Origin of the sequence: Pseudomonas sp. 008, from assembly GCF_016861935.1 — a bacterium.
Classification (GTDB): Bacteria; Pseudomonadota; Gammaproteobacteria; order Pseudomonadales; family Pseudomonadaceae; genus Aquipseudomonas.
In genome coordinates this window covers 343303-400973 of sequence record NZ_BOMA01000006.1, presented here as the reverse complement: position 1 = coordinate 400973, position 57671 = coordinate 343303, and the positions used below count along the sequence as shown (strand labels likewise).

Annotated in this window: 49 protein-coding genes (2 of these 49 only partly in view); 29 read left to right on the top strand and 20 right to left on the bottom strand. The window is 60.4% G+C overall.

Annotated elements, in window-relative coordinates:
• The 4 genes in view from JUI81_RS15515 to JUI81_RS15500 are tightly spaced (each overlapping or abutting the next) and all read left to right on the top strand, a layout consistent with a single transcriptional unit that may run on beyond the window.
• Nucleotides 1-42: the end of a metal ABC transporter substrate-binding protein gene (locus tag JUI81_RS15515; protein ID WP_019582483.1), read on the top strand. The gene continues 885 nt to the left of window position 1, outside the view; the window shows 42 of its 927 coding nt (coding positions 886-927); its start codon lies beyond the left edge, outside the window; the stop codon is at nucleotides 40-42.
• Nucleotides 39-782: a metal ABC transporter ATP-binding protein gene (locus tag JUI81_RS15510; RefSeq protein WP_019582484.1), complete on the top strand. Its 744-nt coding sequence runs from the start codon at nucleotides 39-41 to the stop codon at nucleotides 780-782. The genes JUI81_RS15515 and JUI81_RS15510 overlap by 4 nt, the downstream gene beginning before the upstream one ends.
• Nucleotides 782-1681: a metal ABC transporter permease gene (locus JUI81_RS15505; RefSeq protein WP_204124615.1), complete on the top strand. Its 900-nt coding sequence runs from the start codon at nucleotides 782-784 to the stop codon at nucleotides 1679-1681. Before JUI81_RS15510 ends, JUI81_RS15505 begins: the two co-directional genes overlap by 1 nt.
• Nucleotides 1682-2596, top strand: a complete 915-nt coding sequence (locus JUI81_RS15500; protein ID WP_204124614.1) for a metal ABC transporter solute-binding protein, Zn/Mn family — start codon at nucleotides 1682-1684, stop codon at nucleotides 2594-2596.
• Nucleotides 2597-2700: 104 nt separating this feature from the next.
• Here JUI81_RS15500 and JUI81_RS15495 read toward each other — a convergent pair whose 3' ends face one another.
• The 5 genes from JUI81_RS15495 to JUI81_RS15475 all read right to left on the bottom strand — a co-directional run bounded on the left by JUI81_RS15495 (nucleotide 2701) and on the right by JUI81_RS15475 (nucleotide 7170).
• Nucleotides 2701-2928, bottom strand: a complete 228-nt coding sequence (locus JUI81_RS15495) for an MbtH family protein (RefSeq protein WP_007934245.1) — start codon at nucleotides 2926-2928, stop codon at nucleotides 2701-2703.
• A gap of 81 nt (nucleotides 2929-3009) precedes the next feature.
• Nucleotides 3010-4422 (bottom strand): aspartate aminotransferase family protein, encoded by a 1413-nt coding sequence (locus JUI81_RS15490; RefSeq protein WP_204124613.1) that lies wholly within the window; start codon nucleotides 4420-4422, stop codon nucleotides 3010-3012.
• A 134-nt stretch (nucleotides 4423-4556) separates the two neighbouring features.
• Entirely contained in the window at nucleotides 4557-5042 is a 486-nt protein-coding gene (locus tag JUI81_RS15485) for a GNAT family N-acetyltransferase (RefSeq protein WP_019582487.1), read from the bottom strand.
• Nucleotides 5043-5167: 125 nt separating this feature from the next.
• Nucleotides 5168-6493 carry an ATP-binding protein gene (locus JUI81_RS15480; RefSeq protein WP_019582488.1) on the bottom strand — a complete coding sequence of 442 codons (1326 nt, stop codon included), beginning with the start codon at nucleotides 6491-6493 and terminating at the stop codon, nucleotides 5168-5170.
• Complete coding sequence (locus tag JUI81_RS15475; RefSeq protein ID WP_019582489.1) at nucleotides 6490-7170, bottom strand: response regulator; 681 nt, start codon at nucleotides 7168-7170, stop codon at nucleotides 6490-6492. The genes JUI81_RS15480 and JUI81_RS15475 overlap by 4 nt, the downstream gene beginning before the upstream one ends.
• Nucleotides 7171-7495: 325 nt before the next feature.
• Between JUI81_RS15475 and JUI81_RS15470 the strand changes: the two genes are divergently transcribed.
• From JUI81_RS15470 to dsbG, 4 genes are all read left to right on the top strand, one after another.
• On the top strand, nucleotides 7496-8191 hold the full coding sequence (locus tag JUI81_RS15470; protein WP_019582490.1) for a hypothetical protein: 696 nt from the start codon (nucleotides 7496-7498) through the stop codon (nucleotides 8189-8191).
• A gap of 84 nt (nucleotides 8192-8275) precedes the next feature.
• On the top strand, nucleotides 8276-10009 hold the full coding sequence (dsbD, locus tag JUI81_RS15465; protein ID WP_028939034.1) for a protein-disulfide reductase DsbD: 1734 nt from the start codon (nucleotides 8276-8278) through the stop codon (nucleotides 10007-10009).
• Nucleotides 10009-10875 (top strand): TlpA disulfide reductase family protein, encoded by an 867-nt coding sequence (locus JUI81_RS15460; protein WP_019582492.1) that lies wholly within the window; start codon nucleotides 10009-10011, stop codon nucleotides 10873-10875. Before dsbD ends, JUI81_RS15460 begins: the two co-directional genes overlap by 1 nt.
• Nucleotides 10851-11618 carry a thiol:disulfide interchange protein DsbG gene (gene dsbG / locus JUI81_RS15455; protein WP_018929978.1) on the top strand — a complete coding sequence of 256 codons (768 nt, stop codon included), beginning with the start codon at nucleotides 10851-10853 and terminating at the stop codon, nucleotides 11616-11618. The genes JUI81_RS15460 and dsbG overlap by 25 nt, the downstream gene beginning before the upstream one ends.
• 51 nt (nucleotides 11619-11669) lie before the next feature.
• Here dsbG and JUI81_RS15450 read toward each other — a convergent pair whose 3' ends face one another.
• Nucleotides 11670-12494, bottom strand: a complete 825-nt coding sequence (locus JUI81_RS15450) for an alpha/beta fold hydrolase (protein WP_028939033.1) — start codon at nucleotides 12492-12494, stop codon at nucleotides 11670-11672.
• 80 nt (nucleotides 12495-12574) lie between these two features.
• Nucleotides 12575-25558, bottom strand: a complete 12984-nt coding sequence (locus tag JUI81_RS15445) for a non-ribosomal peptide synthetase (protein WP_204124612.1) — start codon at nucleotides 25556-25558, stop codon at nucleotides 12575-12577.
• A gap of 380 nt (nucleotides 25559-25938) precedes the next feature.
• Here JUI81_RS15445 and JUI81_RS15440 point away from each other — a divergent pair, with 380 nt between their 5' ends.
• Nucleotides 25939-26487, top strand: a complete 549-nt coding sequence (locus JUI81_RS15440; protein WP_026286708.1) for an RNA polymerase factor sigma-70 — start codon at nucleotides 25939-25941, stop codon at nucleotides 26485-26487.
• 93 nt (nucleotides 26488-26580) lie between these two features.
• Here the strand turns inward: JUI81_RS15440 and JUI81_RS15435 are convergent, their stop codons facing one another.
• The 4 genes from JUI81_RS15435 to JUI81_RS15420 form a co-directional block, all read right to left on the bottom strand.
• Nucleotides 26581-27594: a GNAT family N-acetyltransferase gene (locus JUI81_RS15435; RefSeq protein WP_019582496.1), complete on the bottom strand. Its 1014-nt coding sequence runs from the start codon at nucleotides 27592-27594 to the stop codon at nucleotides 26581-26583.
• 149 nt (nucleotides 27595-27743) lie between these two features.
• Nucleotides 27744-28583, bottom strand: coding sequence for a hypothetical protein (locus JUI81_RS15430; protein WP_028939030.1), 840 nt, complete (start codon nucleotides 28581-28583; stop codon nucleotides 27744-27746).
• 171 nt (nucleotides 28584-28754) lie between these two features.
• Complete coding sequence (locus tag JUI81_RS15425; RefSeq protein WP_026331946.1) at nucleotides 28755-29549, bottom strand: ABC transporter substrate-binding protein; 795 nt, start codon at nucleotides 29547-29549, stop codon at nucleotides 28755-28757.
• A 94-nt stretch (nucleotides 29550-29643) separates the two neighbouring features.
• Nucleotides 29644-30267, bottom strand: coding sequence for a TetR/AcrR family transcriptional regulator (locus tag JUI81_RS15420; protein ID WP_019582499.1), 624 nt, complete (start codon nucleotides 30265-30267; stop codon nucleotides 29644-29646).
• Nucleotides 30268-30457: 190 nt separating this feature from the next.
• On the opposite strand from JUI81_RS15420, the gene JUI81_RS15415 reads away from it, so the two are divergent.
• The 8 genes from JUI81_RS15415 to JUI81_RS15380 all read left to right on the top strand — a co-directional run bounded on the left by JUI81_RS15415 (nucleotide 30458) and on the right by JUI81_RS15380 (nucleotide 39870).
• Nucleotides 30458-32248, top strand: coding sequence for an acyclic terpene utilization AtuA family protein (locus JUI81_RS15415; protein ID WP_019582500.1), 1791 nt, complete (start codon nucleotides 30458-30460; stop codon nucleotides 32246-32248).
• A gap of 12 nt (nucleotides 32249-32260) precedes the next feature.
• Nucleotides 32261-33160: an SDR family oxidoreductase gene (locus JUI81_RS15410; protein WP_204124611.1), complete on the top strand. Its 900-nt coding sequence runs from the start codon at nucleotides 32261-32263 to the stop codon at nucleotides 33158-33160.
• A gap of 2 nt (nucleotides 33161-33162) precedes the next feature.
• Nucleotides 33163-34779 carry a geranyl-CoA carboxylase subunit beta gene (gene atuC / locus JUI81_RS15405; protein WP_019582502.1) on the top strand — a complete coding sequence of 539 codons (1617 nt, stop codon included), beginning with the start codon at nucleotides 33163-33165 and terminating at the stop codon, nucleotides 34777-34779.
• Nucleotides 34780-34912: 133 nt separating this feature from the next.
• Nucleotides 34913-36070 carry a citronellyl-CoA dehydrogenase gene (atuD, locus tag JUI81_RS15400; RefSeq protein WP_007940059.1) on the top strand — a complete coding sequence of 386 codons (1158 nt, stop codon included), beginning with the start codon at nucleotides 34913-34915 and terminating at the stop codon, nucleotides 36068-36070.
• Nucleotides 36067-36864 carry an enoyl-CoA hydratase/isomerase family protein gene (locus tag JUI81_RS15395; RefSeq protein ID WP_096480821.1) on the top strand — a complete coding sequence of 266 codons (798 nt, stop codon included), beginning with the start codon at nucleotides 36067-36069 and terminating at the stop codon, nucleotides 36862-36864. The genes atuD and JUI81_RS15395 overlap by 4 nt, the downstream gene beginning before the upstream one ends.
• Nucleotides 36865-36929: 65 nt before the next feature.
• The gene (locus tag JUI81_RS15390) at nucleotides 36930-38891 is read left to right on the top strand and encodes an acetyl/propionyl/methylcrotonyl-CoA carboxylase subunit alpha (protein WP_204124610.1); all 1962 of its coding nucleotides are present in this window, start codon (nucleotides 36930-36932) and stop codon (nucleotides 38889-38891) included.
• Nucleotides 38892-38962: 71 nt separating this feature from the next.
• A complete protein-coding gene (locus tag JUI81_RS15385) occupies nucleotides 38963-39511 on the top strand; it encodes an exonuclease domain-containing protein (RefSeq protein WP_086944671.1) in 549 nt (182 codons plus the stop codon).
• A gap of 74 nt (nucleotides 39512-39585) precedes the next feature.
• A complete protein-coding gene (locus JUI81_RS15380; RefSeq protein WP_018929993.1) occupies nucleotides 39586-39870 on the top strand; it encodes a pyrimidine/purine nucleoside phosphorylase in 285 nt (94 codons plus the stop codon).
• Nucleotides 39871-39939: 69 nt separating this feature from the next.
• On the opposite strand, the gene JUI81_RS15375 is transcribed toward JUI81_RS15380, so the two are convergent.
• Both JUI81_RS15375 and JUI81_RS15370 read right to left on the bottom strand, forming a co-directional pair.
• Nucleotides 39940-40743: an MOSC domain-containing protein gene (locus tag JUI81_RS15375; protein ID WP_204124609.1), complete on the bottom strand. Its 804-nt coding sequence runs from the start codon at nucleotides 40741-40743 to the stop codon at nucleotides 39940-39942.
• A 140-nt stretch (nucleotides 40744-40883) separates the two neighbouring features.
• Nucleotides 40884-41819: a chemotaxis protein CheV gene (locus tag JUI81_RS15370; protein WP_018929995.1), complete on the bottom strand. Its 936-nt coding sequence runs from the start codon at nucleotides 41817-41819 to the stop codon at nucleotides 40884-40886.
• Nucleotides 41820-42281: 462 nt separating this feature from the next.
• On the opposite strand from JUI81_RS15370, the gene JUI81_RS15365 reads away from it, so the two are divergent.
• From JUI81_RS15365 to JUI81_RS15355, 3 genes are all read left to right on the top strand, one after another.
• Nucleotides 42282-42752, top strand: a complete 471-nt coding sequence (locus JUI81_RS15365; protein ID WP_019582507.1) for a hypothetical protein — start codon at nucleotides 42282-42284, stop codon at nucleotides 42750-42752.
• Between the two features lie 492 nt (nucleotides 42753-43244).
• A complete protein-coding gene (locus JUI81_RS15360) occupies nucleotides 43245-44138 on the top strand; it encodes a sensor histidine kinase (RefSeq protein WP_204124621.1) in 894 nt (297 codons plus the stop codon).
• Nucleotides 44135-44794: a response regulator transcription factor gene (locus JUI81_RS15355; protein ID WP_019582509.1), complete on the top strand. Its 660-nt coding sequence runs from the start codon at nucleotides 44135-44137 to the stop codon at nucleotides 44792-44794. The genes JUI81_RS15360 and JUI81_RS15355 overlap by 4 nt, the downstream gene beginning before the upstream one ends.
• Here the strand turns inward: JUI81_RS15355 and yegS are convergent.
• Nucleotides 44778-45695, bottom strand: coding sequence for a lipid kinase YegS (gene yegS / locus JUI81_RS15350; protein WP_019582510.1), 918 nt, complete (start codon nucleotides 45693-45695; stop codon nucleotides 44778-44780). The two genes, JUI81_RS15355 and yegS, sit on opposite strands and share 17 nt — an antisense overlap.
• 324 nt (nucleotides 45696-46019) lie before the next feature.
• Here yegS and JUI81_RS15345 point away from each other — a divergent pair, with 324 nt between their 5' ends.
• Entirely contained in the window at nucleotides 46020-46328 is a 309-nt protein-coding gene (locus JUI81_RS15345; protein ID WP_019582511.1) for a hypothetical protein, read from the top strand.
• 66 nt (nucleotides 46329-46394) lie between these two features.
• On the opposite strand, the gene glp is transcribed toward JUI81_RS15345, so the two are convergent.
• Both glp and moaB read right to left on the bottom strand, forming a co-directional pair.
• Nucleotides 46395-47621, bottom strand: a complete 1227-nt coding sequence (gene glp, locus JUI81_RS15340) for a gephyrin-like molybdotransferase Glp (protein ID WP_204124608.1) — start codon at nucleotides 47619-47621, stop codon at nucleotides 46395-46397.
• On the bottom strand, nucleotides 47605-48144 hold the full coding sequence (gene moaB / locus JUI81_RS15335) for a molybdenum cofactor biosynthesis protein B (RefSeq protein ID WP_007940044.1): 540 nt from the start codon (nucleotides 48142-48144) through the stop codon (nucleotides 47605-47607). Before moaB ends, glp begins: the two co-directional genes overlap by 17 nt.
• A gap of 81 nt (nucleotides 48145-48225) precedes the next feature.
• Here moaB and mobA point away from each other — a divergent pair, with 81 nt between their 5' ends.
• Nucleotides 48226-48828, top strand: coding sequence for a molybdenum cofactor guanylyltransferase MobA (mobA, locus tag JUI81_RS15330; protein ID WP_019582513.1), 603 nt, complete (start codon nucleotides 48226-48228; stop codon nucleotides 48826-48828).
• A gap of 76 nt (nucleotides 48829-48904) precedes the next feature.
• Nucleotides 48905-49126, top strand: coding sequence for a YgdI/YgdR family lipoprotein (locus JUI81_RS15325; protein ID WP_007940041.1), 222 nt, complete (start codon nucleotides 48905-48907; stop codon nucleotides 49124-49126).
• An 84-nt stretch (nucleotides 49127-49210) separates the two neighbouring features.
• Here the strand turns inward: JUI81_RS15325 and JUI81_RS15320 are convergent, their stop codons facing one another.
• The 3 genes from JUI81_RS15320 to JUI81_RS15310 form a co-directional block, all read right to left on the bottom strand.
• Nucleotides 49211-50101 (bottom strand): pseudouridine synthase, encoded by an 891-nt coding sequence (locus tag JUI81_RS15320; protein ID WP_028939024.1) that lies wholly within the window; start codon nucleotides 50099-50101, stop codon nucleotides 49211-49213.
• A 72-nt stretch (nucleotides 50102-50173) separates the two neighbouring features.
• On the bottom strand, nucleotides 50174-50494 hold the full coding sequence (locus tag JUI81_RS15315) for a hypothetical protein (RefSeq protein ID WP_007895054.1): 321 nt from the start codon (nucleotides 50492-50494) through the stop codon (nucleotides 50174-50176).
• A gap of 160 nt (nucleotides 50495-50654) precedes the next feature.
• Nucleotides 50655-50897, bottom strand: a complete 243-nt coding sequence (locus tag JUI81_RS15310) for a glutaredoxin family protein (RefSeq protein ID WP_019582515.1) — start codon at nucleotides 50895-50897, stop codon at nucleotides 50655-50657.
• Nucleotides 50898-51096: 199 nt separating this feature from the next.
• Between JUI81_RS15310 and JUI81_RS15305 the strand changes: the two genes are divergently transcribed.
• The gene (locus tag JUI81_RS15305; protein ID WP_028939023.1) at nucleotides 51097-52809 is read left to right on the top strand and encodes a monovalent cation:proton antiporter-2 (CPA2) family protein; all 1713 of its coding nucleotides are present in this window, start codon (nucleotides 51097-51099) and stop codon (nucleotides 52807-52809) included.
• A 1-nt stretch (nucleotide 52810) separates the two neighbouring features.
• Here JUI81_RS15305 and JUI81_RS15300 read toward each other — a convergent pair whose 3' ends face one another.
• Nucleotides 52811-54019 (bottom strand): ammonium transporter, encoded by a 1209-nt coding sequence (locus JUI81_RS15300; protein WP_026331948.1) that lies wholly within the window; start codon nucleotides 54017-54019, stop codon nucleotides 52811-52813.
• A gap of 306 nt (nucleotides 54020-54325) precedes the next feature.
• Between JUI81_RS15300 and JUI81_RS15295 the strand changes: the two genes are divergently transcribed.
• The 5 genes from JUI81_RS15295 to JUI81_RS15275 all read left to right on the top strand — a co-directional run.
• Nucleotides 54326-54640, top strand: coding sequence for a YqjD family protein (locus JUI81_RS15295; RefSeq protein WP_007940034.1), 315 nt, complete (start codon nucleotides 54326-54328; stop codon nucleotides 54638-54640).
• Between the two features lies 1 nt (nucleotide 54641).
• Nucleotides 54642-55031 carry a phage holin family protein gene (locus JUI81_RS15290; protein ID WP_018930007.1) on the top strand — a complete coding sequence of 130 codons (390 nt, stop codon included), beginning with the start codon at nucleotides 54642-54644 and terminating at the stop codon, nucleotides 55029-55031.
• Nucleotides 55028-55369, top strand: coding sequence for a hypothetical protein (locus JUI81_RS15285; RefSeq protein ID WP_019582519.1), 342 nt, complete (start codon nucleotides 55028-55030; stop codon nucleotides 55367-55369). Before JUI81_RS15290 ends, JUI81_RS15285 begins: the two co-directional genes overlap by 4 nt.
• Nucleotides 55370-55494: 125 nt before the next feature.
• Nucleotides 55495-56658, top strand: coding sequence for an EAL domain-containing protein (locus JUI81_RS15280; protein ID WP_019582520.1), 1164 nt, complete (start codon nucleotides 55495-55497; stop codon nucleotides 56656-56658).
• Between the two features lie 67 nt (nucleotides 56659-56725).
• Nucleotides 56726-57671: the 5' portion of a deoxyguanosinetriphosphate triphosphohydrolase gene (locus tag JUI81_RS15275; RefSeq protein WP_007940029.1), read on the top strand. Its footprint extends 386 nt past the window's final position; 946 of the gene's 1332 nt are visible here — the first part of the coding sequence; it begins with the start codon at nucleotides 56726-56728; the stop codon falls past the right edge of the window.

Genomic DNA, 57671 nt, shown 5'->3' with positions numbered 1-57671 from the left:
CTCAACACCGTGGTTCGGGCGATTCAGGAGTCCGGCGCATGACCGCTCAAGAAACCCTGACCGTACAAAGCGCCGGCCCGACCCTCGACTTCGCCGAAGTCAGCCTGACTCTCGGTCGCACGACGATCCTCGACAACGTGACCTTTCAGGTCCGGCCCGGCAGCGTGCATGCCCTGGTCGGCCCCAACGGTGGCGGCAAGAGTTCGCTGATCAAGACCCTGCTCGGGCAGATGCCGCATCAGGGCCGTTTGAGCCTGCAATGGCCCGGCGAACCCGGGACGATCGGCTACGTGCCGCAAGCGCTGGAGTTTGATCGCGGTTTGCCAATGACTGTCGACGACTTCATGGCGGCCATGTGTCAGCGGCGCCCGGCGTTTCTCGGCTTGAGCAAGCATTACGCAACGGCCATTGGCGAGGTGCTGGAACGGGTCGGCATGCAGGACAAACGCAAACGGCGCATGGGCGCGCTGTCCGGCGGCGAGCGCCAGCGGGTTTTGCTGGCCCAAGGGCTGATTCCGGCGCCACAGTTGCTGGTGCTCGATGAACCGATGTCGGCGCTCGATGAGGCCGGTATCCAAGTGTTCGAACGGCTGCTGGGCGATTGGCGCCAGAGCGGCATCACCGTGCTGTGGATCGAACATGATCTGGAAGCGGTCGGGCGTCTGGCGGACCGGGTCACCGGGCTCAATCGCCGGGTGCTGTTCGACGCCACGCCGAAACAGGCGCTGACCCCGGAGCGACTGCTGACCTTGTTCTCGACCCATCCCCGGAGCGCTGCCTGATGAGTTACGAAGCCTTTCGTTTGATGGTCCAGGGTTGGGCCTCGTCGGGTTACCTGCCGGAAGCGCTGGCCTATGGATTTGTGGTCAACGCCCTGCTCGCTGGATTGCTGATCGGCCCGGTGCTGGGCGGTTTGGGCACGCTGGTGGTGGTCAAGCGCTTCGCGTTTTTCTCCGAAGCGGTGGGCCACGCGGCGTTGACTGGCGTGGCCATCGGCATTCTGCTCGGTGAACCTTACACCGGGCCTTATGGCAGCCTGTTCGGTTACTGCCTGCTGTTCGGGATCTTGCTGAACTACCTGCGCAACCGCACGGGTCTGGCGCCGGATACGTTGATCGGCGTGTTTCTGTCGGTGTCGTTGGCACTGGGCGCAAGCCTGCTGTTGATCCTGGCGGGCAAGATCAATGTGCACATACTGGAAAACGTGCTGTTCGGCTCGGTACTGACGGTCAACGGCAACGACCTGCTGGTATTGGCGATCGTCGGCTCACTGGTGATGGCACTGGCCCTGCCGCTGTACAACCGCATCATGCTTGCCAGCTTCAACCCGCAACTGGCGGCGGTACGTGGCGTGGCGGTGAAAACCCTGGACTACCTGTTCGTGATCCTAGTGACGCTGATCACGGTGGCAGCGGTGAAAGTCATCGGCGCGATTCTGGTCGGCGCCCTGCTGGTGATTCCGGCGGCGGCCGCGCGCTTGCTCAGTCAATCGCTGAAGGGTTTCTTCTGGTGTTCGGTGCTGATTGCCACGGTGAGCACCCTGTGCGGAATTCTCGCGCCGATTGTCTTTGACCTGCCCATCCCGTCCGGTGCCGCGATCATTCTGGTGGCCGGTATCGCCTTCGCCCTGGCCGCGATCGCTCGCGGCATCATCCCCAGCCTGAAAGGGAACCTCGGATAAATGTGTTTTTCTCTGCGTCAACTGACCCTGGCATTGACCTTCACATTGCCCCTGTGCGGTCTGGCCGATACTTGCGCTGCGGCGGACAGCGCCAAACCGCTGCACGTGCTGGCGTCCTTGCCGATCACCTATGGTCTGGGCGAAGTGTTGCTCAAAGGCACCGAAATCAAACTGGAACGGGCCGCTCCAGACAATCTGCCCGGCAGCCGACAGACCGCCTATTTCACCGGTCGTGGCGCTCCGGCGCTGGCCAAGCTGGCGACCGACGCCGATGCCGTGATTGGTCTGCGTTCCCTGTGGGCGGATGATCCGCTGTACCCGATATCCCGGCGCAGCAATATTCGTATCGTCGAAGTCGACGCCGCCCGCCCGGTGGACGGCGCCCTTCCCGGCATCGCCGTGCAGCCCGGCAGCAAGGTCGACGGGTTGAACAGCCAGCCGTGGCTTTCCAGCAACAACATGGGGCGCATGGCAGACGTGATGGCGGCGGACCTCGTGCGCCTGGCGCCGGCGGCCAAACCGACCATCGAGGCCAATCTGGCAGCGCTCAAGCAGCGCCTGCTCAAGCTCAGTGCCGACAGCGAAGCGCGGCTGGCCAGTGCCGATAACCTGAGCGTGATGAGCCTGAGCGATCATTTCGGCTACCTGATCGGCGGCCTCAACCTGGAGCTGATCGGCCTCGATCCACGGCCGGATGCTGAGTGGACGCCTGAAGCGCTCAAGCAGTTAAGTGCGACGCTCAAGGACCATGACGTGGCGGTGGTGTTGCATCATCGACAGCCGTCGGAGGCGGTGAAAGCGGCGATCTCGCAGGCAGGCAGTCGGTTGGTGGTGTTGAGTGTCGATGCGGCAGATCCGGTGGCCGAGCTGGAAGGGAATGTGGATCAAGTGATCAAGGGGTTGAGCGGGGCATAACGTCAGTTAAACCCGCGATGGCAGCCGCGCAGACAACAGAGATTTCAAACGTGAAAAACCCGCTGACCGTCACCGGTTCAGCGGGTTTCTTTTTGCGCGGCGACTCAGTGAGCCACGGCCGCCTGCTCTTCCATTTTCTGGCGCAGGCTCAGTGGACGCATGTCAGTCCAGACCTCTTCGATGTAGGCCAGGCATTCCTTTTTCAGGCCGCTCTTGCCCACGGTGCGCCAGCCTTGTGGCACGGCTTTGTAGTCGGGCCAGATCGAGTATTGCTCTTCGTGGTTGACCACGACCTGAAAGAGGATGTCCTCGCGGTCGAATACTGACGTCATGCTGTCTCTCCATCGCTATAGGGTGGGCTGCACACCGCGCGCAGCCGTTATGTAGAAGGAACGTTAAAGGCGCTGAAAAATTTAGAGGCTGGCGACGGCTGCGGCCATGGCCCTGCCGAAAATGTCGGCCACCCGATCGATTTCGGCAGCGGTGATCACCAACGGCGGCAGGAAACGCACGACACCGCCATGACGCCCGCCCAGCTCGAGGATTAACCCACGCTTGAGACATTCGCGCTGCACCAACGACGCCAGACGACCGAATACCGGTGGATGGCCTTGAGCATCCGGCGCACCAGCCGGGTCGACCAATTCGACACCCAGCATCAAGCCACGTCCGCGAATGTCGCCCAGCTGCGGGAAGTCCCGCTGCAGGATGTGCAGGTGTTCGCTCAAGCGCTCACCCATGGTGGCGGCGTGCTCGCAAACCTTGTGTTCGGTCAGGTAGCGCATCACCGCAGAGCCTGCGGCCATGGCCATCTGATTACCGCGGAAGGTTCCGGCATGGGCGCCCGGCAGCCAGGTGTCGAGCCAGTCGCGATAGACCACCACCGCCAGCGGCAGGCTGCCGCCGATGGCCTTGGACATCACCACCACGTCCGGAATGATTCCGGCGTGTTCGAAGGCAAACATCTTGCCGGTGCGGGCGAAGCCGCTCTGAATCTCATCGACGATCAGCGCCACGCCGGCCTGCTCGGTGATGCGCCGCAAACCGCGCAGCCAGTCGAGATCGGCCGGAATCACCCCGCCCTCGCCCTGCACCACTTCGACGATCACCGCAGCCGGCAGTTGCACGCCAGCCTCTGGATCGTTCAGCAGGTTCTCCAGGTAATTCAGGTTGACCTGCACTCCCTGCGCGCCACCGAGCCCGAACGGGCAACGGTAATCGTAGGGATACGGCATGAACTGCACGCCATTGCCGAGCAAGGCACCCAACGGCTTTTTCGGTCCCAGACTGCCCATCAGGCTCAGCGCGCCCTGACTCATGCCGTGGTAACCGCCCTGGAACGACAAGACGGTGCTGCGCCCGGTGGCGGTACGCACCAGCTTCAGCGCGGCTTCCACGGCATCGGTGCCAGTGGGGCCACAGAACTGAATCTTCGCTTCAGCGGCCAATGCCGGCGGCAGCAGGCCGAACAGGTCCTGGACAAACCGGTCCTTGACCGGCGTGGTCAGGTCGAGGGTGTGCAGCGGCAGTTCATCGCTCAGCACTTGCTGGATCGCTTCGATCACCACCGGATGGTTGTGCCCCAGGGCCAGGGTCCCGGCACCGGCCAGGCAATCGATGAAACAACGGCCTTCGACGTCTTCGACATAAATGCCCTTGGCACGCTTGAGTGCCAGGGGTATGCGTCGCGGGTAGCTGCGGGCGTTCGATTCCTGTTGGCTCTGACGGGCCAACAGCGGCGATTCGTTGAACTGATAAAGCGTCTCGGCAGGCGTCGGGGCAATCCGGGCCGGCTGATCTTCGATAAGGCTGGTAGCGACTGACATCTCTCGACCCCTGTTGATAGTGACCAAAACTGCACACCGGGCAGGTGCGCATTCCGTTCATGGGGCGCACTTGCAGGTTTTCCTGTTCTGGAAACGCATCAAGGGCTCGAGGATTTAGCCCCTCGATCAGCTTTCTATGACGGTGGTGGCAGCGCCTTGTGCATGGGAATGGCGTGGAGCCCCGCCACCGTGAAAGCTTCGGCGCAAACCCGGTAACCCAGGTGGAGATAAAACGCTTCGCCGGTGCGCGTGCTGTTGAGACGTGCCTGGGGCAAACCCTGAGTGATCAACCACGTCTCCAGATCATGCACCAGCGCTTGTCCGGCGCCGCGTCGAAACCATTCCGGCTGCACGTAACAAAACGCAACCTTGCCGCTGATCGCCGCCATGGCGACGCCGACCGGTTTGTCTTGCAACAGAGCGATGTTCAGGTACAAACGCGGGTCGTTCAGCCAGGGCTGCACGTGTTCGATGGTTTTGTTGTGGGTCCAGGTGGCAACCGTTCGTGGATCATTGCGGTGGTCGAGCGCGCAGCCGACGCGAATGGAGCGCTCGACGATCCGGCTGATGATGCCGGCGTCGGCAGACGTTGCCTTGCAGATGTGTATCGATGCAGTCATTGCGCTGTTACCTCAATCCATTGAGTCAAAGCTGCCGGGGACGATAACGCCGTGGGGGCCGGGTGGCCAACGGAGAGACGTTACATTTGGTGTGCGACATAGACACCCTGTGGGAGCGGTGTCTGTTAGACAGGTTGCAACGGCATCGTCAATTCAACCCGCAGGCCATCCGGCCGGCTGTCGAAATGCAGGGTACAGCCGCAGCGCTGGACGATGGCCTGGACAATCGCCAGGCCGAGGCCGCAACCGGTGCTCTGGCCGTTGCGCCAGAAGCGTTGAGTCAGGTGTTGCAAGTCGTCTTCGGCAATTCCCGGGCCGTGGTCGCGCACCAAAAAGTGCACACGATTGCCATTGGTTTCCAGACTCAGCTCCACCGCCCCATCGCCCGGCGTATGGCGCAGGGCGTTGTCGAGCAAGTTACGCAATGCAGCAATCGACAGCACTGCGGGCATTTGCAGCGGCGCATCGGAGAATCTGGCCGGCACCTGAAACTTGATCCGCTGACGATCGCCGCTGGCCGCATCCTGAATCGCCAGTTTCGCCACCTGCTCAGCGCTGCACTGCACGCCATCATCGAACGACAGGCTGCCCTCGACACGCGCCAGCAACAGCAATTGTTCAAGGGTACGGTGCAGGCGGTCGGCGCCCTCTTCAGCCCGGGCCAGGGACTGATCCCGCGCGGCACCGTCGGTCATGCGCGCCACTTGCAGATGGGTTTTGATCGCAGTCAGCGGGCTACGCAATTCGTGCGCCGCATCACCGGTCAGGCGCCGTTCACGCTCGATGGTCTTGCCGATGCGCTGGAACAACTGATTCTGGGTTTCCAGCAACGGCTGCAATTCGCTGGGCAACGGCTGGATCTGCAATGGCTCCAGAGAATCGGCGCTACGCCGCATCAACGCATCGCGCATACGATTGAGCGGTGCCAGCCCCTGACCGATGCCGAGCCACAACAGGCACAGGCAGCCAAGCAGCGCCACGCCGACCGGCACCGAAGCCGCCAGCAGAATGGACATGTTCAGCGCTTCACGCTCGATCTGCCGGTCGGCGGTAGTGATGCGCACATCGCCCCGCGCCAGGGTGAAACTGCGCCATGGCGCGCCGTCGATAATCTGATCGTGGAAGCCCATTTTCTCGGCTTCCAGCGCTTGCTCGGGGTTGCTGTGGCTGCGGGCCAGAATCTCGCCGCGCAACGAGCTGACCTGACAGGCCATGCCGCCGGGGATATTCAGTTGTTCAGCGCTGAAATGGGTGCCCTCGCCCTTGCTCGGCAACGCCGGCAGTTGCTCCAGTAGCCCGGCGACCATCCGCGCCGAGGCGACCAGCCGCTGGTCGAGGGAAAACATCATCTGGTTGCGCAGATCGCTGAGCATCCAGGCGGCGGCCAGGGCCCAGATCAGCGCAAATGCGGCGCCGAGGGTCAGGCTCAGACGCAAACGCAGGCTCATCACTTCGATTCTTCTCCGCCATCGGCCGGCCCCAGGCGATAGCCCAGGCCACGCACCGTCTCGACAATGCCATTGCCGAGTTTACGCCGCAGGTGATGGATATGGACGTTAAGGGCGTTGCTTTCCAGCTCATCGTTGAAACCGTAGACGCTGTCTTTCAGTTGCTCGGTTGAGAGTACGCGACCACGGTTGTGCAGCAAGGCTTGCAACAGCGATTGCTCGCGACGGGAAAGGTCCACCGGCTGGCCACCCAGCATGGTTTCGCGGCTGCTCGGATCGTAGGTCAAACGACCGTGCTCGATCAGGTTAACGCTGCGCCCCGCCACTCGCCGCAGCAACGTGTGCAGGCGCGCTGCCAGTTCGCGCAGGTCAAAAGGCTTGAGCAAGTAATCGTCGGCCCCGGCCTGCAAGCCGTCAACGCGATCGGTGACCGAATCCCGCGCCGTGAGAATCAACACCGGAATCTCCAGGCCGCTGTGACGCAACTGCTGCAACAGCTTCAGGCCATCCTCATCGGGAAGGCCAAGGTCGAGCACCATGACATCGAACTCAGCCACCTTGAGCATCGCCCGGGCAGTCGACGCGGTGGCGACGTGCTCGACGGTCAGGCCTTGTGCGGTCAGGCCGGCAACAATACCGCTGGCGATCAGCTCATCGTCTTCGCAAACCAGTACATGCATGGGAGCCCCCAGGACAAAAAAGCGAGTGAAGCAGCTGAGGATTAAGCCGCAATTATGGCAAGGCCCACTGCCGACGAGAAGCATCGCTGCCGTTCAGCCGTCGCACCAGCGTATCAGAGGGGTATTTGATAATCGCCTGATCATTTCAGTGCGTCAGTTAGTTGGCAGTACACAGACCGGTTTCAAACCGAAACAACCTCCCTCTAAAAAACCATACTGAATAGCATTACATCGCGATAATCTAAACCCGACACAAACCACAACCAACCACTCATTTAAAAACACCACACAAACAAAACCTCACTTAACTGAAAGGATTCAGTTCATGCCAAAACTCAACAACTTTGTTGCCGTCGACTGGCGCGCCGGAAAAGATAAAATCTATTTCTTCTTCAAAGACACCAATCAATATTCACGATTTGATATTGCCTCGAACACGGTAGAAGCGGGTTTTCCTGCCAATATTACATCCGGTAATTGGGGGGCCGTTCATGCTCAACTCAAAAACCTGCGTTTCGGATTCACAGCTCCTGCACTGGGCGGTTCCTGGGGCGGAGGCGATGATATTCTGTGGCTATTTTATTACGGCGGCGATACGCCGATGGTCTGCAAGTACGATCAGGACCTTGACAAGCCAGTCGCAAACTATCGCCTTGAAAACTCCCCATGGCACTCCCTACTTCCTTACTTTGACAACATAGTTGCCGGCACGTGGTGGGATACCTTTGCGCCAAAAAATGTATTTCGATTCCTGATGAATGATGGGCACTACATCACCTTTAACTACATCACAAAAACAACCACACGACTGCCGATAACGCCCGACTCCTGGCCAGGACTGTCACACTATAAAGATCGAATTATAACGGCGGTGCAAAACGACGCGCCCCTTATCGACACCTACTACTATATTTTCCTCACGAACAACGAATACATCAGGTACAACCTCAAGAACAACAAGGCAGAGACCGGCCCTGTGAAAATCAATGACGGCAATTGGCCCGGACTCTTGCGGGGCTGAGGTTCAAGGCCAGGCGGCGGTTAATCATCGGTTAATCGCCGCCACCCATTGTGCACCTCACTTGCACAGGGATAAGGCTTACCCATGCGTCGACTGTTTCTATTTTTCGTTCTCTTGATCTCGGGTGTAGCCCAGGCAGGGACCAATCCGTTCGAAGCCAAACCCGAATTTCTGCCGGTGGAAAAGGCATTCGTCTTCACCTCCGAACGCCTTGATTCAGGTGAAACACAGCTCTATTGGCAGATTACCGACGGTTATTACCTCTATCAGAAGCGTCTGAAATTCGATGGCTTGCTTGGGGAGCAGCGTCCTGTGTTACCCGAAGGTGAAACGCACAGTGACGAGTTCTTCGGAGAGCAGCCGGTATATCGTCAGGGTCTGGAACTGAAGATTCCGGCCGGTGCCACCGGTCAGATCAAGGTAGGTTTCCAGGGTTGTGCCGATGCCGGCTTGTGTTATCCACCGCAGACTCAGGTCGTGGACCTGGGCGGCAATGTTGCCACTGCAGTGGTCAACGAAGCACCGGATCAAGCCCTGGCCAGTGACCTGCAACAACGTGCGCTGGGCTGGAGCTTGTTGGTGTTCTTTGGTCTGGGCCTGTTGCTGGCCTTCACCCCTTGCTCGTTGCCGATGCTGCCGATTCTGGCGGGGTTGATCGTTGGCAGTGGTGCCACGCCCAAACGCGGTTTTGCCCTCGCCGGCAGTTATGTGATCAGCATGGCGCTGGTGTATGCGGCGATGGGTGTTCTGGCGGCATCGCTCGGCGCGAACCTTCAAGCGCTGCTGCAGAATCCATGGCTGTTGGGCAGCTTTGCGGCGGTGTTCGTACTGCTGGCCTTGCCGATGTTCGGTTTTTTTGAACTGCAATTGCCGGTGGCCGTGCGGGATCGGCTGGAACATGTTTCACGCAGCCAGCGCGGTGGCAACCTGATGGGCGCCGGTGTGCTGGGGGCCTTGTCCGGTCTGTTGGTGGGACCGTGCATGACTGCCCCATTGGCCGGCGCCCTGCTCTATATCGCCCAGAGCGGCAATGCGCTGCACGGCGGGTTGATTCTGTTCGCCCTGGGCATCGGCATCGGTGTGCCGCTGTTACTGCTGGTCACCGTCGGCAATCGCTTCCTGCCTAAACCTGGCGCATGGATGAACCTGCTCAAGGGTGTGTTCGGTTTCCTGTTTCTCGCCACGGCTTTGCTGATGCTGCGTCCGGTGCTGGATGAATCGCTGTGGCTCGGTTTGTGTGGCGGTTTGCTGCTGATCACCGCCTACAGCGCCTGGAAGCAGTCCCAGGGATTTGGTCGCGTTGCCCACCTGTTCGGCGCCAGTTCGCTGCTGTTGGGGTTATGGGGCAGCCTGCTGGTGGTCGGTGCGGCGGGCGGCAGTGACGATCCGTATCAGCCGTTGCAGGTGTACAGCGCCGGTCGTACCGGCGCTGTCTCGCCGAGCGCTCACGATGCATTCACTACGATCAAGGAGCCCGCTTCCCTACAACGTGAGCTCGACGCCGCCAAGGCCCAGGGCCAATGGGTGCTGCTGGACTACTACGCCGACTGGTGTGTGTCGTGCAAAGTCATGGAAAAACAGGTCTTCGGCAAACCCCAGGTGCTGGATGCGCTGAGCGATGTGCGCTTGCTACGGCTGGACGTCACCGCCGACAATGCCGCCAGCCGCGAACTGCTCGGCCGTTATAAAGTGCCGGGGCCGCCGAGCCTGCTGTGGATCGGCACCGACGGCGAAGAGCGTCGCAGCCAGCGCATCACCGGCGAGGTCGATGCTGGCACTTTCCTGCAACGCTGGACCACCACCCGAGACGCTCGTTAATGCTGACCTTTACCCTCGGCACCTTTGCCATCGCGCTTAACCATTTGCTGCTGATCAGTGCCCTGGCGCTGGCGACGTTTGTCGGCTGGCGGGTGGCCAAGCGTGGCGGCGAGAACCCGGAATCGGTACTGTTCAGCCTGTTCCTGTTGGGCATGTTGGCGGCCCGGGTCGGCTTCGTGATTGCCTACTGGGCACATTATCGCAACGACCCGTGGCAGATCATCGACCTGCGCGACGGTGGTTTTCTTGCCTGGCCAGGGGTGGTCGTGCTCCTGCTGGCGACGTTGTACCGAGGCTGGCGTCAACCGGGCCTGCGTCGGCCGTTGGGCTTTGGCGTGGCCAGCGGTCTGGTGTTCTGGCTGCTGGCGAGTTTCTCCCTGAGTATTTACGAACAAGGCACGCGCCTGCCGCAGATCACCTTGCGCAATGCCGCTGGCCAGACCCTACAACTCAGCGACTACCAGGGCGGCCCATTGGTCATCAACCTCTGGGCCACCTGGTGCCCGCCGTGCCGCCGGGAAATGCCGGTGCTGGAGAACGCCCAGCAACAGCGCCCGGACCTGACCTTCCTGTTCGTCAACCAGAGCGAAAGCATGCAGAGCGTCGCCACTTTCCTCGAAACCCAGGGCCTGAGCCTGACCAACGTGCTGTTCGATGGCAGCGGTCGATTGAGCCAGGCCGTGGGTTCCATGGCATTGCCGACTACGCTGTTCTATAGCCCCAACGGGTATCTGTTGGGCAGTCACCTGGGTGAGTTGTCGGAAGCCAGCCTGGCCCGCGCCCTGGAACACTTCGACACCCCGAACCCGGCCACCTCGGCCACGCCTTCAAGGAAATTGCCATGCTCCGCCTCCGCCACCTGCTGACACTGACCCTGGGTGCTGCCCTGCTGCACCTGCCGTCGGTACAGGCCGAAGAACTGCCTGAAGCAATCAAGAAGATCGAAGCCAAGGGCGCCAAAATCGTCGGTACCTTCGACGCGCCCGACGGCCTGCGCGGTTACGCGGCGCAGTACCAGAACCGCGGCATGACGCTGTACCTGACCCCGGACGGCAAACATGTGCTGCTCGGCAATCTATACGACGCCGACGGCAATGACCTGAGCAGCGCACCGTTGCAGAAACTGGTCTACGCGCCGATGGCCAAGGAAGTCTGGGGCAAGATGGAAGCAAGCAGTTGGATCGGTGACGGCAATAAGGACGCACCACGGGTCGTCTACCTGTTCAGCGACCCGAACTGCCCGTACTGCAACATGTTCTGGGAACAGGCACGGCCGTGGGTCCAGGCCGGCAAGGTGCAGTTGCGACACATCATGGTCGGCATCATTCGCGAAGACAGCCCGGGCAAATCCGCCGCGCTGCTGGCCGCCAAGGATCCGCAGAAAGCCCTGGAAGAACACGAGAAATCCGGCAAGGGCAGCTCGCTCAAGGCCTTGAAGGACGTACCACCGGCGGTTCAGGCGAAACTGGCGGCGAACATGAAGTTGATGGAAGACCTGGAACTGGCCGCCACCCCGGCGATTTTCTACATGGATGAAAAGGGCCAGTTGCAACAACAGCAAGGCGCGCCGTCGCCGGACAAGTTGCTGAAGATTCTCGGGCCCAAATAAAGATCAAAAGATCGTCCGAAGGCTCGGGCCGCGTTCGGACGATCTTTTTAATCAAGCGCTACACGGATTTCTGTCGGCCAGAAATTTCAGCAGCGCATCTGTAACAAACTGCGGATTCTCCAGACTGGAAATATGCCCCGCCTCCGGCACCAGCACATACGGGCAACCGATCAACTCGGCCATCTCTTGGGTTTCCGATGGCGGCCGAGGTTTGTCCTGGTCGCCACACATCAACAGCGTGGTTTCAGGGTTCAGCTGAGCCAGGCGCGGCAACAAATCATCACGACTAAACGTGATCCGCCCCATCGGCACGATGCTTTCACGCAGCCGGTTGACTGGCAATGCAGCCAGCCTGGCGCGGAAATCCTGATACAAAGCCGACTGCGGATCGATGCCCGGACGGAAGAAGATCGGCACAATAATGTCGAGCAGTTGCGACGAGATCTCACCGCTGTCTTCGATCTGTTTGAACAGCGAGAAGTAATACTGACGAGTCGGTTCCGGTTCGACACCAACGTAAGTATCCATCAGCACCAGCCCGTTGAGCCGCTGCGGCGCCGACAGTGCCAGGCGAACGCCCCACATGCCACCGACCGAAAGACCGACCAGCGTGACGCGATCGATGTCCAGATGATCGAGCAATGCCAGTGCCTGACGCGCCACGTCATCCAGCGACGTCATGCCCTCGGGCATCCGCCCGGACTCGCCATGGCCCCAGAGGTCCAGGGCAATGACCCGATAGTGCTGCGACAGCACCGCAATCTGCGGCGCCCACATGGCCTGGTCCCACAGGTAGCTCCCGGCCAGCAATACCGCCGGACCTGTGCCTTGATCTATGTAGTGAAGCGCTTGTCCATCAACCGTTACGAAGGGCATCGACTGTCTCCCTGGTGAAAGAGGATCCATTAAAAAACCACGGGAAGCCTGAGCCGCGTGGGCTCGGCAGTCAACCCGGGTTAAAGCCCCTCCAGCTCCGCCATCAGGTCATTCAACCGATCCACCTTCTCCTCGGTGATGTCGCTCACCGCCAACCCGTCGATGTACTCGGCCAACTCCGCCACCGTGCTGCACTCGAACATCGCCCGCAGTGGTACGTTGCGTTGCAGGGCTTTTTGTACCCGCGAGGCAATTTGCGTGGCCAACAGCGAATGCCCACCCAGCTCGAAGAAGTTGTCACGCACGCCAACCTTCTCGACCTTCAACACTTCGGCCCAGATATCCGCCAAGGTCTGCTCCAGCTGATTGCCCGGCGCCTGATAGTCCTGGCTCTGCAACTGGCCGATCTCCAGTGCTGGCAAGGCCTTGCGATCGAGTTTGCCGTTGGCGTTGAGCGGCAGCTTGTCGAGCCACAACCAGTGCAGCGGCACCATGTATTCCGGCAACTCGGCACGCAGGCGCTGCTTGATCCGCTCCAGTCGTTCGTTCGGATTGAGCGCCGAATCCGCTGCCACCAGATAGCCGACCAGATGCTTGCCGTTGACGCCCTCCTGCACCCCGACCGCCGCGTCGCGAACTTCCGGCTGCTCATGCAGACGCGCTTCGATTTCACCCAGCTCGATACGGTACCCGCGAATCTTCACTTGATGATCGATACGTCCGACGTATTCCAGCACGCCATCACTGCGCCGACGGGCCAAGTCGCCGGTGCGATACAGACGATCCCCAGGCGCACCGAATGGGTTCGGCACAAACACCTGTGCCGTGCGCGCCGGATCGCTCACATAACCGCGCCCGACCCCGGCGCCGGCCACGCACAATTCCCCCACTGCCCCCAACGGCACCAGCTCCAGCGCGCCATCGAGCAGGTACAAACGGTTGTTGTCGGTCGGCGTACCGATCGGCAAATAGCTGCCACGGGTCGAAGCCAGGTCGACCCGGAAGAACGCCACATCGTCCGAGCATTCCGCCGGGCCATAAGCGTTCACCAGCCCCATCTGCGGGTAACGCAGCAACCATTGATGCGCCAGTTCCGGCGGCATCGCTTCACCGGTCGGCAACATCCAGCGCAGGCCATCGAGGCTCATGCAGTCCTGGGCGAGCATGCCCTGAATCAGCGACGGCACGCTTTCCAGCACGCTAATGCCCTGGCTCTGGACGTGGGCCAGCAAGCCTTGGGGATCATGGGCGATGCTGTTCGGCACGATGTCCACCCGAGCACCGAACAACAGCGCCGCGAGGAACTGCCAGACCGAAATATCGAAGCTTTGCGAAGCGGTCTGGGCGATCACATCGGCGTCGCTCAGCTTCAGGTACGGCACCTTGCTCAACTGGTTATTGAGCATGCCGCGCTGCTCGACCATCACGCCCTTCGGCAGGCCTGTGGAGCCCGAGGTGTAGATCACGTAGGCGAGGTTGTCCGGGCCACTGTAGATACCCGGATTGGCCACCGAAACGTCGCTCGCCTGCACGTCTTCCCAGACCAGCAATCGAGGCCGGTTGGCACATCCGAATTCCTCCAGCAGCGTGACGGCTTGTTCACGGCACGCCTGGGTGCAGACCAGCAACGGCGTGCGGCTCAGGTCGATGATGCGGCTTAGACGTTGACTCGGAAGGCCCGGGTCCAGCGGCAGGTAACCGGCACCGGCCTTGAAGCTGCCGATAATCATGCCCAGCAGATCGAGATTACGCTCGGCGAGCAGCGCCACCGGTTGATCGAGGCCGACGCCTGCAGCGATCAAGGCATGGCCGAGACGGTTGCTGCGCTGGTTCAGCTCAACATAGCTGTGTTGCTGATCGAGACAACTGGCGGCAATTCGCTGCGGATGCCGGGCAACCTGCGCTTCGAACAGTGAGACATAGCTCTGCTCCAGCGGATAGTCGTGTTGGCTCTGGTTGCAGCCATGGATCAGGAAGTCCTGTTCCTCGGCGCCCAACAGCGGCAAATCGGCCATGTCACCGTGGAAGCCCTCGACCAGCGCCAGCAACAGGCGCTTGAACTCACCGAGCATGCGCTCGACGGTGGATTCGTCGAAGTAACGCTGGTCGTAGGACAAGTGCAAGCCCAGGTCATCCCCCGGATAGCAGACCGCCGTCAACGGGAAGTTGGTGTGGGTGCGGCCCGAATCCGAAGTGGCATTGAGGCTTTGCGCACGGTCCAGCACCGAGACTTCCACCGGGGCGTTTTCGAACACGAACAGGCTGTCGAACAGTGGCTGGCCTTTAGGCAACTCGCTGTTTTCCTGAATGCTCACCAGCGGCAGGTACTCGTATTCGCGCAGTTGCATGTTGCTGTCGAGCAAACCGCTGAGCCACTGACGAACGCTGCAGCGCTGATCGTCCTCGGGCATTTTCACCCGCAGGGCGATGCTGTTGATGAACAGCCCAACGGTGCGCTGCATCTCTGGCATCTCCACCGGCCGCCCGGCCACCGTGACGCCGAACAGCACGTCGCGATCGCCGCTCAAGCGACGCAGCACCAGCGCCCACGCCGCCTGGGCGAAGGTGTTGACGGTCAGCTGATGGGCCTGGGCCAGTTCGCGCAATTGCGCGCCGTCCCGGGCATCAAGCCTCGTGTAACGGTCGCCGACGATCATGCCGCCGCTGTCGCCGGCATGTTCACGCAGGAACGGCCGGTCGCTCGGAATCGGCGTGGTGCGCTCGAAACCTTGCAGGTTCTGCCGCCACCACTGCCGCGCCTCGGCCAGGCTCTGGCGTTGCAGCCAGCCGATGTAATCGCGATAACGCGGCGGCACGGCCAGTTGCGCTTGCCGGCCTTCGCCGAGGGCGGTGTAGATCTCGAAGAAGTCGTTCATCAGCAGCGAACGGCACCAGGCATCGATGAGGATGTGGTGGTTGCTCATCATGAACCAGTAGCGCGCCGCGCCGACGCGGATCAAACGCAGATGGAACGGTGCCTGGTTGAGCAGATCGAACCCGGCCTCGCGCTCGCTTTTCAGCAGCGCCTGCAGCTTTGGTTCTTGCTCGGTTTCGGCAACCGCGCTCCAGTCCAGATACTCGATCGGCGTGCTGCCGGGTTTATGGATCACTTGCAGCATGTCTTCGCCGACGTTCCAGCAGAACGACGCGCGCAAGGCTTCGTGACGGGCGATCACCGCTTGCCAGGCCTGGGCGAAACGCTCCGGGTCGAGCTCGCTGTTGATGCGGTAGCGGTCCTGCATGTAGTAGAGGCCGGTGCCCGGTTCGAGCAAGGTGTGCAGCAACATGCCTTCCTGCATCGGGGTCAGCGGGTAGACGTCTTCGATCATCGCTGCCGGAACCGGCAACGCGTCGAGTTGCGGCTGAGTCAGTTTGGCCAACGGGAAGTCCGACGGCGTCAGGCCGCCCGCGTGGTCGCTCAGGCAGTGCTGGATCAGGCTGTGCAATTCATCCAGATACGCCTGCGCCAGGTCGGTGATGGTTTGTCGGTCGTGGCGTTCGGCGCTGAAAGTCCAGCGCAGCACCAGTTCACCACCGTACACCTGACTGTCGATGCTCAGTTCGTTGGGCAGCGGCGCATGCGGATCATGGGCCGCACCCACCGGCTCATCGAGCGGACGGAACAGCGCATCGCTGCCGAAGTTCTGGTCGAACTGGCCAAGGTAGTTGAAGGTGATCGGCGCCACCGGCAGCGCGGCCATGGTCTGTCGGCACAGGCCATCGGCCAGGTAGCGCAGCACGCCATACCCCAGGCCTTTATGCGGCACCGCGCGCAGTTGCTCCTTGATCGCCTTGATCGATGCACCCTGCCCGTTCGCAGGTGTGAGGCGTAGCGGATACGCGCTGGTGAACCAGCCGACAGTGTGGGTCAGGTCGATTTCGTCGAATAGGGTTTCGCGACCGTGGCCTTCGAGTTGAATCAATGCCGACGCATGACCGCTCCAGCGGCACAACACACGGGCCAACGCTGTCAGCAGTAAATCGTTGACTTGGGTGCGATAAGCCGCCGGTGCCTGTTGCAACAGTTGGCGGGTGTGCTCGCTGTCGAGGCGCACGCTGACGGTTTGCGCGTGACGATTCTGCTGCCCGCCCCGAGGCCGATCACACGGCAATTCAGCGCTTGGGCCAGCCAGTTGCGACTGCCACCAGAGCAATTCTTCCCGCAGGGATTCGCTGCCGGCGTAAGCCTGCAACCGTGCGGCCCAGTCCCTGAAGGCACTGGTTTTCGCCGGCAGTTTTACTGACTGCTCTGCGTCCAGTTGACGATAAACCGTTTGCAGATCGTCCAGCAGCACCCGCCACGACACCCCATCCACCACCAAGTGGTGAATGGCAATGAACAACCGTTGTTGTCCCTCGGGATCATCGACCAGCAGCGCCCGCAGCAGCGGCCCTTGTTCAAGGTCGAGGCTGCGCTGGGCTTCGGCGAACAGCGCCGCGCATGTGTCCATCGTCGGCACCTGCACTTGCCACAGCACGGCAGCGTCGGAAACTGCCTGATGCTCGGCCTGCCAATGACCGGCGACTTCGGTGAAGCGCAGGCGCAAGGCATCGTGCTGTTCGATCACTGCCAGCAGCGCTTGCTCCAGGCGATGCGGCTCCAGCGCCACGGTCGGCGCCAGCAGCAACGCCTGGTTCCAGTGTTGACGCTGCGGGATTTCGGTGTCGAAGAACCAATGCTGAATGGGCGTCATACGCGATTCACCCGTGAGCAAACCTTGCTCGGCGGTGAACTGCTCGGTGCGGGTCGCCACCGCAGCCAACGTCTGTACGGTCTGGTGCTGGAACAGGTCGCGCGGGCTGAAGTGAATACCCTGCTGCCGCGCCCGGCTGACCACCTGGATCGACAGGATCGAATCGCCGCCCAGTTCGAAGAAGTTGTCGTTAAGGCCGACCTGCCGCACGTTCAACACTTCGCACCAGATGCCGGCCAGGGTCAGTTCAAGTTCGTTGCTCGGCGCCACGTATTGCTGACGATTCAACTCCTGGTCCGGTGCAGGCAGTGCGCGGCGGTCGAGTTTGCCGTTGGCGGTCAGCGGCATCCTGGCCAGCAGGATCAAGTGCGTCGGCACCATGTAATCCGGCAACTGAGATTTGAGGTGCGCCTTCAACGCTTCGCGCAGTGCAGTTTGTTGCGCTTCATCCTGCTCGGCCACGTTTGTAACCAGATAGCCCACCAGTTGCTTGCCGCTCGGCGCATCGAGCGCCAGCACGACCGCTTCACGGATCGACTCATGTTCCAGCAGACGGGTTTCGATCTCGCCCAGTTCGATGCGAAAACCACGGATCTTCACTTGATGGTCGATACGGCCGAGGTACTCGACCAGGCCATCGGCGCGCTGACGGACAAGGTCGCCGGTGCGGTACAAGCGTCCGCCGTTCGCGGCAAAAGGATCAGCGACAAAGCGTTCGGCGGTCATCCCCGGACGTTGGTGATAACCCTGCGCCAGACCGGCGCCGCCGACATACAACTCGCCGGTCGCGCCTTGCGGCAACAACGCCAGATCGGCGTCGAGAATGTACGCCACCCGAGCGCCGATCACGCTGCCAATCGGCACACTGCCCAGCCCTTCTTCCAATTGCTCGGGGGCCAGGCTGGCGAGCGGCATGACCACAGTTTCGGTCGGGCCGTACGCGTTGAAAAACAGGCTCGGTTTGAACGCCGCGCGAATCCGCTGCAAGTGTTCGCCAGTCAGGGCTTCGCCACCGGTGATGCACAAGCGCACCGGCAGGGTTTCGCCCTGGGTCGCCAGCCATTGCGCCAACTGGCTGCCGTAGCTTGGGGTGAAGCCGAGGATGTTGATGTGGTGGCGACGAATCAGCCCGCAGATTTCCTGCGCGTCCCACTGGCCTTGAGCGCGAAGGACCACCTGCGCACCGCTCAATAGCGGCACCAGCAGACGCTCGGTCGCGGCATCGAAGTTGATTGAATAAAAATGCAGCTCGCAATCATCCGGGCGCATGCCGAAACGCTCGATCACCGCGCGGCAATGCATGGCGATTTCACCGTGGGACACCACCACGCCTTTCGGTTTTCCGGTGGAGCCCGAGGTGTAAATCAGGTACGCCTGATGCTGCGGCATACTGATAAACGGCAGCTCGCTGGCCGGGTAATTGGCCAGGTCCGCGGCATCGTCTTCCAGGCACCAACGACCGACGCTGGCCGGCAATTCACCGAGTGCCGCGAACATCGCCGCATCGCTGAGCAACAAACCGATGCCACTGTCTTCGATCATGTAGTGCAGGCGATCCAGCGGGTATTCCGGGTCCAGGGGCACATAGGCGCCGCCCGCCTTGAGGATTGCCAGCAAGCCGATGACCATCTCCAGCGAACGTTCCAACGCCAAGCCGACCCGCACGTGCGGCCCGACACCGCGCTCACGGAGCATCCAGGCCAGACGATTGGCGCGGCTATCGAGCTCGGCGTAGCTCAGGGTTTGCCCGGCGAACGTCAGCGCCGGCGCGTCCTTGCGTACCAGCGCCTGCTCAGCGAACAGCTGATGGATGCATTGATCGAGGCGATGCTCACCCGGCTCGATGCCGAGGTTGTCGAGCAGGTTTTGCTGCTCAGTGGCGTCGAGCAACGGCAGTTCACTCAAGCGCTGTTGCGGATCGGCCAGCAACGCTTCCAGCAGATTGCGCCAGTGCCCGGCCATGCGCGCAATGCGCGGCTCATCGAACAGATCGGTGCTGTAAGTCAGGCAGCAACCGAGGCGATGGTCGAGGTCGGTGACTTCCAGGTTGAGGTCGAACTTGGTCGCTCGCGCATCGTTGGCCAGGTACTCGACGGTCATCCCGGCCAGGTTGCGACTCTGCTGGAACTCCCAGCGCTGCACGTTGCACATCACCTGGAACAGCGGGTTGTAAGCGGCGCTGCGCGGTGGCTGCAAGGCTTCGACCAAGTGATCGAACGGCAGGTCCTGATGGGACTGGCCTTCGATCACCGTGTGGCGAACCTGCTCGAACAACTCGCCCACGGACATCTGCCCGTCGAGCTGGCAACGCAGCACTTGGGTGTTGAGGAACGCGCCGATCAGCCCTTCGCTTTCCGGACGAATGCGGTTGGCCACCGGCGCACCGATGCGCAGGTCGGTCTGGCCGCTGTAGCGGTAAAGCAGCACGGCCAGGGCGACGGTCATGGTCATGAACAGGGTCAGGCCGTTGTCTGCGTTGAAGGCACGAACCCGCGCCGCGAGGTCATCGCTGAGGTCGAAGCGAAACAGTTCGCCCTGATGACTTTGCACCGGCGGACGCGGACGATCGGCGGGCAACTCCAGCAGAGGATGTTCGCGGCCCAGTTGCGCGGTCCAGTAATCGAGCTGGCGCTGACGTTCGCCGGATTCCAGCCACTGACGCTGCCACACGCTGTAATCCAGGTACTGCACCGGCAAGGGTTGCAGCGGTGATTCGCGGTCATCGACGAACGCTTCGTAGAGCGCGCTGAGTTCCCGGGCGAAGATGTCCATCGCCCAGCCTTCGGTGACGATGTGGTGCAGGGTCAGCACCAGGTAATGTTCCTGCTCGGCGGTCTTGACCAGGCAGGCGCGCAGCAACGGTCCGGTTTCCAGATCGAAAGGCGTGTGCGCCTCGCTGTCGGCCAGTTGCTGGACTCGCTGCTCACGGGTATCGGCCGCCAGCGCGGAGAAATCCTTCCAGTCCATGCGCAGGCCGGTGTCCGGATGCACCTGTTGCCGGGCCACGCCGTCGATGCTCGGGAACGTCGTGCGCAGGGTTTCGTGACGCATGACCAGCGCTTGCAGCGCCGCTTCGAAACGCCCGACATCCAGCACGCCGCGCAAGCGCGCCATGCCGCCGACGTTGTAGGCCGGGCTGTCCGGTTCCATCTGCCACAAGAACCACATGCGTTGCTGGGAATAGGACAACGGCACCGGTTGGCGGCGGTCGACCTTCTCGATCAGTGGCTGCCGGTTGGTTTTGCCGCTGGCCTGGATCAAGCGAACCTGTTCGGCAAACGCGCCCAGCTCACTGGCCTCGAACAGCGCTCGCAACGGCAACTCGACGTCGCAGGCCTGACGGGTACGGGAGATGATTTGCGTGGCCAGCAGCGAGTGGCCGCCAAGGGCGAAGAAGTCGTCGCGCAGACCGATCTGCGTCTGGCCCAGCACTTCACGCCAGATGCCGGCGATTTGTTGCTCAAGCGCCGTGACCGGTTCGACGTGCTCGCGGACGTGCCACTGAGGTTCCGGCAAGGCGCGGCGATCGAGTTTGCCGCTCGGGCTCAAGGGCATTTGGTCCAGACGCATCAGTTGCGCCGGCACCATGTATTCCGGCAACTCAGCGGCCAGCACGGCTTTCAGGCGTGCGGCTTGAGTGTCGAGGTCTTCAGTGGAATCAGTGGCGGTGTAGTAACCGATCAACTGCCCGCCGACCGCCGTTTCGCGCACCAGCACCACCGCTTGGGCGACGCCGGATTGTGCCAACAGCCGCGCTTCGATCTCTTGCGGCTCGACACGAAAGCCACGCAGTTTGACCTGCTGATCGAGACGACCGAGGTATTCGATTACGCCATCAGCGGTCCAGCGCGCACGGTCGCCGGTGCGGTACAGACGCGCACCCTGCTCACCCAGTGGATCGACCACGAAACGCTCAGCGGTCAGCCCCGCACGGCCCAAATAACCTCGGGCCAAACCGATACCGCTGATGCACAGTTCACCCGGCACGCCGGCCGGCACCGGGTTGAGGTCACTATCGAGCACCCGGCACAGCACGTTGCCCAATGGCCGGCCAATCGGCGAGCGCTCGCCATCGGCGGTTGTGCAGTGCCAGTGGGTGACGTTGATCGCGGTTTCGGTGGGGCCGTAGCGGTTGTGCAGTTGCACCGCCGGCAGTTGCGTCAGCACGCGGTTGCGCAGTTCGACGGGCAAGGCTTCGCCGCCGGAAAACACCCGGCGCAGGCTGGTGCATTCGGCGGTCAGCGGTTCGTCGATGAACAGCGAAAGCAGCGGCGGCACAAAGTGCAGCGTGGTCACGCCGTATTGCTGAACCAGTTGTGCGATGCGGTGTGGATCGCGGTGTTCGCCGGGACCGGCGATCAGCAAGCGGCACCCGGTAATCAACGGCCAGAAACACTCCCACACCGACACGTCAAAACTGATCGGGGCTTTTTGCATCAGCACGTCGGTATCGTTCAGGCGATAAGTGTTCTGCATCCATTGCAGACGTTCAGCGAGCGCTGCGTGAGTGTTGCCAACGCCCTTGGGCTGGCCGGTGGAACCAGAGGTATAAATCACGTAGGCCAGGTTGTCGCCGTGCAGGTGCAGACCCGGTGCATGGCTTGGCCAGTTCTCCAGGTGCAGGGCATCCATGGCAATCACGCAGACGCCATCAGTGGCCGGCAAGCGGTCGAGCAATTCGGTTTGGGTCAGCAACAACTCGACGCCACTGTCGCTGAGCATGTAGGCCAGGCGCTCAGCCGGGTAATCCGGGTCCAGCGGCACATAAGCGCCGCCGGCCTTGATGATCGCCAGCAAACCGATCAGCAACTGCGGCGAACGTTCGGCGGCGATCGCCACGCACACGTCCGGGCCGACGCCTTTGTCGCGCAGGTAATGCGCCAGGCGGTTGGCCTGAGTATGCAGTTCGGCGAAGTCCAGGCTGCCGCCGTCCCACAGCAACGCGGTGCGCTCCGGGGTCTGGCGTACTTGTTCGTTGAGCAGTTCCGGCAACCACTGCTGTGCCGGGTTGCAGGGGGCAACGCTCCAGTCATTTTGCTGAGTGTGTTCGGCGGTAGTCAGTAGTTGCAGGTCACCGATCGCTTGTTGCGGGCGTTCACAGATGGCTCGCAGCAGGTTGCTGAAGTGCTCGGCCAGACGCTCGATGGTCGCCGCGTCGAACAGTTCACTGGCGTAGTCGAACGACAGGCTCAAGCGTCCGTTGCGGTCTTCTTCGCTGTGCAGTTGCAGGTCGAACTTGGCTTCGCGGCTGTGCCACGGCAGCTCTTCGGCGAGCAGCCCCGGCAGACGACGCAGAGCGCCGAGATCCCGTTGTTGATGGTTGAACATGACCTGGAACAGACCTTGTTCGCGGGCCTGCGGGAAAGCTTCGAGCAGTTGTTCGAACGGCAGGTCCTGATGCGCTTGCGCCCCCAATGAGGCTTGCCGGGTTTGCGCCAGCAACTCCACGAATGGCAGTCGCGAGTCCACTTCGGCACGCAACACTTGGGTGTTGATGAAGAAGCCGATCAGCCCTTGGGTTTCCAGGCGTGGACGGTTGGCATTCGGCACGCCGATGCGGATGTCACGCTGACCACTGTAGCGATGCAACAGGCTCTGGAACGCTGCGAGCAACAGCATGAACGGTGTCGATTCATGGGCCTGGGCGGTCTGGCGAATGGCGTTGCTCAGGCTCGCGTCCAATCGCAGCGTGTGGCGGGCGGCGCTGTGGGTGTGTTGTGCCGAACGTGGGTGGTCGGTGGCCAGGCTCAGGGTCGGATGCTCATCACCCAACTGCTCTTTCCAGTAAGCGAGTTGCCGTTCGCCCTCCCCTTGCGCCAGCCACTGGCGCTGCCAACTGCCGTAGTCGGCGTATTGGGTCGGCAAGGCCGGGAGGCTGGCGGCCTGGCCTTGAGAGGCCGCCGCATACAGGCGCGAGAATTCGTCGATCAGCACGTTCAGCGACCAGCCGTCGGCGATGATGTGGTGCATCGTCACCAGCAGTTGATGATCCTCATCATCGAGGCGCACCAGGGTCACCCACAGCAGCGGGCCGTTCTCCAGGTCGAACCGGGTGCGGGCTTCGTCCTCGCGGATTTGTTGCGCGCGGACTTCACGCTCGGCGGCCGGCACATCGTTGATGTCGATCACTCGAAGATTGAACTCACCGGCAGCATCGACCCGTTGCAGGGCCACACCGTCGCGCTCGAAAAACCGCGTGCGCAGGGATTCGTGACGTTCGATCAGTTGCTGGAAACTGGCGCGCAAGGCGTCTTCGTCCAGTTCGCCGCGCAGGCGCAAGGCGCCGGGAATGTTGTAGGCGCTGCTCTGCGGGTCGAGTTGCCAGGTGATCCACAAACGGTTTTGCGCCAGGGATTGCGGCATGGCTTCGTTGCGCGACAGCTGAGTGATCGCGCCTTGGGCGAGGCCGCCATCCTGTAGTTGCCGGGCGACGGCGGCGGCGAACGCGCCGAGGGTTGGCGCTTCGAACAGCAGACGCAGATTCAGCTCCAGAGCCAACGCTTCACGCAGGCGAGCAACCACTTGAGTGGCGGCGATGGAGTTGCCGCCGAGCAGGAAGAAGTGATCGTCGGCGTTGACTTGCTTGACCTGCAATTGCTCGCACCAGATCTGGCCGATCAGGGTTTGCAGTTCGGAACCCGACTCGCTGCTGCCTTCACTTTCGTTCGCTGCCGACGGGAAAACCGCATAGCTGTCGAGGCTGCCATCGGCCAGGCGATTGCGGCAGGCCGAACGTTGCAACTTGCCGCTGGAAGTCTTAGGCAGTGCCCCCGGATTGAGCAGCACCACCACGCTCGGCGCCTCCTGATACGCCTCGGCCACCGCTTGGCGAATGGCTTTGATCAGCGCCTCGGACGACAGGATTTTCTGCACGCTGCGGCTGATTTCCGCGGCAATGCCGATGCCTTCCTGACCCTCGAGATTGACCGCGAACGCGGCCACACGCCCCTTGCGCACCACCTCCACTTCGCGCTCGATGGTCTGCTCGATGTCCTGCGGATAGAGGTTGTGACCACGAACGATCAGCATGTCTTTCAGGCGCCCGGTGATGAACAGTTCACCGTCACGCAAAAAGCCCAGGTCGCCGGTGCGCAGCCAGGTGCGGCCCGCGTGCTGGACGAAGGTCTTGGCCGTGGCTTCAGGGTTGCGCCAGTAGCCATGGGCGATGCTCGGCCCGGCGGCCCAGACTTCACCGACCGCGTTGTCGGCGAGTTCTTCGAACGATACCGAATCGACAATCAGCACCGCATGATCCGGCTGGCTGATGCCGCAACTCATGACCGGACTGCCGTCGCCCGGTTCGGCGCGGTTTTGCGCCAAGGCCTGATCGTCCACGCGCAACGCCGGAATGCCCTGACCGCGCGGAGTGCCGGCAACGAACAGCGTGGCTTCCGCGAGACCGTAAGAGGCCATGAAGCTGTCCGACGTAAAACCACAGGCCGAGAACTTCTCGGCGAAGCGTTCCAGGGTGTCGAGGCGAATCGGTTCGGAACCGGAATACGCCACGCGCCAGCCGCTCAAATCAATGCGCTCCAGAGCCGATTCGCTGACGCGCTCGCTGCACAGTCGATAGGCGAAGTCCGGCCCGCCGCTGATGGTGCCGCCGTACTCGCTGATCGCTTCCAGCCAGCGCAACGGGCGACCGAGGAAGTACGCCGGCGACATCAACACGCACGGCACACCACTGAAAATCGGCTGCAGCAGACCACCGATCAGGCCCATGTCGTGGTACAGCGGTAGCCAGCTGACGATCACGTCATCAGGATTGAGGTCGATGCCAAAGCCGTGACGAATCAATCGTTCGTTGGCCACCAGGTTGCCGTGGCTGACTTGCACACCTTTAGGCAAAGCGGTGGAGCCGGAGGTGTATTGCAGGAAAGCGATGTGCTCGCCTTGCAGGTCCGGCGCAACCCAGCATTCAGCCAGGGCGTTGTCGAGGGTGTCGACACATAGCAGCGGCGGCGCCCCGTTGATTTGCAGCAAGGCGTCGCGCAGGTCGGCGCTGGTCAACAGCAGACGCGGCTCGGCATCGCTGATGATCGACAGCAGGCGTTCCTGATGATGACGACGGGTCGATTCCGGCGGATAGGCCGGCACCGCGATCACCCCGGCGTACAGGCAACCAAAGAACGCCGCGACGTAATCCGGGCCACTGGGAAACAACAGCACCGCGCGATCGCCGAACGACGCCTGGGCCTGCAACGCGCCGGCAATGGTTCGCGCCCGTTGGTCCAGCTCACGATAACTGAGCACCACAGCCTGATCCTGGGTTTCGGCGAGAAAACGCAAGGCCACCCGGTCCGGCGTCAGGGCCGCGCGGCGCTGGAGGGCTTGGACCAGTGTGCTGGGGAGTTCGAACGCGTCGGTCATGAGGTTTCCTGCCTGAATTCGGCTTGCAAGTGGAATCGGTTTTCGTACGTCACGCCCGTTCATGGGCATGCAGGACGCGGTCTTCGCCGACCGCGCAAGGCTTGGGAATGCTGTTTTGGCCGGGGTTTGCGCCCGCAGCCATTCACCAATGAGAACGGATGAGGTCTTGGAATAATTAGTCGCCGGGCTTGAGCGCCGGCAGGCTTGTGGCCGGTGGGTGAGTCAGCGTGTCGCCGTTCTCACTGCGCACCTTCATGGAGCATTAATTCTCTTTCTCAATTGACAATCATTATCATTCAACATAATTTGTCGCTCGATATGTAGGACGGCTCCGACCCCCTTGTCGTCCCACAACCCTATTTGCAGCAAGGTGATTTCCAATGACGGAACAAGTATCCACAAGCAGGTGCGATTCACCGCTACTTCAGGCCTTCGTCGACAACCGAATGATTCTGGTCAAGATTGCCGCCCGTATTACCGGCTGCCGATCCCGCGCCGAAGACGTGGTGCAGGATGCGTTCTTCCGGTTGCAATCGGCACCGCAGATCACCTCGTCCATCAAGGCACAGCTCAGTTACCTGTTCCAGATCGTGCGCAACCTGGCGATCGATCACTACCGCAAGCAGGCGCTGGAGCAGAAGTATTCGGGCCCGGAAGAAGAAGGCCTGAACGTGGTGATCCAGGGCGCTTCGCCGGAAACCTCGCATATGAATTTCTCGACCCTGGAAAACATTGCCGATGCACTGACGGAGCTGCCCAGCCGCACCCGTTACGCCTTCGAGATGTACCGCCTGCACGGCGTGCCGCAAAAAGACATCGCCAAGGAACTGGGCGTCTCGCCGACCCTGGTGAACTTCATGATTCGTGATGCGCTGGTGCATTGCCGCAAAGTGTCGGGCAATCGTGCCGATACCTTCGCACGTCGCTAAAAGCTTCGCGGGCAAGCCTCGCTCCACAGGGAATATTGCCTGTCACTGTAGGAGCGAGCGGTGCGGCGATCCGACTTGCCCGCGAAGACTGACTCAAGCCAACGAACACCGATCAAAAAACCGCTCACGCCCCAGCATCATCAGCGCCGCGCGCTTGTGCGGGAAGTCGAACTCTTTCTCGCAGTGAAAACACTGATTATGCAGATGCCCGATCATCTTCGCGTTGTCGGCGCGAGGTTCGGCGACCACCCTTTGAGTGCGCGGATCATCGAGAAACAGGTAGTGCACCAGCGCCGATAACCAACTCGCCACTTTGTGCGGGCCACGGTGATTTTCCTCACCCACCAGCATATGAATGCCACGGTCGTAATCGGCGACATCATAGAACGGCGCAATGCGATCTTCCTTGGCCCAGTAGGCTTCAAAGTAGGCAAACGGCTGATCATCGAAGCAACCGATCAGGGTCAAGGTGTGCGGGTCGGCTTCGAGCTTGCTCAGGTATTCCCGATGCTTCTCGAGGCTGCCCTCCTCCTGCCAGAAACTCGCGACCCGCGGGCTGTTCTGCCAGCGGTTGAAACGCACCAGATCCTGCTCGATTTCTAGTGTACGCAGGGAAACCCATGCACCGAGCCGCGCATCAAAGCGTCGATAAACCTCACCACGGGGTTTCACCGCACGCTGGGGGTGGCGCTTGCCGTCACTGATGACCATCTGCTGTGGATAGCTACCGGTCAACGACTCACCCAGCCAAGGCTGAGGCAATTGCCAGAACAGTGTGCGTTCACAGCGATATTGACCGTTGACGTCGGTCGCGATCAGCAATCCGCTGAGCAAGGCTTCGGTGGGCACTTGATCGAGGTGCCAGGTCAGACGCTGACACTGCGCATCACGGGCAAACAGCCAATAACAGGCCGCCCAGAATGCTTGACCGTCAGGACGGCCAAAGCGCTCCTCCAGCCGCAAATGCAACTCGGGCTCGCGGGTCAGCCGCAGTTCGATCAGCGGCTGCCCTTCCAGGCTGAGGCTCAGGCGACTTGTGGTTTCATCGGCTACAAGACGGTTGCCTGACGGCAAGGCCAGGGCGGTCAGGTCATTCAGATTGGACATGGATCGGGCTCACGGTAATCGTCGACAGTTAACTGAGGTGACGTGAGCCAGGCAGGGAAATTTAACGAAAAGCACCGCGAACCTTAATCAGCGTTCGCGGTGGCATGCACAGCCTGGATCAGTTCCAGGCCATTGACGTTACGCAGGTGCTAGATCGACCTGACCCAGATTTCGCGGAAGGCATAGTCGTTGCCGTTTCCGGTGGCGACATGGTTAACGATCTGCAACTCCATCTGTGATGCACTCGCGGTAAACGTACCTTTGAGCGGCGCCCAGGCCATTGATGAAATTTCCGTCGCGGGGGCAATGACTTGCGCTCCGCTGTTGAGTGACAGCACCGGAACCGAATAGCTGTTGTTCCACCTGCGCACGGTCAGCCCGAACTCATAGGATCGACCCATCTCCAGCCCCTGAAAGGTCTTTTTCAACACTGTCCCGGCAGAGTTGTTGGTGTAGGTGTTGTCGAATAATACGTAGATATCTCCATCTTTGGTGATGGTGAGATCCCGTGGATCAGTCGCAGCGTCGCCCCTCATCCAACCATTCCAGTTATTGGTACCGTCTGTTGCCGAGAAGGTCGTTGTATCGTCAAAAGGCGCCTGAACCTCAAGACACAATGTCGGGAACAGCACCGGGCCAGCACAACTGCCTCCATCCAGCGCCGCCTGAAAAACAAACGCGAGATGGCTCCCGTCTTTCAGATTCTGCAAAGACGCCCAGGCAATATTGCGACGCCAGCCCTCCTGGAACTCTTGTTGCGTGACGGGCTCGGCGTCCGCCACTCGCAGCATCACTGGCGAGCCGTCGGCTTGTTGACCGCAGACATGCAGCGTTGTCTTTTGATTAACCACCATGAATGGCCAACGCGCCACCTCGACCGTGACACCGGCCGAATCATCAGGTTTTTTCAGAATGAGTACATCGTTGACGGCTTGTGGCACCACAGGAGCGGGCACACAGGAGAGAGAAACCAACGAGGGGGTTGTCATGACAGAAATCCTTTCTGAATGAGCGCCAACCCCTCCATGGGGTCGGACACAGGAAAGGAGCTAAGACCACGTTAGGCGAAGCGTCTACTGTCAATTCGACCATTCGAACAGCAGAACATAAATACCAGATGAATGGTCGTCCGCCCCCCCTGCCCCTGGAAACTCTATCTGTCAGTGCTTGCCCACCGGCACCAGGGCAATTTTGTAGGGATCGAAAATCTTCAGCATCTGGCCGTTGTTTCTCAGGCCTTGCAGCAACTTGCCGAATGCTTCCCCCGTAATCGGCGCCTCTGGACGAATCAGCGCGTAATGGTGATAGACCTGATCGATGCGTTGCGACACCAGCAACTGCTCACCGACTTTTTCGTTGCGCAGCAGGTAATCGCTCAGATAAGAGCGTGTCACCAGGGCTATGTCCGCTCGCCCGCGCAGCACCATCAGCAGGTTGCTGTCGTGGGAATAGGTCAGCGTGGCGTTGTAGGTGTCGGCCAGGTACTTGGGATCGGCGTTGAAATTGGCAAACTCGTAGTGATAGCCGCTGTACAGCGCCAGGCGCTTGCTCGCCAGATCCTTGAAGTAGTTCTCATCGCGACCGGGTTGCTTCTGCGCGACAAAGATTTCTGCGTCTTCCAGGCCCATGTCGACGTCGGTATGCGGAATGTCCTTCCAGCCCCACTCCGGGTTCTCGAAAATGGCCATATCGACCCGGCCTTCCTTGAAGTCATTGAAACGCCTGGGAATCGAGGTGGGCACCAGCACAAACTGATAATCGGTTTGCAGCTGATTCAGCGCTTCCACCAGTTGCGGCAGCAGACCGGTGTCGGCACCGGACTCCGGGCGCACGGTATAGGGTGGAAAATGGGCGGCCCCGACCCGCACCTGTTGTGCGGCCTGAGATGGCAACACCCAGCACACCGCAAGCGCCGCCAGCAAAAGCCGCGACGCCATTCGAATTGATGAAGACATCAAAACAGCACACTCCCCAAAAAAATACTCACCAATGCATACAAACTAGGCGGTTTCGTCAACTTAGCCAGTTTCTTGCCGAGATAGACGGCTCTTACCGTTCTTCAAGCACCAGAATCAGCGCTTCATCGGCCAATTGATCGAGGTTCATACTGCCACCGGCGCGAAACCAGGTGGTGGTCCAGGAGAGCGCGCCCGTCAGGAAACGGCGGGTGATGAACACATCGCCACGGATAAAACCGGCGTCCTTGGCTTCTCCCAGCACCTGCAGCCAGATGGCTTCATAAATATCGCGCAGCGCCAGAACCTGCGCCTGGCCTTCCTCAGACAGCGAACGCCACTCATATACCAGCACCGCCATGGCCTCGCCACTGCCGCCCATGATCGACTGCAATTCACAGCGAATCAGCGCCAGCACCCGCTCGCGCACATTGCCGGCCTCGGCCAGCGCTGCACGCATCAACGCGGTGTTGTAGCGAATGGTCTCCTCCATCACTGCCCGCAGGATCTCGTCCTTGCTTTTGAAGTGATGAAAAATGCTGCCTGACTGAATGCCCACCGCACTGGCCAGGTCACGCACGGTGGTGCGTTCATAACCTTTGTTGCGAAACAGGTGAGCGGCCACTTGCAGCAGTTTGCCGCGGGCGCTGTCGGGGTCGGTCAATTGGCCGCTGTCGACCAACTCGCGCATCACCCTCAGGGCTTTTTGCTCGTCCACCCGTTCTCTCCTACAGTCGATCAATCAAATGCGCCGCTGCCCGTTAAAACAGCAGGGTTGCGCGGGCAATTTAAGCTGGCGGGGGCGACCAAGCAAGCGCTCGGGAAGAAGATAATCAAGGCGTTTACAAACCAAGCGCTTGCTTGGTAGTCTCGAAGCACTTCTGTCGCAGGTGGCTATGGAGTTGACTGTGCCTAAAACAATTCGCATCGGTTGTGCCAGTGCATTCTGGGGCGACACCTCGACCGCCGCCGCACAGTTGGTGGAGGGCGGGCGACTGGACTATCTGGTGTTCGATTATCTGGCCGAAATAACAATGTCGATCATGGCCGGGGCGCGGATGAAAGATCCCGCCACCGGCTACGCCAGCGACTTCATCGAAGTCCTCAGCCCCCTCCTCGAGCAGCTCGCGAAACAACAGATCCGGGTGATCAGCAACGCCGGCGGGGTTAATCCACAGGCCTGCGCTGCTGCACTGCAAGCGGCCTGCGACAAGGCCGGGGTGGCGCTGAAAATCGCCGTGCTGTCGGGTGACGACCTGCAACCGCAGTTCAAACGCCTGAGCAGTCTGGGCATCCATGAGATGTTCAGTGGCGCGCCCCTGCCGCCGATGTGCGTATCGACCAACGCCTACCTCGGCGCACCGGGCATCGTCGAAGCCCTGCGCCTGGGCGCCGACATTGTGATCACCGGGCGCGTGGTCGACAGCGCCGTGGTCAGCGCCGCGCTGGTGCATGAGTTCGGCTGGTCGTGGCACGACTACGACAAACTCGCCCAGGCCGCATTGGCCGGGCATCTGATCGAATGCGGCGCCCAGTGCACCGGCGGCAATTTCACCGATTGGCATGACGTGCCCGATTACGAACACATCGGTTTTCCGATCGTCGAAGTCGGTGCCGACAGCCAGTTCATCGTCAGCAAACCCGACGGCTCCGGCGGTCTGGTCACACCGCTGACAGTTGGCGAGCAGATGCTCTATGAGATCGGCGACCCACAGGCCTATTTGCTGCCCGATGTAGTGTGCGATTTCAGCCAGGTCAAACTCGTGCAACAAGGCAAAAACGCGGTTCAGGTGCATGGCGCGAAAGGCTTGCCGCCGACCGCTCAGTACAAGGTCAGCGCAACGTACCCGGACGGTTTCCGCTGCACCGCCAGTTGCCTGATCGCCGGGATCGATGCCGTGGCCAAGGCCCGACGGGTCAGCCAGGCGATCATCAACAAGACCTCGCAAATGTTTAGCCAGCGCGGCTGGGCGCCCTACAGCGAGGTGAACATCGAACTGCTGGGCAGCGAGGCCACTTACGGCCCCCACGGCCAGCGCCAGGACAGCCGCGAAGTGGTGATCAAACTCGCCGTGCGCCATCCGAGCAAACAGGCCTTGATTCTGTTCTCCCGGGAAATAGCTCAGGCTGCCACCGGTATGGCGCCTGGGCTGACGGGAATCGTCGGCGGGCGGCCGACGGTGTATCCGTTGATCCGGCTGTTTTCGTTCCTGATCGACAAAACCGCCTGCGCCTTGGAAATCGACCTTGCCGGTGAGCGCCATCCGTGTGCCCTGCCCGCCCTCGATGCGCTCGATCCGGCTGACTTGCCGCTGCCGTTCGACCCACCCAAAACCACAGAGCGCGCCGACGCCAGCGTGGCCTTGATCAAACTTGCCGTGGCGCGCTCCGGCGACAAGGGTAACCACAGCAACATCGGCGTCATGGCCCGCCACCCCGACTACCTGCCGTGGATCGCCGAAGCATTGACACCCGAGGTGATGGTCGACTGGATGAGCCATGTCCTCGACCCGATCCACGGACGCGTCGAACGCTGGTATTTACCCGGCACTCAGAGCTTTAATTTTCTTCTGGAAAACGCACTCGGCGGCGGTGGCGTGGCCAGCCTGCGGATCGATCCGCAAGGCAAGGCGTTCGCCCAACAACTGTTGGAAATCCAGATTCCGGTGCCCCAGCGCATCGCCGATCAGTTCAATTAGAGGACTGTCGCCATGGCCTATGACTCGATTTTCAAACCCGACCTGTTCGCCGGCCAAACCATCATCGTCACCGGTGGCGGCAGCGGCATCGGTCGTTGCACCGCCCATGAGCTCGCAGCCCTCGGCGCACAGGTGCTGCTGGTAGGGCGCAATGCCGAGAAATTGAAAAAGGTCAGCGCCGAAATCACCGAAGACGGCGGTAAAGCCAGTTGGCAGGTCTGCGATATCCGCAACGAAGACGCCGTCACGCAACTGGTCAGCGAACTGATCCGCGAACGCGGGCCGATTCATGGGCTGGTCAACAATGCCGGCGGGCAGTACCCGTCGCCACTGGCGTCGATCAATCAGAAAGGTTTCGAAACCATCCTGCGCACCAACCTGGTGGGCGGTTTTCTGATGGCTCGCGAGGTGTTCAATCAGTCCATGAGCAAGCACGGCGGCGCCATCGTCAATATGCTCGCCGACATGTGGGGCGGCATGCCCGGCATGGGCCATTCGGGCGCGGCGCGCTCGGGCATGGACAACTTCACCAAGACCGCCGCATTCGAATGGGGTTACGCCGGCGTGCGGGTCAATGCCGTCGCGCCGGGCTGGGTCGCGTCCAGCGGCATGGACACCTACGAAGGCGCGTTCCGGGCGGTGATTCCGACGCTGTGCGAACACGTGCCGCTCAAGCGCATCGGCACCGAATCGGAAATCAGCGCGGCGATTGTGTTCCTGCTCAGCCCGGCAGCGGCGTTTGTCAGCGGCAGCACGTTGCGCATCGACGGTGCCGCCAGCCTCGGCGGGCGGGCCTGGCCAATGCACAAGGCGCAGAACAGTCACTCGTACAACGGCTTTCACCGCGCCTATTTACCTGAAGTACTCAGGCCGGACGCCTCCAAACCAGACGAACCGAAGGACAAGGAATAACCATGCCGGTCATCCAGTCCCAGATAGACCCGTTCAGCGAACCATTCGCCCGCAACCGTGCGGCCATGCTGGCCGGCATCGAGCAGGTCCGCCAGCTCGAACAGAACCTGTTGAATAAAGCCGCTGAAGCCAAACCGAGGTTCGACAAGCGCGGGCAACTGCTGCCCCGGGAGCGGCTGAACCTGCTGCTTGATCCCGGCGCGCCGTTCCTCGAACTGGCGAGCCTGGCCGGCTACAAGCTGCATGACGACAAGGACGGCAGCGCGGCCGGCGGCGGTTTGATCGCCGGGATCGGTTACGTGTCCGGCGTGCGGGTGCTGGTGGTGGCGAACAACAGCGCAATCAAGGGCGGGACCATTTCCCCCAGCGGCCTGAAAAAGTCCCTGCGCCTGCAACAGATCGCCATGGAAAACAAACTGCCGGTGATCACCCTCGCCGAGAGCGGTGGCGCCAACCTCAATTATGCGGCGGAGATTTTCGTCGAAGGCGCGCGCAGCTTTGCCAATCAGGCGCGGATGTCGGCGATGGGCTTGCCGCAGATCACCGTGGTCCACGGCTCGGCCACGGCAGGCGGCGCTTATCAGCCGGGGTTGTCGGATTACGTGGTGGTGGTGCGCGGCAAGGCCAAGCTGTTTCTCGCCGGCCCCCCACTGCTCAAGGCCGCCACCGGTGAAGTCGCCACCGACGAAGAACTGGGCGGTGCCGAGATGCATGCGCAAACCGCCGGCACCGCCGAATACCTGGCCGAGAACGATGCCGATGGCGTGCGCCAGGTGCGCGAGATTGTCAGTCTGTTGCCGTGGAACGATCAGTTGCCGTGGTTACCGGAACGTCGGTGGGAAGAGCCGCGCTACCCCATCGACGAACTGCTGGGGCTGATCCCGGATGACCCGAAAAAACCTTACGACGTGCGTGAAATCATCGCGCGGGTTGCCGACGCTTCGAACTTCCTCGAATTCAAAAGCGAGTTCGATCAGCAGACGGTGTGCGGGCATTTGCAGATCCAGGGTCGAGCCTGCGGTTTCATCGGCAACAACGGCCCGATCACCCCCAAAGGCGCGAGCAAGGCCGCGCAGTTCATTCAACTCTGCGACCAGAGCCAGACGCCGCTGCTGTTTTTCCATAACACCACCGGCTTCATGGTCGGCACCGAGTCGGAACAGCAAGGCGTGATCAAGCACGGCGCGAAAATGATTCAAGCGGTGGCCAATGCCCGGGTGCCTAAACTGACAATCGTCGTCGGCGGTTCCTACGGTGCCGGCAATTACGCGATGTGCGGCCGCGGTCTCGACCCGCGCTTCATCTTCGCCTGGCCCAACAGCCGTACCGCGGTGATGGGCGGTGCCCAGGCCGGCAAAGTGCTGCGGATCGTCACCGAAGCCAAACAACTCAAGGACGGATTGGTGCCCGACCCGAAAATGCTCGACATGCTGGAACACGTCACCGCGCAGAAACTCGACAGCCAGTCCACCGCGCTGTATGGCAGCGCCAACCTGTGGGATGACGGGCTGATCGATCCACGGGATACCCGCACGTTGCTTGGATACTTGCTGGACATCTGCCATGAGGCCGAGGTTCGGACGCTGCAACCCAACAGCTTTGGTGTCGCACGTTTTTGATTGATCGTTCCCACGCTCTGCGTGGGAATGCAGCCCGGGACGCTCCGCGTCCCAAAAGCGGACGCGGAGCGTCCATAGAGGCGTTCCTTTGCTGCGCATGGGAACGATCGGGTTCGACAGGAGAACAATAAAAATGATCTTCACCCAGGAACACGAAGCACTGCGCCGCACCGTCCGCCAATTCGTCGATCACGAGATCAATCCTCATGTCGAGGAATGGGAAAAGGCCGGGCGCTTTCCGATCCATGAGATCTTCCGCAAGGCCGGTGAGCTCGGTCTGCTGGGAATTTCCAAACCGGAAAAATTCGGCGGCATGGGCCTCGATTACAGCTATTCGATTGTGGCGGCCGAAGAGTTCGGCACCATTCATTGCGGCGGCATTCCGATGTCCATCGGCGTGCAGACCGACATGTGCACTCCGGCCCTGGCGCGTTTCGGCTCCGATGAACTGCGCGAAGAGTTCCTCAGGCCAGCGATCACCGGCGAGCAGGTCGGCTGCATCGGTGTTTCCGAGGTCGGCGCCGGTTCCGACGTCGCCGGGCTGAAAACCACCGCCCGCAAGGACGGCGACGACTACGTGATCAATGGCAGCAAGATGTGGATCACCAACTCACCGAGCGCCGACTTCATTTGCCTGCTGGCCAACACCTCGGACGACAAACCGCACATCAACAAGTCGCTGATCATGGTGCCGATGAACAGCCCCGGCATCAGCCTCAGCTCGCACCTGGACAAGCTCGGCATGCGCAGCTCGGAAACTGCCCAGGTGTTTTTCGATAACGTGCGCGTGCCGCAACGCAACCGCATCGGCCACGAAGGCGCGGGGTTCATGATGCAGATGCTGCAGTTCCAGGAAGAACGGCTGTTCGGCGCGGCGAACATGATCAAAGGCCTGGAATACTGCGTCGACAGCACCATCGAGTACTGCAAGGAGCGCAAAACCTTCGGCAACGCGCTGATCGACAACCAGGTCATCCACTTTCGCCTGGCCGAACTGCAAACCGAAATCGAATGCCTGCGGGCGCTGGTCTATCAGGCCACCGAGCAATACATCAAAGGCCAGGATGTCACCCGTCTGGCATCCATGGCCAAACTCAAGGCCGGGCGACTCGGTCGGGAAGTCAGCGACAGTTGCCTGCAATACTGGGGCGGCATGGGCTTCATGTGGGACAACCCAGTGGCCCGGGCTTACCGCGATGTGCGGCTGGTATCGATTGGCGGCGGTGCCGACGAAATCATGCTGGGGATCATCTGCAAACTCATGGGCATCCTGCCGGGGAAAAACAAATGAGCACCCTCCCCACCTGTCAAACCCTGCTGCTCGACCTGCATGACAGCGTGCTGCACATCACCCTCAATCGTCCCGAAAGCCGTAATGCCATGAGCTTGCAGATGGTCGCCGAACTGCGTGCGGTGCTGGCGGCGGTTCGCGATGATCGGCAGATTCGTGCGCTGGTGATCGGCGGTGCCGGCGGGCATTTTTGTGCCGGTGCCGACATCAAGGACATGGCCAACGCCCGCGCTCAAGGCCAGCCCGCCTACCGCGATCTGAACCGTGCGTTCGGTGCGCTACTGCAAGAGGTGCAACACGCGCCGCAAGTGGTGATGACGGTGCTGCAAGGTGCGGTGCTTGGCGGCGGCTTCGGCCTGGCCTGCGTCAGCGACATCGCGATGGCCGATCATCAGGCGCAGTTCGGCCTGCCGGAAACCAGCCTCGGCCTGTTGCCGGCGCAGATCGCACCGTACGTGGTGCAACGCATCGGCCTGACCCAGGCCCGCCGACTGGCCCTGACCGCCGCACGCTTCGATGGCACCCAGGCGCGGCGCATGGGGCTGGTGCATTTTGTCGAACATGACCCACAAGCCTTGGCCGAACGCCTCGATGAGGTGCTGGCCCATGTGTTGTGTTGCGCACCGGGGGCGAATGCAGCAACCAAAAAGCTGTTGCTGGCGAGTGCCGGACAACCCTCGGATGACCTGCTGGATCAGGCAGCCGAGTGGTTCAGCGAAGCAGTGACCGGGGCTGAAGGGATCGAGGGGACGCTGGCTTTTGTGCAGAAGCGTAAACCGGGGTGGGCCGTTTAAAGAGCTTCGCGAGCAAGCCCGCGATGATGCCCTTACATTCACCGCAAAAACCAAGGGAATACCCCATGCCGGCCCTCAAGAAAATCCTGATCGCCAACCGCGGTGAAATCGCCTGCCGCGTCCAACGCACCGCGCAAAACCTGGGCTACCGCACCGTCGCCGTATTCAGCGACGCCGACGCCAATGCGCTGCATGTGCAGATGGCCGACGAAGCCGTGAACATCGGCCCGGCACCGGTGCAGCAGTCTTATCTGAACATCCCGGCCATCATCGATGCCGCACGGCGCACCGGTGCCGATGCAATCCATCCCGGTTACGGCTTCCTCTCGGAAAACTCAGGCTTCGCCCTCGCCTGCCAGCAGGCCGGTATCATCTTCATCGGCCCCAGCCCCGAAGCCATCGAGCTGATGGGCAGTAAACGGCTGTCGAAACTCGCCATGATCAAAGCCGGCGTGCCTTGCATCAAAGGCTATCAGGGCAGCGAACAGGACGACGCTACCCTGCGCCGCGAAGCCGAACGCATCGGCTACCCGCTGATGATCAAGGCCAGTGCCGGTGGTGGCGGTCGCGGCATGCGCCTGGTGCATAGCGCCGCCGAATTGCTGGAACAGCTCCGCAGCGCACGCTCCGAAGCACTGCACGGGTTTGGCAGCGACGAACTGATCCTCGAACAAGCCTTGATCGATCCGCGTCACGTTGAAGTTCAGGTGTTCGGCGACCAGCACGGCAACCTGATTTATCTCGGCGAACGCGACTGTTCGATCCAGCGTCGCCACCAGAAAATCATCGAAGAAGCGCCCTGCCCGACGATGACCACCGAGTTGCGCCAGGCCATGGGCGAGGCGGCACTCAAGGTGGGTCGCGCGGTGAATTACGTAGGGGCGGGTACCGTGGAATTCCTGCTGGATGCTCACGGCCGGTTTTACTTTCTGGAGATGAACACCCGGTTGCAAGTGGAACACCCGGTGACTGAACTGATCACCGGCCTCGATCTGGTGGCCTGGCAGTTGCACATTGCCGAAGGGCAACCGCTGCCGCTACGACAGGAACAGGTGCGGCTCAACGGGCATGCCATGGAAGTGCGCCTCTATGCCGAAGATCCGGCCCAGGGATTTCTGCCGCAAACCGGGCGAGTCGTGGCTTGGGAGCCAGCGATCCAGGGCAGCGTACGGATCGACCATAGCCTGATCGAAGGCCAGTCTGTCAGCCCCTTCTATGACCCGCTGCTGGGCAAGCTCATCGCCCACGGTGCCACCCGTGAAGAAGCCCGGCGCAAGTTGCTGCGGGCGGTACAGGACAGTGTGCTGCTGGGCGTGCAGAGCAATCAGCGCTTACTCGCCAATCTGCTGGAACACCCACAGTTCATCAGTGGCGAATTCAGCACCGGGTTCATCCCCACGAACTTCGCCGACCATCCCTGCCTGCACCCTCATGCGCCGAGCGCCGACGAGTTGGCCATCGCCGCGGTGCTTTATTATCAAGCATCTGCGCAGGCTCACCCCGCCCCGCTGGCCGGTTGGCGCAACAATGCCAGCGTGCCTCTGCACTATCGGATCGGCCTGGAGGATCAGGAATGGCCGGTCGAACTGCACGCTGAACCTGGCGAACCCTACCGTGTTCAGATCGGTGCCCGGACCCTCGAACTGAAGGTCATCCAGTGCGACGGACGCTGGGCCACCCTGCAAATCGACGGCATCCGCCAACGCCATGCCTACCGCCTCGAAGCCGGGCAACTCTGGTTGTTCACGCGCCCCGGCAGCCTGCGGCTGGTCGATCGGACCCGGGCGCTGGTCAGCGGCCAGGCCAGTGTCAGCTCCGGCACGCTCAAGGCACCGATGGACGGGGCGATCGTCGACGTATTGGTCAGTGAGGGCAGCCCGGTCAGCAAAGGGCAGCTGCTGGTGGTGCTTGAAGCGATGAAAATGGAGCATCCACTCAAATCGGGTATCGACGGCGTGCTCAAGCGCTTGCAGGTCAGGGTTGGCGACCAGGTAAAAAATCGTCAGATTTTGTTGGAGGTCGAATAAGCCGCTAGGCGGATCCGCCGGGTTTGGCTACGCTCAAGCCCTATCAGGATGCGGATACCAGGAAACCTGCAATGCCTCACTGGCTGGTCATTGATCTGGAAGCCACCACCGATGAGGGCGGCTGGCCAGTAACAGAAATGGAAATCATCGAAATCGGCGCCACCCTCGTGGACCGCAAAGGCCGGGAACTGGATCACTTCCAGTGCTTCGTGCGCCCGTTGCGTCGGCCCCTGTTGACCCCGTTTTGCCGCGAATTGACCCACATCACCCAGGCCAATGTCGATGCTGCCCAGCCCCTGAGCGACGTCTGGGTTTCGTTCGAACACTGGCTCGACCAACATCTCTCGAATCTGGAAGGCTGGGCCAGTTGGGGTGACTACGACCGCAAACAGCTGCTTCAGGAATGGCAGCGGCTGCAACTCGACAGCGCCCTGAACCGGGTGCCGCACATGAATCTCAAGCAACGTTTCGCCAAGGCCTGTCGACTGGAGCGCCCGCTGGGGCTTAATGGCGCCCTGCAACTGGCGGGCCTGCAGTTCAACGGTCAGCAGCATCGGGCGCTGGAGGATGCGCGCAATACCGCGCGCCTGTTACCGCTGATTTTCCCCGCCAATCCTTGAGTGCAGGAGGTGACGCCTATCGACACCTTGTGCATACTGGCCGGCCCTTTTTAGCCCTTTTCGAGGAATCGCCCATGTTTAAAGTCAACGAGTACTTCGACGGCACCGTCAAGTCGATCGCCTTTGGCACCGCTGAAGGTCCGGCGACCATCGGCGTCATGGCACCGGGCGAATACGAATTCGGCACCAGCCAGCGTGAAATCATGCACGTGGTGTCCGGCGCCCTGACCGTCAAACTGCCTGACAGCAGCGACTGGCAAACCTTCGCCGCCGGCAGCCAGTTCAACGTGCCCGCCAACAGCAAGTTCCAGCTGAAAGTGGCCGTCGACACCGCTTACCTGTGCGAATACCGCGGCTAAACCCCTAGGGTTTCACAGCGAAAAAAAAATGCCCGTGTCCAAGAACACGGGCATTTTTTATCAGGGCTGCTATTCGAGGATCGTCACCGGCATGCCGACTTCGAGCCGACCGTTACCGTCATTGACCAGGTTCTGCCCGAACATCGCGCCGTCCTCTTGAGCCCGATATTGCTGCAAGGTCGCCAGAGGTTCGCGGTCGTCACTACGTTCGCCGGTCTGCGGGTCGATGGTGGTCAGAATGCAACGTGAGCAGGACTTGACCACGCGGAACTCGACATCGCCAATGCGGATGCGCTTCCAGCCATCTTCGGCGAACGCCTCGCTGCCCTCGATCACCAGATTGGGCCGAAAGCGCAGCATCTCCAGCGGTCGCCCGACCCGTTGCGACAAGTCTTCCAGCGACGCCTGGCCAATCAGTAACAACGGAAAACCGTCGGCAAAAGCCACCTGATCGTCGTCCTTGCCGTAGCCGGCCTGGGTGGTCCGCGCACGATCGAGCGGCACATGCACCAGACGCGTCGGCTTGCCGATGAACTCACTGACCCAGGCAGCCGCAGCAATACCGGCATCGGGCACGCGCAAGGTGTCGCGCCAGATGGTCACGCCACGCAGCTCTGCATCGCTGACGGGCAAGGCAATATCGATCGGTGAATGGCCTTGGGCACTGAGGGTCAAGCCACCGCTTGCGTTCCACAACGCAGACAGCTGACTCATTTTCGCCTCCGCGCGCTGGGTCAGAAAACGCCCGCTGGCCTCGTCGACCAGCATCCAGCGTCGATCGCCGTCCAGCCCCAGTTTGTCCAGGCTGACCTGATTCAAGGTCTCGCCCTTGCCGGATTTCAACGGAAAACGATAAAGCGCGCTCAGATGCATGGCCACAGCTCCCTGGTGGGCAAAAACGCCACCCTATACGAGCTTGATCGCCGAATCAAAACCCCTGTGGCGAGGGGGCTTGCCCCCGTTGGGCTGCGCAGCAGCCCCAAACCCTGCCGCCGCGCTTTTCCAGATCGTTATCAGGCCGGCACTTCGTCGAGCATCAGGCGCTGACGCACCACGTCGACGAGTTTGTCGGGCTGGAATTTGGAGAGGAAGTTGTCGCAGCCGACCTTCTTGACCATCGAGTCATTGAAGCTACCCGACAACGAGGTGTGCAGGACCACATAAAGGCCGCGCAAACGGGGGTCGTTGCGGATCTCGGTGGTCAGGCGATAGCCGTCCATCTCCGGCATTTCCGCATCGGTAAAGATCATCAACAGTTTGTCGGTCATGTTCACACCGGTATCAGCCCAGGCCTTGAGCATGTTCAGCGCCTTCAAGCCATCACTGGCGATGTGCATTTTCACGCCCAACTGACCCAAGGTGTCGCGCAATTGCGACAGAGCCACGTTCGAGTCATCCACCAGCAGCACTTCACGGCCACGGGCGCGCTCCAGAACCGGATCGTCGAGTTTGTCGCGAGAGACCTTGGCGTTGTACGGCACGATTTCGGCCAGGACTTTTTCGACGTCGATGATTTCCACCAGTTGATCGTCGACCTTGCTGATGGCGGTCAGGTAATGCTGGCGACCGGCGCTGGTCGGCGGCGGCAGAATGGCTTCCCAGTTCATATTGACGATGCGGTCCACGCCACCGACCAGAAATGCCTGCACCGAGCGGTTGTACTCGGTGACGATGATCGTACTGGTGGGGCTTGGCACCAGCGGACGCATGCCGATGGCCTGGGACAGGTCGATCACCGGCAGCGTCTGGCCACGCAGGTTGACCACGCCACAAACAAAGGGGTGGCGCTGCGGCATCAGGGTCAGTTTCGGCAGCTGCAGCACTTCCTGGACCTTGAAGACGTTGATCGCGAACAATTGCCGTCCGGCCAGCCGGAACATGAGAATTTCCAGGCGATTCTCACCCACCAGTTGCGTGCGTTGGTCTACCGTGTCGAGAATGCCGGCCATTAATGACTCCTGGGCTTGTTCTGATGAATTCACTAAAGAGAGTTATCGGCAGTTTTTGCCGAATCTTGACCCCCGGACAAAATGCCATGTCCAAGCATTGATGTCACATTAACATCATGCTTTACTGACCCCGTGATTCCATCTGCTTCATCCCTTGCGGCGCGACCTCGGTTTGCACGTTAGGTTCCCCTGTGTAAGGGATTCCCCTAGGCACAATCAGGCCCAACCTGATGTTCGCAATATCCAATAGCCATTAATGTGACGCCATTCTCATTGCATGAACGGAGTCAGGCTTTTGTGTGCGATCGCAGGTCAGTGGCCATCCACCCTCTCGAGTTCCCCAGTCGGTGCCCAAGCCTGCCAGAGCGCGATCTCACCAAGGCATGGCAGCGCCGGGACACGTAAGGTTCTCGTCGACACACACGACATTCCCTCATCTGACATGACGTTGTGGAGATAAGCATGGCGAACAACCCTAAAGAGTGGGCCCAGCGAATTCCGGAGTTTCTCGTCGAGGCTGAAACACTCCTGGCCAAGTCCGAGGAGTGCCTGAGTCATTTGCAGTTGATCAGCAATGACAAGGACGCCATCGATTGCATGCTCAGCACCCTTCTCAAGCTGGCGAGCAAGGCCGATGCCCTGGCACTGGCAACGGTTTCGGAATTCTCGCTGCACATTCATGGATTGCTGAGCCACGCCCAGAATCACATGGACCTGCACGATCAGGCCCTGGATGCACTCAAGGATTGCTTCACGTTAATGGCCTGGCAACTCGAACTCATCGACCAGACCACCGGCCAACTCGGCCTCGATGACAGTGAACAGACGTCCCTGATCGAAGCGTTTGCATTTCAAGTGGGACAAAGTCAGTTTCAGCCGCCCAGCCACTCCAAGCAGTTCAGGCTCGTTTCGTTCTCTGAACGACAGGCTTGAATTCATCAACCCTGTGTTGCACATTTTTTATTGTAATGATGTCGCCCTGTAACTTGAGTGTGCGCATACCGCATTTGAATATTTCATACCCGTCGACGGCAGCTCGTAACAAATAGATACCCCGGCCCCGACTTCAGATAGTGCCTGCCAATAAAATCTAAACGCCTGGCACACTCGATATCTTTCGAAGATAAAAATCAAAAAGTTTTTCCATTATGGAACTATCGTCCAAAAACGTTATTTCCTGAAGATGCCTACCTATATGCCGAACGCGACCAACGGTATCTTAAGTGGTATTATGCCGCCCATTCGTTGACGTCAATTAATGACAGAGTGACCCTTGGCGCGAACAAGCTCATAACATTGAAGGCTTTATTTCGAGCATTGCACTGCCGTCATTAAAGGCGACTCATACAACCTATTTTCAAACAGAGACCCGTCAGCCCTTATGACCGGTCTGCCCGCAGCGAACATCCATTGGCTCCATCCGCTATGTACGCCAGCCTCAAGTCAATCGCCCTGTGGCCACCCTCCCGAAAAAGCGCGCGCCGGTTCACGCTTTTCGTGTGCACCTGCTCGGCGCTTGGCAGCCTGTTGGTCTACAGCTTGTCGATGCCTCTGCCGGTGAGTCTGCTGGTGCTCAATACTGCGGCGCTGGCCTGCGTCTGGGTGGGGCATCGCCTCTCGCTCAAATCGATAAAGTTTCAACCTCAAGAATTGGCCGACCGTCTGCTGGAAGTTCAGGAAAATGAACGTCACCGGCTCAGTCGGGAACTGCATGATGATATTGGCCAATTGCTGACCGCCGCAAAACTTCAGAGTGAATGGCTCAAACGTCGATTGCCTGAAGAACTGCAGGGTCAATGTTCGGTCCTCTGCGATACGCTGGACGAAACCCTGACCAAAGTTCGTGATGTATCAGCCATCCTGAACCCACGACAGTTGACCAGTCTCGGGCTGGAAGCCAGTCTGCGTGCGCATTTACTCAGAACCCTGGCCAATACGTCTGTGAACTGGAGCCTGGAATGCCATCAACGTTTGACTGGCATACCGGAAGAAATGGCGGTGGCGGCCTTTCGCATCACTCAAGAAGCGGTTACCAATATGCTGCGCCATGCCGAAGCCAGGAATCTGTTGGTCCGCCTGCAACGTCTGCCCCAAGGCCTGACGTTGTTAATCAGTGACGACGGCCTGGGGTTCGAGCCAGCGGCAGACCCTGCTCGCGAGGGGCAACGCGGAATGGCTGGAATGTCGGAACGGATCGATCAGTTGGGCGGCACGCTGACCGTGACCAGCGAGCCAGGCAAAGGCACTCAAATCGAAGCACTCTTCCCCTGGGCGCCCCGTGCGCTGGAACGGGCCAGCACGAATAAGGTTATGCGTTGACTTGTAACTTACTTCTGGTGGACGACCACTCGCTTATCAGGGCTGGCGTGCGCGCTCTGGTGCTGGATATTCCTGGCTATGCGGTCATTGGGGAGGCCAGTGACGGCTCGCAGTTACTCGAGATGGTCGAGCAACTGTCGCCGGACATCATCCTGCTGGATATCTCCATGAGGAAAACCGGTGGCCTTGAAGCCTTGCAGCGACTCAAACGAGTACGTCCGCAGTGCAAAGTGCTCATCCTGTCGATGCACACCGACCCGGCGCTCATCATGCAAGCACTCGAATCCGGGGCTCATGGCTACCTGCTCAAAGACACCACGGCCACCGAGCTCGAACATGCCCTGGATGCCTTGCGCAATAACGAACGCTACCTGAGCCCGGCCATTGCCCACACCGTCATCAACCAGGCGCTGACCCGAACCCAGAAAAATCAGGCGCCAACCCAGGACTCGCACAACCTGACGGCACGCCAGCTGGAAATCCTGCGATTGATTGTTCGCGGAAAATCCACCCGGGAAATTGCCAATGGCTTGGGCCTGAGCATCAAGACTGTCGAAACCCACCGCTCGCAGATCATGAAACGCTTGCAGATCTACGATGTGGCCGGCCTGGTGTTGTTCGCCGTACGCGAGCAAATCATCAGTCTGGACGATTAGCCGGATTCGAGCCGCTCAGCAGCGGCGAGCCCTCGGGCAAATGCACCCGCAATGCCGCCGGCCGTGCCGAAAAACGCAGGCTATCGCCCTCCAGAGGCTCACCATCAAGGTTGATATAAAGGCCCTCCGATACTTTGATCTCGACCCACGGCAAGCGGGCTCGCACAAACATGCTGTCGATTCCGAAACCATCGGTCAGCAGGTCTTTCAAGGTACCGACCACTTCCTGGGGCGCGGGCAAAATGCTGATATCCAGCAGACCATCGTCAGCCAGCGCCTGCGGGCACAACATATGACCACCACCAGCCTGTCGGCCATTGCCGATGCCTAATGCCAACAACTCACCGGCCCAGTGAAAATCCGGCCCCTGCAACTCGCCATAGGCCGCATGCAACTCACTGAAGCGCGATAAACCGGTGAAGAGATAAGCCGCGCCGCCAAGAATTTTTTTCAGATCCTCGGAAGTATTGGCCGTGACCTGACTGCCAAAGCCGCCCGTGGCCATGTTCAGAAAAACCTGCCCGCCGACCTCCCCCAGATCAATGGCATGCGGGGCGGCCTCCAAAAGTTCCAGCGCTTGAGCGGGCTCCAGGGGCGCACCCGCGGCGCGTGCAAAATCGTTGGCGGTGCCCAAGGGCAAAAGCACCAGGCTGGCCTGCGTCGAATGCGCCGCCATGGCTTCGGCGATATCACGCAAGGTGCCATCGCCGCCGCCGGCAATCAGCTGCGTATAGCCCGCCGCCAATGCTTCCCCCACCAGCCGCTGCGCATCACCGGCCTCCCAGGTCAATCGAACAGCCAGTTCCCAGCCTTGTTGGCGCTTGCCTTCGACAGCTGAACGGACCTGCTCATTGAGTGCCTGCTTGCCATGCAGAATCAACAGCGCCTTGCGCTCGCTCATTGTGATCACCCCCCTTTCCGAATCCGTATGGGAGATGTTGACCTCGCAGCCCCTCATAAAAGTCGCAAGGATTTCAATTATTTCCAGGGGAAGGACAGTTGAGTCCTACAGAGCGGTATTTTTTCTTACAAAACCTGAGGAATCGGCTCAATTGACCCATCAGGGCAATTGGTACACCGTTGTGTCAGCGGTTATCAGTCATCACCAGTAAATTACACAGGGACGTGCAAACAATGAATGGAACCCCTTTAAGGTCCTCAAAAATCGTAAGTAATAACAGTATCGGCCACCTGAATGGTTTTAACGCAAGGAGCCAATTATTCCATGCAAAGCCATGACCTCAGGCAATCGGTAACTCCGATTACGCCGTTCTCAGACAATCACGCCAATCAGCAGGCTGAATTCAAAAGCAGCGCAAAACCCACCGGAGAAGTTGATATGGAACCTCGCGTCACGGAACTGGAGACACATCTCAAGTACATCCGCAGGGACCTGGATGAAGTCCGCGGCGACGTAAAATCCATCAAGCACAGGCTTGCCTATTCAGCTGGCGGAACAGCTGTGGTCCTAGGGCTTTTGAGCTGGATCTCCAACAGTCGCTTCGACCAGGTCGTGACCCTTCTGGCAAATTAAGGAACGGTCATGCACGCAAGCCCCAACGCTTTCGACCGGGCTTGCGTGGCAGAACCAGGACCTGCATCAGCCCAGGACTTCACTCAACGGGATGAAGCTCACACTATCACCCTCGATCAGCGTACGGTCCTCCAGCACTTCAACCAGACCATCCGCCCAGGCGGCACTGCGCAGTACGCCAGAGCTCTGATTCTTGTAGATGATTGCCCGGCCATTCTCCAGGCGTCCGCGCAAGTACTCACGTCGGTTACCAGCCTTTGGCCAGACAAACCCTGCCGGTACCTGAAACTTCAGGGGTTCGATCTCTTTTACGCCTTGGCGGCGCAAGAGGTAGGGCCTCGCCAACAGAGCAAAAGTCACCAGGCTTGACGCCGGATTGCCGGGCAAACCAATGACAGGCACACCGCGAAAATGCCCGAACGTCAGCGGCTTGCCTGGCTTGATGGCAAGCTTCCACAGGGTCAACTCGCCCTCTTCCCGCAAGGCAATGCCCAGAAAGTCGGCTTCTCCCACCGATACGCCACCGGTGGAGAGAATCAGGTCGACATCCTTCAACTCGCCGAGACGGGCACGAGTGGTCGCTAAATCATCGGGAAGAATGCCAGCATCGATCACCTCACAGCCCAAGCGCTGCAACCAGCTGCAAAGCAACACTCGATTGCTGTTGTAGATCTGTCCCGGTCCAAGGGCCTGGCCCGGCTCAATCAGCTCATCCCCGGTAGACAAAACCGCAACACGAACCTTGCGAACCACATCCAGTTCAGCGCACCCCAACGATGCCGCCAGCCCCTGTTCGATGGGACCCAGGCGTGTACCGGCGGGCAAGATCAACTCACCGGCGGTGGTTTCCTGGCCTTGTGGACGGATGTTCTGCCCCGGGGTCATGGTCTCGGTGAAACGTACCCGCTCATCCGCCTGAACCTCGGCGTTCTCCTGCATCTCGACACAGTCGGCACCCGCGGGCACAGGCGCGCCGGTGAAGATCCGCGCACAGGTCCCAGGCTTCAAGGGCTCCGGAGCCTGACCCGCAAAAATCTTCTGGCTGACCGGCAACGGTTCTCCCGTCCAGTCGGCGACGCGCAAGGCATACCCATCCATGGCACTGTTGGGCCAAGGCGGCAGATCAAGTGTCGAGACCAGATCAGCAGCCAGTACACGCCCCTGAACCTGCGCCAACGGCAAGCGTTGGTGCTCATGAATTCTCGAGGCGTCGGCCATTTCCAGTAGCCGCGCGAGCGCCACCTCGACAGCCATCAGGCTGCCAGTCTTGCCTGGCTTACCCGCGGGATTCACAGGGTGCCGCCTGTTTCAGATGGGTCACGAAATTGCACGGACGGTGCCGGGAATCCAGTTGTTCGGCGAGAATGCCGTCCCAACCGGTGCGCACCGCATTGGTCGAACCCGGCAAGCAGCAAACCAGCGTGCCATTGGCCAGACCGGCCAAGGCCCGGGACTGAACCGTGGAAGTACCGATATCCGCCACCGATATCTGCCGGAATAGTTCACCAAAACCATCGACCTGCTTATCCAACAAGCAACTCACCGCTTCGGGCGTGCTGTCACGACCGGTAAACCCGGTACCGCCAGTGATCAGCACCACTTGCACGACTTCATCGGCAATCCAGTTGGCCACTTGCGCACGAATTTTGTAGAGATCATCTTTGAGCAATACACGGGCTGCCAGGTTATGACCGGCAGCGCTCAAGCGGTCAACGAAGACCTGGCCTGAGGTATCGGTTTCCAGGGTGCGGGTATCGCTGACAGTCAGCACCGCGATGTTGAGCGGTGCGAAAGGTACATCAGCCTTGGCTTTCATAGGCTCGTCCAGTTGTAGGAGAAACAGCCCGGTGTTATATCACAGCGCCTCATTTTTTCGCCGCCCCCATGGAGAAGTGCAATGACCTCGGATACACCTTTGGCGCCATGCTCCATTTTGCTCCTGGCGGGCGGGCGTGGCCAACGCATGGGCGGTCAGGACAAAGGTTTGCTGGAATGGCACGGCGAGCCACTGATCGCGCATCTGCACCGCAAGACCCGTCTGCTGAGTGATGATCTGATCATCTCCTGCAACAGAAACCTGGAGAAATATGCGCCTTATGCGGATCAACTGGTCCATGACGATGAAGGCGACTTTCCGGGGCCATTGGCGGGTATTCGCGCAGGCCTGAAGGCCGCCCGCCACACGCACCTGCTGGTATTGCCCTGCGATGTGCCACGCATCGATGCGGCACTGCTCCAGAACATGCGTGAGACTGCCGCGCAGCATCCGGACAAACCGTTGATGCTGCGCCATGGAGAACACTGGGAACCTTTGCTGTGCATGATTCCCGTCGTTCTTTCAGGGGCTTTCGAGACGGCCTGGAACGAAGGCGAGCGCAGCCCGGGCCGACTGATGCGCACATTGGGCGCCATGGCCCTGCAGTGCCCCGACAACGACCCTCGCCTGGCCAACCTCAATACGCCGGAACTGTTAAGCACGCATCACACTGTGTCAGACTGACACTCGAAGGAACTTGCGCGCGCTGCATACGTCTCAAGCTCAGTATTCAAAAGATTTTCCATTCGGAGACACACCCATGACCCAACGGACCCTCGCCACTTTCATGCTCGCACTGGGCCTTGCGACCCTCGCCGGTTGTGCATCGCCTTCAGTGATCACCTTGAATGACGGTCGAGAAATCCAGGCCGTCGACGCGCCTAAGTACGATCAAGAATCGGGCTTTTACGAGTTCGAACAACTGGATGGCAAACACATCCGTATCAACAAGGATCAGGTTCGTACCGTTAAAGAGTTGTAATCTTTGCGGCGACCATCGGATACAGAAAAGCCCGCTTTTAAAGCGGGCTTTTTCGTGGCTGAAGAAAAGCAGGTTTGCCTGTAATCACCACTCCAGGGCGATTGTGCTTTCGAACTCTCTTTCCTGCCCCGTGACCGGATCGACAAATCGCAATCCCTGGGCCAGCAGCTTCAAGGGGTTGGCATAGTCGTCTTCTACGTCCTTGAGCACCTGCGGATAGAACGGGTCATTGCAGATGCCAGCCCCCAGGGCCGCCATGTGCACTCGCAACTGATGTTTCTTGCCCGTTACCGGGTAAAGCGCATAGCGCCAGAATTCACCGTTTTTTTCCCTGACCTCGACAGCCGTCTCCGTATTGCTAACGCCCGGACCTTCCTGCATGCGAAAAAACGGCTCGCCATCGATGAGTCGACTTTTATGAACCATCGGGAAGGTCAGTTCAGGCAATGCCCGGGCGATTGCTTCGTAGCGTTTTTCGATCTGACGTGTAGGAAACAACGACTGATACGCCGACCGACTCTGAGGATTGGCTGAGAACAGCACCAGCCCTGCTGTATGCCGGTCAATACGATGCAAAGGCACCAGATGCGGGTTATCCAGTCGCCGGATCAGTCGTCGCAGCAATGTCTGCTCCACATACTCCCCAGCCGGCGTCACCGGCAGGAAGTGCGGTTTGTCCGCCACCACCAGATGCTCGTCGGCATAGAGGATCGACTCCACCACCGGGATCGGTTTTTCGTCCGGTACTTCACGAAAATAATGAATCCGCAAACCTTCCTTGTAAGGCAGGTCCAGGGCGATCGGCATGCCTTGCCCATCGAGGACACGACCGCGAGCAATTCTGTCCAGCCATTGCTCACGACCGATGGCGCTGAAGTGTTCGCACAGGCAATCGAATACGGTCTGCCACGGACCAGGCGGCAGATAGAGCGTGCTGGCCTGGTTGTGCGCAGCAGAAAACGATGAAGTGGACATACGAAAAACTCTAACCCTCAATGCAGGGCAGCATTATCCAACAGTGGCCGGAACGAACCTAGAAGAGAATCCTCAGGCCGGTATTGACTGCGTTCGAGCGGCCGCTTCGGTGAACTCCTTGAGCCAGCGCAGCACATCGACCGCTTCCCAGCGACCCGGATCATAAAGCGCATACAACAACCCCTGATAGCCCACGACATCGAGCTGCCGGTGATAACCCGCACGCTGGAACAAGGCTTCGATTTCGGCGAAACAGGTATTGAAATGCAGTTTGTTGAAAGGCGTTTTTCCTTCCGTGACCAGACCATCCAGACGCAATTCGAGAACCGCCTCGCGCACCACGTCCGCCGACATCCGGTTCACGCTGTTCTTCAATTGTTCGACATTGACCACATTTCATCCCTCTGACGTCCGGGATCATCTGCCCAAACCCGAACAGGGAGAAGCATGGCAGGCAATCCGAATAACTGTATACACATACAGTAACCGAATAACCAACCTTTCGCCAACGAATGAAACGAGGATCGCGACAGGTGGGGCATCGCCAGCAGTGTCAGGATTCGCGCAGGAACGCCACCACCTGCTCGGCACTAAACGGCCAGCCCAGTTCAGCGCCGGTATCGACCCGACGCAACACCGGAATACGCAGGCTGTAGGCTTCGAACCAGGTTTCATCGTCAGCGATATCCACCAGCTCCACCAACAGACCACGCTCGACAAACTCCATCAGCATGGCTTCGGCGACTTCACAAAGATGGCAACCAACGGTGCCGAACAGCTGACATTCAGGAGGCATGACGACAAGACCAAACGAAGTAAGCGCTCATTCTAGGCCCGCCATCAAACGCAGTCGAGCCGACGTCCGAGCAACGGTGATTTCAAGAGATTTCGGCAAAACTCTGACGCAAATCATTTGCGTCAGCGGTCATTTGCGCGATGCTCTCGTCTTTTTTGCCTCTACGCTTGAGTAGCCAGAACCCTCACCGGAGTTTTTTGTGTTTGCCAACTTGTTGATCATCCTCGCCTCCTCCCTGGTGGTGATTGCACTGTTCCAGCGCCTGCGTTTGCCACCGGTGCTGGGCTACTTGTGCGTAGGGCTGATGATCGGGCCGACAGCGTTCAACTGGGTGAACGAAAACGAAGATTTGCCCGATCTGGCTGAATTGGGCGTGGTGTTCCTGCTGTTCTCCCTGGGGCTTGAGTTTTCCCTGTCGAAGATGCTCGCACTGCGCCAGGTGGTGTTTGGCCTGGGCAGCCTGCAAGTGCTGGGGTCCGGGATCTTGCTGGGAGCTTTGCTGATGCTGTTCGGCATGCCGATCACACCGGCCCTGTTACTCGGCGCCGGTCTGGCGCTGTCGTCTACCGCCATTGTCAGCAAGGAGTTGAGCAGCCTCGGCGAAATATTCAGCCGTCACGGCCAGAATGCCATCGCCGTGCTGTTGTTCCAGGACGTGATTGCGGTGTTGCTGCTGACGCTTGTGCCGGTATTCGCCGGCAGCAGCGACCAGGCCTGGTATTGGGCGCTGCCGTTGACGCTGGCCAAGACCCTGGTGCTGTTCGTCGGTTTGCTGCTGGTCAGTCGCTGGTTTCTGCCACGGCTGTTCCATGAAGTCGCCGCGGCCCGGTCCGCGGAGCTGTTCGTGCTGTTGGCACTGGTGATTGTTCTGCTGACGGCCTGGCTGACTCACCTGCTCGGCCTCTCTCCTGCCCTGGGCGCCTTTCTTGCCGGCATGCTGCTGGGGGAAAGCCATTACCGACATCAGATCGAGGCCGACATCCGTCCGTTCCGCGATATTCTGCTCGGAGTGTTCTTCGTCAGTATCGGCATGCTGATCGACTTGCGCCTGTTTGCCAGCCACGGCCTGCTGATTCTCGGTCTGACGCTTGGGTTGCTGCTGATCAAAGGCACCGTGGTCGCCCTGCTGGTCAAATGGCGCGGCAGCGATGGTGAAACCGCCTGGCGTAGCGGCCTGGCATTGGCCCAGGGCGGCGAATTCTGCTTTGCCCTGATGGCGCAGATGCAACAAAACAAACTGATGCCCGCCGACCTCGGCGGCCTGCTGCTGGCCGCCACGTTCTGCTCGATGCTGGTAACGCCTGTACTCCTGCGCGCCGCTCCCCGCATCGCCATGCGTCTGCACCGCAAACCCAACAAAGCAGCCGAACTCGAAGAAATCAGCGCGCTCAACGCCGGCCTGCACAATCACGTGGTGATCTGTGGCTACGGCCGCGTCGGTCAATCCATCGGGCGTTTCCTGCGTCATGTTCAGCAACCGTACATCGCGCTGGACACCGATCCGGTTCGGGTCCAGGAAGCCGTGGTCAATGAAAGCAGTGTGCACTACGGCGACTCACGCCGCGGCGAGCTGCTGATCGCGATAGGGCTGGAGCGTGCAAGATTGTTGGTGGTTGCCGTGGACAAGACGGACATCGCCCTGCTGATTCTCAAGGAAGCACGGCGGTTCAACCCGACCGTGCCGATCCTGGTGCGCACCCGGGATGACAGCCAGTTGGCCGAGTTGAAGGCGGCCGGTGCCAGCGAAGTCGTACCCGAGTTGCTGGAGTCCAGCCTGATGCTCGCCTCCCACGCGCTGATCATGCTGGGCATACCCGGTCAGCAGGTGCAGGATCGGGTCGACCAGGTACGACATGACCGCTATCGCCTGCTGCACGATTTTTATCCCGGCGCCAACGATGAAGAACGCTGATTCAATCCTGGCTCACGGCGCCGATCTTGTGCACCGACAAATCCGCGCCGTAATACTCTTCTTCCTGGCTCAGGCGCAAGCCATGGACCGCCTTGATCGCGCCATACACGGCAAAACCACCGGCCAGCGCCACGACCACCCCCAAAGAGGTGCCGATCAACTGGCTGATCAGGCTCACCCCCCCCAAACCACCCAAAGCGGTTTGCCCGAAGATGCCGCAAGCGATCCCGCCCCAGACACCACACAGCCCATGCAAAGGCCAGACACCCAGCACATCGTCAATACGCCACTTGCCTTGAGCTGCGGTAAAGCACCAGACAAACAGGCCCCCGGCGATGGCGCCGGTCACCAATGCGCCCACCGGGTGCATCAGATCCGAACCGGCGCAGATCGCCACCAATCCGGCCAACGGGCCGTTATGCAGGAAGCCCGGGTCATTGCGCCCGACGATCAACGCCGCCACCGTGCCGCCGACCATCGCCATCAACGAATTCACCGCCACCAGCCCGCTGACCCCTTGCAGGGTCTGGGCGCTCATCACGTTGAAACCGAACCAGCCGACGATCAGGATCCACGACCCCAACGCCAGAAAGGGAATGCTCGACGGCGCGAATGCCACCAGTCGCCCGTCGCGATAACGACCTTGCCTCGGCCCCAGCAGCAACACCGCCGCGAGTGCCAGCCAGCCGCCCATGGCGTGAACCACCACAGAGCCGGCAAAGTCATGGAAACTGGCGCCAAAATGTTCCAGCAACCAGGCTTGCAGACCGAAGTTGCCGTTCCAGACCACGCCTTCGAAGAAGGGGTAGATAAACGCCACGATCAGCGCCGTCGCGCACAACTGCGGGACGAACCGGGCGCGCTCGGCGATGCCTCCGGAAATGATCGCAGGTATCGCCGCGGCAAAGGTCAGCAGAAAGAAAAACTTCACCAGCCCATAGCCATGATCGGCGGTGATCACCGCCGCCGGTTGCATAAAACTGACCCCATAGGAAATCCAATAGCCTATAAAGAAGTAGGCCAGGGTCGAAATGGCGAAGTCGCTGAGGATCTTCGACAAGGCGTTGACCTGATTCTTTTGGCGAACCGTACCGACCTCAAGAAAGGCGAAACCGGCGTGCATGGCAAGAACCATGACCGCACCGATAAGGATGAACAACGTGTTGGAGCTATGGACCAGACTGTCCACAGCACTTTGCAGATTTTCCATGGATTGGCAGACCTGAAGGCTGAAAAAAAGCACCAAAGCAGTTCGCGAAGATGGCTGACGCACCAAGTTGCAGCTCATCCAGCCCGTTGCGCTGATCCGGATGAACCGCTTTGGCGCACAAGACCGCCGCCTCTGCGCGAGTTTTAATTGTTTGAGTCAGGGGTTTCCTGAAATCATGCCCGGCAACAGCGCAATAGCGCCGGCTGACGCACCACGACGTAGCAAAAGTTGTACCAGTCATTTGTACTGAACCTTCGCGCAAGGCTCATACTCGAACGCTTCAGAAGCCACTTACGGAGATCACCAATGGCACGCATCAAGGCAAAGACTGCTCAAGAAATTCTGATGGAAGATTTTCAGACACTGGTCAGCGACACCGAACGGTTGCTGGAACACACCGCCTCCCTGGCCGGTGATCAGGCCGACGAGCTGCGCGAACAGATCCGCGACAGCCTGCTGCGTGCCCGGGAAACCCTGAAGCTGACCGAAGACGCCCTGCAAGAGCGCGGCAAAGCGGCCGTCGCCGCCACGGAAGATTACGTTCAGGCCAACCCATGGCAATCGGTCGGGATTGCAGCCGGCGTGGGTTTCCTGATTGGTCTGCTGGCCACTCGGCGCTGATATGGCGATCGATGAATCCGGCTCGTCCGCGACGGGCACCCGCTCTTCATCGCGGCGCCTGGGTGCCGCGTTTCTTGGATTGCTGCATAGCCATGTCGAACTGTTCGGCATCGAACTGCAGGAGCAAAAAGCACGTACCGTAAGCCTGTTGCTGTTTGCAGGCCTGACGCTGGTCTTTGCCTTGTTGCTGCTGGTGGGGTTGTCGACGCTGGTGTTAATCCTGTTCTGGGACACCTATCGCCTGGCGGCGATCATCGGGCTCTGTGTGTTCTACACCCTCGCTACGTTGTTCTGCGCGATGCGCTTGAGGGCAGCGATTTTCGATGAATCCTCACCCTTCCATGGCACCCTCGAAGAGCTGGCCAATGATCGGGAGCGTCTGTTGCCATGAGCATGCCTGAACTTCCCCGCAATAGTTCGCGAACTGAAATGCGCAAGGCACTGATCCGCCTGCGCATGGAAATGCATCGCCAGGAAATTCGCCACGAATCCCAACAACTGCTGCAGCCCCTGCAACGGGTGCGCGGCATGACACAAAGCCTACAAGACGGCTTCGGCATCAAACACGCCCCGCTCTGGGGCATCGCCGCCGTGCTCGGGTTGGGTTTTCTGACCGGCAAGGGTGCCAAGGGCGGCGGTCTCGGCAGCCTGACCAAGCTGGTTAGCCTGGGCGCCGCACTAGGGCCGCTGATCAAGCTGGTCATGCAGAGCGCTTCGCGCAAACACTAATCAGTCTTGTCTGGCTGCATTCTTGCAGTACCACCGGGATCAACCTCTTTATCGAGAGGTTGATCCCGCGTGCCTACCTGGCGATCAGGTATTTATCCAGAACAACACCTTAATAAGGAGGCCTCGTGATCGACGGGCAACCGCTCGCCTGTTTTCAGCCATTCATCGATACCGCCACAGGCCGTATCGCGGGTGTCGAAGCGCTGGGCCGACTGCGCCAGGCCGATGGTCAACTGATCTCGGTAGGTGCGCTGTTCGCCGATCCGCGAACCCCGGCCATCGCCCTGCGACGTCTCGATCGCCAGATTCGCGACAACGCCCTGAGCCGTCTGCATGAAGCGCCCGCGGACTGGTTTCTCAGCCTGAACATCTCACCCCGCTGGATCAGCCGCTTGCGCCGGGACCAGGCACTGCCGAGCCTCAAGCAACTGAGCAGGCATGGTGTCGATGCACAGCGAATCGTCTTCGAGATCACCGAATTGGGCGGCGACAGCCAGCGTCTGGCTGAAGTCGTGGCCCGCTACCGGCAAGCTGGGGCGCGGATCGCCATCGATGATTTCGGTGCCGGTTACTCTCAACTCGATCGCGTGCTGGCCCTGCAACCGGACATTCTCAAACTCGACATGCGACTGTTCCAGGCCGCCGCGTTGGGCGGTCCCAGCAGCGATGTGGTCAAGGCACTGGCGCAAATGGCGGAAAAAACCGGTTGCTGGATCATCGCCGAAGGTGTGGAAACCGAAGCTCAACTGAATTTTGCCCTGGAGTGTGGCTCACGCTACGTACAGGGTTTTCTGTTCGCCCGAGCGCAAGCGGATTTCTTCGCCACCGACGCCTTTGTCGAGCGCTTCGCGCAACTGCGCCAGCGTTACGTTCAGCAAAAGCTGACTGAACGCGCTCGCCTGATGATCATGCGCCAGCAACTCAGCGAACTGATGACCATCCTGCAAGCCTGGGCTCAAGCCAGCGCCCCCCTCAGCGCCTTGCCGCAACTGCAGGCGTTTCCATGGCTGCTGCGTTTTTATCAGTGCGACCGCCACGGCACGCAACTGACCCCCAACCTGGAATGGCGCAACAACGGCTGGGAAGCCGATAACCGCTACCTGGGCCATAACTGGTCATGGCGCCCCTATTTCTATCACCTGCTGGCCGAGGGTTGGGATGAGCGCCGTCTGACGCTTTCCAACACTTACCGCGACGCCACCAGCAATCAGTACTGCCTCACTGCCGGGCAGTTTTTCGATAACGGCGAACGGCTACTGCTCATCGATATCGACGCTGCGGGGTTGTAGTTCTCCTTGCAGGTACCAGCGCGAAACGGGAAGCTAGGGGTTCAGTCACCTGACGGAGAAACCAGCCTTGGATTGGCACACCCTGCTTACCCGCGAACGCCTCGGAAAACCTGTGCACAGCCCGGAAGAACTCGGCCGCAGTCCTTTCCATAAAGACCACGACCGGATCATTTTCTCAGGCGCGTTTCGCCGTCTCGGGCGCAAGACCCAGGTCCATCCGGTCTCCAGCAACGATCACATTCATACACGCCTGACCCACTCGCTGGAAGTCAGCTGCGTCGGCCGTTCGCTGGGGATGCGCGTCGGTGAAACCATCCGCAGCGCGCTGCCCGACTGGTGCGAACCGAGCGACCTGGGGATGGTGGTGCAATCGGCCTGCCTGGCCCATGACATCGGCAACCCACCCTTCGGCCACTCTGGCGAAGACGCGATCCGCCACTGGTTCCAGCAGGCCGCCGGCCGTGGCTGGCTGGATGCCATGAGCGAAGCCGAACGCAACGACTTCCTCAACTTCGAAGGCAATGCCCAAGGTTTCCGGGTGCTCACCCAGCTTGAATACCATCAGTTCGAAGGAGGCACCCGGCTGACCTATGCCACCCTGGGCACCTACCTGAAATACCCGTGGACGGCCCGGCACGCCGACTCACTGGGCTACAAGAAACACAAGTTCGGCTGCTACCAGAGCGAACTGCCGCTGCTGGAACAGATCGCGCATAAACTCGGCCTGCCCCAACTGGAAGAGCAGCGCTGGGCGCGCCATCCGCTGGTGTATCTGATGGAGGCCGCCGACGACATCTGCTACGCGCTGATCGATCTGGAAGATGGCCTGGAAATGGAGCTGCTGGAGTACGCCGAAGTCGAGTCCCTGCTGCTGGACCTGGTGGGCGACGATCTCCCGGAAACCTATCGCCAGCTCGGTCCACAGGATTCGCGGCGGCGCAAACTGGCGATTCTGCGGGGAAAAGCCATCGAACACCTGACCAACGCAGCAGCCCGAGCCTTTGTCGAGCAAC

Excerpts from the sequence above, each read along its gene's own strand:
- JUI81_RS15510 (WP_019582484.1), top strand. The coding sequence starts at position 39 with ATGACCGCTCAAGAAACCCTGACCGTACAAAGCGCCGGCCCGACCCTC.
- JUI81_RS15505 (WP_204124615.1), top strand. The coding sequence starts at position 782 with ATGAGTTACGAAGCCTTTCGTTTGATGGTCCAGGGTTGGGCCTCGTCG.
- JUI81_RS15500 (WP_204124614.1), top strand. The coding sequence starts at position 1,682 with ATGTGTTTTTCTCTGCGTCAACTGACCCTGGCATTGACCTTCACATTG.
- JUI81_RS15495 (WP_007934245.1), bottom strand. The coding sequence starts at position 2,928 with ATGACGTCAGTATTCGACCGCGAGGACATCCTCTTTCAGGTCGTGGTC.
- JUI81_RS15490 (WP_204124613.1), bottom strand. The coding sequence starts at position 4,422 with ATGTCAGTCGCTACCAGCCTTATCGAAGATCAGCCGGCCCGGATTGCC.
- JUI81_RS15485 (WP_019582487.1), bottom strand. The coding sequence starts at position 5,042 with ATGACTGCATCGATACACATCTGCAAGGCAACGTCTGCCGACGCCGGC.
- JUI81_RS15475 (WP_019582489.1), bottom strand. The coding sequence starts at position 7,170 with ATGCATGTACTGGTTTGCGAAGACGATGAGCTGATCGCCAGCGGTATT.
- JUI81_RS15470 (WP_019582490.1), top strand. The coding sequence starts at position 7,496 with ATGCCAAAACTCAACAACTTTGTTGCCGTCGACTGGCGCGCCGGAAAA.
- dsbD (WP_028939034.1), top strand. The coding sequence starts at position 8,276 with ATGCGTCGACTGTTTCTATTTTTCGTTCTCTTGATCTCGGGTGTAGCC.
- JUI81_RS15460 (WP_019582492.1), top strand. The coding sequence starts at position 10,009 with ATGCTGACCTTTACCCTCGGCACCTTTGCCATCGCGCTTAACCATTTG.
- dsbG (WP_018929978.1), top strand. The coding sequence starts at position 10,851 with ATGCTCCGCCTCCGCCACCTGCTGACACTGACCCTGGGTGCTGCCCTG.
- JUI81_RS15450 (WP_028939033.1), bottom strand. The coding sequence starts at position 12,494 with ATGCCCTTCGTAACGGTTGATGGACAAGCGCTTCACTACATAGATCAA.
- JUI81_RS15445 (WP_204124612.1), bottom strand. The coding sequence starts at position 25,558 with ATGACCGACGCGTTCGAACTCCCCAGCACACTGGTCCAAGCCCTCCAG.
- JUI81_RS15440 (WP_026286708.1), top strand. The coding sequence starts at position 25,939 with ATGACGGAACAAGTATCCACAAGCAGGTGCGATTCACCGCTACTTCAG.
- JUI81_RS15435 (WP_019582496.1), bottom strand. The coding sequence starts at position 27,594 with ATGTCCAATCTGAATGACCTGACCGCCCTGGCCTTGCCGTCAGGCAAC.
- JUI81_RS15430 (WP_028939030.1), bottom strand. The coding sequence starts at position 28,583 with ATGACAACCCCCTCGTTGGTTTCTCTCTCCTGTGTGCCCGCTCCTGTG.
- JUI81_RS15425 (WP_026331946.1), bottom strand. The coding sequence starts at position 29,549 with ATGTCTTCATCAATTCGAATGGCGTCGCGGCTTTTGCTGGCGGCGCTT.
- JUI81_RS15410 (WP_204124611.1), top strand. The coding sequence starts at position 32,261 with ATGGCCTATGACTCGATTTTCAAACCCGACCTGTTCGCCGGCCAAACC.
- atuC (WP_019582502.1), top strand. The coding sequence starts at position 33,163 with ATGCCGGTCATCCAGTCCCAGATAGACCCGTTCAGCGAACCATTCGCC.
- atuD (WP_007940059.1), top strand. The coding sequence starts at position 34,913 with ATGATCTTCACCCAGGAACACGAAGCACTGCGCCGCACCGTCCGCCAA.
- JUI81_RS15395 (WP_096480821.1), top strand. The coding sequence starts at position 36,067 with ATGAGCACCCTCCCCACCTGTCAAACCCTGCTGCTCGACCTGCATGAC.
- JUI81_RS15390 (WP_204124610.1), top strand. The coding sequence starts at position 36,930 with ATGCCGGCCCTCAAGAAAATCCTGATCGCCAACCGCGGTGAAATCGCC.
- JUI81_RS15385 (WP_086944671.1), top strand. The coding sequence starts at position 38,963 with ATGCCTCACTGGCTGGTCATTGATCTGGAAGCCACCACCGATGAGGGC.
- JUI81_RS15380 (WP_018929993.1), top strand. The coding sequence starts at position 39,586 with ATGTTTAAAGTCAACGAGTACTTCGACGGCACCGTCAAGTCGATCGCC.
- JUI81_RS15375 (WP_204124609.1), bottom strand. The coding sequence starts at position 40,743 with ATGCATCTGAGCGCGCTTTATCGTTTTCCGTTGAAATCCGGCAAGGGC.
- JUI81_RS15370 (WP_018929995.1), bottom strand. The coding sequence starts at position 41,819 with ATGGCCGGCATTCTCGACACGGTAGACCAACGCACGCAACTGGTGGGT.
- JUI81_RS15365 (WP_019582507.1), top strand. The coding sequence starts at position 42,282 with ATGGCGAACAACCCTAAAGAGTGGGCCCAGCGAATTCCGGAGTTTCTC.
- JUI81_RS15360 (WP_204124621.1), top strand. The coding sequence starts at position 43,245 with ATGTACGCCAGCCTCAAGTCAATCGCCCTGTGGCCACCCTCCCGAAAA.
- yegS (WP_019582510.1), bottom strand. The coding sequence starts at position 45,695 with ATGAGCGAGCGCAAGGCGCTGTTGATTCTGCATGGCAAGCAGGCACTC.
- JUI81_RS15345 (WP_019582511.1), top strand. The coding sequence starts at position 46,020 with ATGCAAAGCCATGACCTCAGGCAATCGGTAACTCCGATTACGCCGTTC.
- moaB (WP_007940044.1), bottom strand. The coding sequence starts at position 48,144 with ATGAAAGCCAAGGCTGATGTACCTTTCGCACCGCTCAACATCGCGGTG.
- mobA (WP_019582513.1), top strand. The coding sequence starts at position 48,226 with ATGACCTCGGATACACCTTTGGCGCCATGCTCCATTTTGCTCCTGGCG.
- JUI81_RS15325 (WP_007940041.1), top strand. The coding sequence starts at position 48,905 with ATGACCCAACGGACCCTCGCCACTTTCATGCTCGCACTGGGCCTTGCG.
- JUI81_RS15320 (WP_028939024.1), bottom strand. The coding sequence starts at position 50,101 with ATGTCCACTTCATCGTTTTCTGCTGCGCACAACCAGGCCAGCACGCTC.
- JUI81_RS15310 (WP_019582515.1), bottom strand. The coding sequence starts at position 50,897 with ATGCCTCCTGAATGTCAGCTGTTCGGCACCGTTGGTTGCCATCTTTGT.
- JUI81_RS15300 (WP_026331948.1), bottom strand. The coding sequence starts at position 54,019 with ATGGAAAATCTGCAAAGTGCTGTGGACAGTCTGGTCCATAGCTCCAAC.
- JUI81_RS15295 (WP_007940034.1), top strand. The coding sequence starts at position 54,326 with ATGGCACGCATCAAGGCAAAGACTGCTCAAGAAATTCTGATGGAAGAT.
- JUI81_RS15290 (WP_018930007.1), top strand. The coding sequence starts at position 54,642 with ATGGCGATCGATGAATCCGGCTCGTCCGCGACGGGCACCCGCTCTTCA.
- JUI81_RS15285 (WP_019582519.1), top strand. The coding sequence starts at position 55,028 with ATGAGCATGCCTGAACTTCCCCGCAATAGTTCGCGAACTGAAATGCGC.